The organism is Terrabacter sp. 01T434, assembly GCF_056398545.1.
Genome location: NZ_JBFTPP010000002.1, coordinates 336,658 through 391,986 on the forward strand (window position 1 = coordinate 336,658; position 55,329 = coordinate 391,986).

Annotated in this window: 57 protein-coding genes and 1 tRNA gene (2 of these 58 cut by a window edge); 25 read left to right on the forward strand and 33 right to left on the reverse strand. The window is 69.7% G+C overall.

Annotation, left to right across the window (positions count from 1 at the left end):
• Positions 1–129, reverse strand: the 5' portion of a protein-coding gene (locus AC1DIW_RS06775) for a hypothetical protein (RefSeq protein ID WP_478106961.1). The gene continues 420 nt to the left of window position 1, outside the view; 129 of the gene's 549 nt are visible here — the first part of the coding sequence; the start codon lies at positions 127–129; its stop codon lies beyond the left edge, outside the window.
• Positions 126–1,826 carry an SIR2 family protein gene (locus AC1DIW_RS06780; protein WP_478106962.1) on the reverse strand — a complete coding sequence of 567 codons (1,701 nt, stop codon included), beginning with the start codon at positions 1,824–1,826 and terminating at the stop codon, positions 126–128. Before AC1DIW_RS06780 ends, AC1DIW_RS06775 begins: the two co-directional genes overlap by 4 nt.
• A gap of 446 nt (positions 1,827–2,272) precedes the next feature.
• Here AC1DIW_RS06780 and AC1DIW_RS06785 point away from each other — a divergent pair, with 446 nt between their 5' ends.
• Positions 2,273–2,461 (forward strand): DUF4177 domain-containing protein, encoded by a 189-nt coding sequence (locus AC1DIW_RS06785; protein WP_478106963.1) that lies wholly within the window; start codon positions 2,273–2,275, stop codon positions 2,459–2,461.
• A 3-nt stretch (positions 2,462–2,464) separates the two neighbouring features.
• Complete coding sequence (locus AC1DIW_RS06790; RefSeq protein WP_478106964.1) at positions 2,465–2,749, forward strand: hypothetical protein; 285 nt, start codon at positions 2,465–2,467, stop codon at positions 2,747–2,749.
• Positions 2,750–2,836: 87 nt separating this feature from the next.
• On the opposite strand, the gene AC1DIW_RS06795 is transcribed toward AC1DIW_RS06790, so the two are convergent.
• The 3 genes from AC1DIW_RS06795 to AC1DIW_RS06805 all read right to left on the reverse strand — a co-directional run bounded on the left by AC1DIW_RS06795 (position 2,837) and on the right by AC1DIW_RS06805 (position 7,577).
• Positions 2,837–3,589 (reverse strand): DUF6308 family protein, encoded by a 753-nt coding sequence (locus tag AC1DIW_RS06795; RefSeq protein ID WP_478106965.1) that lies wholly within the window; start codon positions 3,587–3,589, stop codon positions 2,837–2,839.
• A 1,927-nt stretch (positions 3,590–5,516) separates the two neighbouring features.
• Positions 5,517–6,638 carry a hypothetical protein gene (locus AC1DIW_RS06800; RefSeq protein WP_478106966.1) on the reverse strand — a complete coding sequence of 374 codons (1,122 nt, stop codon included), beginning with the start codon at positions 6,636–6,638 and terminating at the stop codon, positions 5,517–5,519.
• 129 nt (positions 6,639–6,767) lie between these two features.
• Positions 6,768–7,577 carry a hypothetical protein gene (locus AC1DIW_RS06805; RefSeq protein ID WP_478106967.1) on the reverse strand — a complete coding sequence of 270 codons (810 nt, stop codon included), beginning with the start codon at positions 7,575–7,577 and terminating at the stop codon, positions 6,768–6,770.
• A 735-nt stretch (positions 7,578–8,312) separates the two neighbouring features.
• Here AC1DIW_RS06805 and AC1DIW_RS06810 point away from each other — a divergent pair.
• Entirely contained in the window at positions 8,313–9,185 is an 873-nt protein-coding gene (locus AC1DIW_RS06810) for a tyrosine-type recombinase/integrase (RefSeq protein ID WP_478107074.1), read from the forward strand.
• A 464-nt stretch (positions 9,186–9,649) separates the two neighbouring features.
• Positions 9,650–10,705: a hypothetical protein gene (locus AC1DIW_RS06815; RefSeq protein WP_478106968.1), complete on the forward strand. Its 1,056-nt coding sequence runs from the start codon at positions 9,650–9,652 to the stop codon at positions 10,703–10,705.
• Positions 10,706–11,512: 807 nt separating this feature from the next.
• Here AC1DIW_RS06815 and AC1DIW_RS06820 read toward each other — a convergent pair.
• Positions 11,513–12,472, reverse strand: a complete 960-nt coding sequence (locus tag AC1DIW_RS06820) for a DUF4365 domain-containing protein (protein WP_478106969.1) — start codon at positions 12,470–12,472, stop codon at positions 11,513–11,515.
• 491 nt (positions 12,473–12,963) lie between these two features.
• On the opposite strand from AC1DIW_RS06820, the gene AC1DIW_RS06825 reads away from it, so the two are divergent.
• From AC1DIW_RS06825 to AC1DIW_RS06840, 4 genes are all read left to right on the forward strand, one after another.
• The gene (locus tag AC1DIW_RS06825; protein WP_478106970.1) at positions 12,964–13,443 is read left to right on the forward strand and encodes a hypothetical protein; all 480 of its coding nucleotides are present in this window, start codon (positions 12,964–12,966) and stop codon (positions 13,441–13,443) included.
• Positions 13,444–13,811: 368 nt separating this feature from the next.
• On the forward strand, positions 13,812–14,156 hold the full coding sequence (locus AC1DIW_RS06830) for a hypothetical protein (RefSeq protein ID WP_478106971.1): 345 nt from the start codon (positions 13,812–13,814) through the stop codon (positions 14,154–14,156).
• 217 nt (positions 14,157–14,373) lie between these two features.
• On the forward strand, positions 14,374–15,804 hold the full coding sequence (locus tag AC1DIW_RS06835) for a purine-cytosine permease family protein (protein ID WP_478106972.1): 1,431 nt from the start codon (positions 14,374–14,376) through the stop codon (positions 15,802–15,804).
• Positions 15,801–16,274, forward strand: coding sequence for a nucleoside deaminase (locus AC1DIW_RS06840; RefSeq protein ID WP_478106973.1), 474 nt, complete (start codon positions 15,801–15,803; stop codon positions 16,272–16,274). The genes AC1DIW_RS06835 and AC1DIW_RS06840 overlap by 4 nt, the downstream gene beginning before the upstream one ends.
• A gap of 125 nt (positions 16,275–16,399) precedes the next feature.
• Here AC1DIW_RS06840 and AC1DIW_RS06845 read toward each other — a convergent pair whose 3' ends face one another.
• Both AC1DIW_RS06845 and AC1DIW_RS06850 read right to left on the reverse strand, forming a co-directional pair.
• A complete protein-coding gene (locus AC1DIW_RS06845; RefSeq protein ID WP_478106974.1) occupies positions 16,400–16,975 on the reverse strand; it encodes a sugar O-acetyltransferase in 576 nt (191 codons plus the stop codon).
• A 29-nt stretch (positions 16,976–17,004) separates the two neighbouring features.
• On the reverse strand, positions 17,005–18,027 hold the full coding sequence (locus AC1DIW_RS06850) for a zinc-dependent alcohol dehydrogenase family protein (RefSeq protein WP_478106975.1): 1,023 nt from the start codon (positions 18,025–18,027) through the stop codon (positions 17,005–17,007).
• Between the two features lie 171 nt (positions 18,028–18,198).
• On the opposite strand from AC1DIW_RS06850, the gene AC1DIW_RS06855 reads away from it, so the two are divergent.
• The 5 genes from AC1DIW_RS06855 (at position 18,199) to AC1DIW_RS06875 (ending at position 22,364) form a co-directional block, all read left to right on the forward strand.
• Positions 18,199–19,122: a helix-turn-helix transcriptional regulator gene (locus AC1DIW_RS06855; RefSeq protein ID WP_478106976.1), complete on the forward strand. Its 924-nt coding sequence runs from the start codon at positions 18,199–18,201 to the stop codon at positions 19,120–19,122.
• Entirely contained in the window at positions 19,106–19,519 is a 414-nt protein-coding gene (locus AC1DIW_RS06860; protein WP_478106977.1) for a (R)-mandelonitrile lyase, read from the forward strand. Before AC1DIW_RS06855 ends, AC1DIW_RS06860 begins: the two co-directional genes overlap by 17 nt.
• 335 nt (positions 19,520–19,854) lie before the next feature.
• On the forward strand, positions 19,855–20,208 hold the full coding sequence (locus AC1DIW_RS06865; RefSeq protein WP_478106978.1) for a hypothetical protein: 354 nt from the start codon (positions 19,855–19,857) through the stop codon (positions 20,206–20,208).
• A 91-nt stretch (positions 20,209–20,299) separates the two neighbouring features.
• Positions 20,300–20,761 carry a phage tail protein gene (locus AC1DIW_RS06870; RefSeq protein ID WP_478106979.1) on the forward strand — a complete coding sequence of 154 codons (462 nt, stop codon included), beginning with the start codon at positions 20,300–20,302 and terminating at the stop codon, positions 20,759–20,761.
• Between the two features lie 106 nt (positions 20,762–20,867).
• Positions 20,868–22,364 carry a hypothetical protein gene (locus AC1DIW_RS06875; protein ID WP_478106980.1) on the forward strand — a complete coding sequence of 499 codons (1,497 nt, stop codon included), beginning with the start codon at positions 20,868–20,870 and terminating at the stop codon, positions 22,362–22,364.
• Between the two features lie 48 nt (positions 22,365–22,412).
• On the opposite strand, the gene AC1DIW_RS06880 is transcribed toward AC1DIW_RS06875, so the two are convergent.
• The 4 genes from AC1DIW_RS06880 to AC1DIW_RS06895 all read right to left on the reverse strand — a co-directional run bounded on the left by AC1DIW_RS06880 (position 22,413) and on the right by AC1DIW_RS06895 (position 26,540).
• Complete coding sequence (locus tag AC1DIW_RS06880) at positions 22,413–23,312, reverse strand: carbohydrate ABC transporter permease (RefSeq protein ID WP_442278445.1); 900 nt, start codon at positions 23,310–23,312, stop codon at positions 22,413–22,415.
• Positions 23,309–24,307, reverse strand: coding sequence for a carbohydrate ABC transporter permease (locus AC1DIW_RS06885; protein WP_478106981.1), 999 nt, complete (start codon positions 24,305–24,307; stop codon positions 23,309–23,311). Before AC1DIW_RS06885 ends, AC1DIW_RS06880 begins: the two co-directional genes overlap by 4 nt.
• Before the next feature lie 14 nt (positions 24,308–24,321).
• On the reverse strand, positions 24,322–25,578 hold the full coding sequence (locus AC1DIW_RS06890; protein WP_478106982.1) for an extracellular solute-binding protein: 1,257 nt from the start codon (positions 25,576–25,578) through the stop codon (positions 24,322–24,324).
• Between the two features lie 161 nt (positions 25,579–25,739).
• Entirely contained in the window at positions 25,740–26,540 is an 801-nt protein-coding gene (locus AC1DIW_RS06895; protein ID WP_478106983.1) for a DeoR/GlpR family DNA-binding transcription regulator, read from the reverse strand.
• Positions 26,541–26,669: 129 nt separating this feature from the next.
• Between AC1DIW_RS06895 and AC1DIW_RS06900 the strand changes: the two genes are divergently transcribed.
• Complete coding sequence (locus tag AC1DIW_RS06900; RefSeq protein WP_478106984.1) at positions 26,670–27,569, forward strand: SIS domain-containing protein; 900 nt, start codon at positions 26,670–26,672, stop codon at positions 27,567–27,569.
• 91 nt (positions 27,570–27,660) lie between these two features.
• Here the strand turns inward: AC1DIW_RS06900 and AC1DIW_RS06905 are convergent, their stop codons facing one another.
• The 10 genes from AC1DIW_RS06905 to AC1DIW_RS06950 all read right to left on the reverse strand — a co-directional run bounded on the left by AC1DIW_RS06905 (position 27,661) and on the right by AC1DIW_RS06950 (position 35,407).
• Complete coding sequence (locus tag AC1DIW_RS06905; protein WP_478106985.1) at positions 27,661–28,494, reverse strand: class II fructose-bisphosphate aldolase; 834 nt, start codon at positions 28,492–28,494, stop codon at positions 27,661–27,663.
• Positions 28,491–29,447 carry a 1-phosphofructokinase family hexose kinase gene (locus AC1DIW_RS06910; RefSeq protein WP_478106986.1) on the reverse strand — a complete coding sequence of 319 codons (957 nt, stop codon included), beginning with the start codon at positions 29,445–29,447 and terminating at the stop codon, positions 28,491–28,493. Before AC1DIW_RS06910 ends, AC1DIW_RS06905 begins: the two co-directional genes overlap by 4 nt.
• Positions 29,444–30,349 carry an ROK family protein gene (locus AC1DIW_RS06915; protein WP_478107075.1) on the reverse strand — a complete coding sequence of 302 codons (906 nt, stop codon included), beginning with the start codon at positions 30,347–30,349 and terminating at the stop codon, positions 29,444–29,446. The genes AC1DIW_RS06910 and AC1DIW_RS06915 overlap by 4 nt, the downstream gene beginning before the upstream one ends.
• A 115-nt stretch (positions 30,350–30,464) precedes the next feature.
• Positions 30,465–30,728, reverse strand: coding sequence for a ferredoxin (locus AC1DIW_RS06920; protein ID WP_478106987.1), 264 nt, complete (start codon positions 30,726–30,728; stop codon positions 30,465–30,467).
• Positions 30,712–31,818 carry an NADH-ubiquinone oxidoreductase-F iron-sulfur binding region domain-containing protein gene (locus AC1DIW_RS06925; protein WP_478106988.1) on the reverse strand — a complete coding sequence of 369 codons (1,107 nt, stop codon included), beginning with the start codon at positions 31,816–31,818 and terminating at the stop codon, positions 30,712–30,714. Before AC1DIW_RS06925 ends, AC1DIW_RS06920 begins: the two co-directional genes overlap by 17 nt.
• The gene (locus tag AC1DIW_RS06930) at positions 31,815–32,378 is read right to left on the reverse strand and encodes a ferric reductase-like transmembrane domain-containing protein (RefSeq protein ID WP_478106989.1); all 564 of its coding nucleotides are present in this window, start codon (positions 32,376–32,378) and stop codon (positions 31,815–31,817) included. The genes AC1DIW_RS06925 and AC1DIW_RS06930 overlap by 4 nt, the downstream gene beginning before the upstream one ends.
• Positions 32,378–33,322 (reverse strand): FAD:protein FMN transferase, encoded by a 945-nt coding sequence (locus AC1DIW_RS06935; RefSeq protein ID WP_478106990.1) that lies wholly within the window; start codon positions 33,320–33,322, stop codon positions 32,378–32,380. Before AC1DIW_RS06935 ends, AC1DIW_RS06930 begins: the two co-directional genes overlap by 1 nt.
• Positions 33,322–33,645, reverse strand: coding sequence for a hypothetical protein (locus AC1DIW_RS06940; protein WP_478106991.1), 324 nt, complete (start codon positions 33,643–33,645; stop codon positions 33,322–33,324). Before AC1DIW_RS06940 ends, AC1DIW_RS06935 begins: the two co-directional genes overlap by 1 nt.
• A gap of 110 nt (positions 33,646–33,755) precedes the next feature.
• Entirely contained in the window at positions 33,756–34,391 is a 636-nt protein-coding gene (locus AC1DIW_RS06945) for a hypothetical protein (protein WP_478106992.1), read from the reverse strand.
• A 125-nt stretch (positions 34,392–34,516) separates the two neighbouring features.
• Positions 34,517–35,407 carry a carbon-nitrogen hydrolase family protein gene (locus AC1DIW_RS06950; RefSeq protein ID WP_442278432.1) on the reverse strand — a complete coding sequence of 297 codons (891 nt, stop codon included), beginning with the start codon at positions 35,405–35,407 and terminating at the stop codon, positions 34,517–34,519.
• 135 nt (positions 35,408–35,542) lie between these two features.
• On the opposite strand from AC1DIW_RS06950, the gene AC1DIW_RS06955 reads away from it, so the two are divergent.
• The gene (locus AC1DIW_RS06955; RefSeq protein WP_478106993.1) at positions 35,543–35,950 is read left to right on the forward strand and encodes a VOC family protein; all 408 of its coding nucleotides are present in this window, start codon (positions 35,543–35,545) and stop codon (positions 35,948–35,950) included.
• 75 nt (positions 35,951–36,025) lie between these two features.
• Here the strand turns inward: AC1DIW_RS06955 and AC1DIW_RS06960 are convergent, their stop codons facing one another.
• Complete coding sequence (locus tag AC1DIW_RS06960; protein ID WP_478106994.1) at positions 36,026–36,370, reverse strand: MmcQ/YjbR family DNA-binding protein; 345 nt, start codon at positions 36,368–36,370, stop codon at positions 36,026–36,028.
• 131 nt (positions 36,371–36,501) lie between these two features.
• On the opposite strand from AC1DIW_RS06960, the gene AC1DIW_RS06965 reads away from it, so the two are divergent.
• From AC1DIW_RS06965 to AC1DIW_RS06975, 3 genes are all read left to right on the forward strand, one after another.
• A complete protein-coding gene (locus tag AC1DIW_RS06965; RefSeq protein ID WP_478106995.1) occupies positions 36,502–37,317 on the forward strand; it encodes a hypothetical protein in 816 nt (271 codons plus the stop codon).
• Positions 37,318–37,459: 142 nt separating this feature from the next.
• On the forward strand, positions 37,460–37,738 hold the full coding sequence (locus AC1DIW_RS06970; RefSeq protein ID WP_478106996.1) for a hypothetical protein: 279 nt from the start codon (positions 37,460–37,462) through the stop codon (positions 37,736–37,738).
• A 44-nt stretch (positions 37,739–37,782) separates the two neighbouring features.
• Positions 37,783–38,388 carry an SOUL family heme-binding protein gene (locus AC1DIW_RS06975; RefSeq protein ID WP_478106997.1) on the forward strand — a complete coding sequence of 202 codons (606 nt, stop codon included), beginning with the start codon at positions 37,783–37,785 and terminating at the stop codon, positions 38,386–38,388.
• A 23-nt stretch (positions 38,389–38,411) separates the two neighbouring features.
• Here AC1DIW_RS06975 and AC1DIW_RS06980 read toward each other — a convergent pair whose 3' ends face one another.
• Both AC1DIW_RS06980 and AC1DIW_RS06985 read right to left on the reverse strand, forming a co-directional pair.
• Positions 38,412–39,230, reverse strand: coding sequence for a CPBP family intramembrane glutamic endopeptidase (locus AC1DIW_RS06980; protein ID WP_442278426.1), 819 nt, complete (start codon positions 39,228–39,230; stop codon positions 38,412–38,414).
• A gap of 92 nt (positions 39,231–39,322) precedes the next feature.
• Positions 39,323–39,853, reverse strand: a complete 531-nt coding sequence (locus AC1DIW_RS06985; RefSeq protein WP_442278425.1) for a mycothiol transferase — start codon at positions 39,851–39,853, stop codon at positions 39,323–39,325.
• 247 nt (positions 39,854–40,100) lie between these two features.
• Between AC1DIW_RS06985 and AC1DIW_RS06990 the strand changes: the two genes are divergently transcribed.
• The 4 genes from AC1DIW_RS06990 (at position 40,101) to AC1DIW_RS07005 (ending at position 43,917) form a co-directional block, all read left to right on the forward strand.
• Positions 40,101–41,516: an FAD-binding oxidoreductase gene (locus AC1DIW_RS06990; protein WP_478106998.1), complete on the forward strand. Its 1,416-nt coding sequence runs from the start codon at positions 40,101–40,103 to the stop codon at positions 41,514–41,516.
• 92 nt (positions 41,517–41,608) lie between these two features.
• Positions 41,609–42,832 (forward strand): cysteine desulfurase-like protein, encoded by a 1,224-nt coding sequence (locus tag AC1DIW_RS06995; protein WP_478106999.1) that lies wholly within the window; start codon positions 41,609–41,611, stop codon positions 42,830–42,832.
• A complete protein-coding gene (locus AC1DIW_RS07000; protein ID WP_478107000.1) occupies positions 42,829–43,326 on the forward strand; it encodes a DUF427 domain-containing protein in 498 nt (165 codons plus the stop codon). The genes AC1DIW_RS06995 and AC1DIW_RS07000 overlap by 4 nt, the downstream gene beginning before the upstream one ends.
• 102 nt (positions 43,327–43,428) lie before the next feature.
• The gene (locus tag AC1DIW_RS07005; RefSeq protein WP_478107001.1) at positions 43,429–43,917 is read left to right on the forward strand and encodes a DUF1269 domain-containing protein; all 489 of its coding nucleotides are present in this window, start codon (positions 43,429–43,431) and stop codon (positions 43,915–43,917) included.
• Positions 43,918–43,938: 21 nt separating this feature from the next.
• On the opposite strand, the gene AC1DIW_RS07010 is transcribed toward AC1DIW_RS07005, so the two are convergent.
• The 4 genes from AC1DIW_RS07010 to AC1DIW_RS07025 are packed head-to-tail and all read right to left on the reverse strand — an operon-like array spanning position 43,939 to position 48,529.
• Positions 43,939–44,433: a metallophosphoesterase family protein gene (locus tag AC1DIW_RS07010; RefSeq protein ID WP_478107002.1), complete on the reverse strand. Its 495-nt coding sequence runs from the start codon at positions 44,431–44,433 to the stop codon at positions 43,939–43,941.
• Entirely contained in the window at positions 44,430–44,963 is a 534-nt protein-coding gene (locus tag AC1DIW_RS07015; protein ID WP_478107003.1) for an EVE domain-containing protein, read from the reverse strand. The genes AC1DIW_RS07010 and AC1DIW_RS07015 overlap by 4 nt, the downstream gene beginning before the upstream one ends.
• Positions 44,964–44,972: 9 nt before the next feature.
• Positions 44,973–45,911, reverse strand: a complete 939-nt coding sequence (locus AC1DIW_RS07020; protein ID WP_478107004.1) for an FAD binding domain-containing protein — start codon at positions 45,909–45,911, stop codon at positions 44,973–44,975.
• Positions 45,908–48,529, reverse strand: a complete 2,622-nt coding sequence (locus tag AC1DIW_RS07025) for a molybdopterin-dependent oxidoreductase (RefSeq protein WP_478107005.1) — start codon at positions 48,527–48,529, stop codon at positions 45,908–45,910. Before AC1DIW_RS07025 ends, AC1DIW_RS07020 begins: the two co-directional genes overlap by 4 nt.
• 118 nt (positions 48,530–48,647) lie before the next feature.
• Here AC1DIW_RS07025 and AC1DIW_RS07030 point away from each other — a divergent pair, with 118 nt between their 5' ends.
• Both AC1DIW_RS07030 and AC1DIW_RS07035 read left to right on the forward strand, forming a co-directional pair.
• Entirely contained in the window at positions 48,648–49,583 is a 936-nt protein-coding gene (locus AC1DIW_RS07030) for a 2-dehydropantoate 2-reductase (RefSeq protein WP_478107006.1), read from the forward strand.
• A gap of 46 nt (positions 49,584–49,629) precedes the next feature.
• Positions 49,630–50,337, forward strand: coding sequence for a M50 family metallopeptidase (locus AC1DIW_RS07035; RefSeq protein WP_478107007.1), 708 nt, complete (start codon positions 49,630–49,632; stop codon positions 50,335–50,337).
• Between the two features lie 282 nt (positions 50,338–50,619).
• On the opposite strand, the gene AC1DIW_RS07040 is transcribed toward AC1DIW_RS07035, so the two are convergent.
• Both AC1DIW_RS07040 and AC1DIW_RS07045 read right to left on the reverse strand, forming a co-directional pair.
• The gene (locus AC1DIW_RS07040) at positions 50,620–51,270 is read right to left on the reverse strand and encodes an LON peptidase substrate-binding domain-containing protein (protein WP_478107008.1); all 651 of its coding nucleotides are present in this window, start codon (positions 51,268–51,270) and stop codon (positions 50,620–50,622) included.
• A 59-nt stretch (positions 51,271–51,329) separates the two neighbouring features.
• The gene (locus tag AC1DIW_RS07045; RefSeq protein WP_442278413.1) at positions 51,330–52,328 is read right to left on the reverse strand and encodes a serine/threonine-protein kinase; all 999 of its coding nucleotides are present in this window, start codon (positions 52,326–52,328) and stop codon (positions 51,330–51,332) included.
• A gap of 627 nt (positions 52,329–52,955) precedes the next feature.
• Between AC1DIW_RS07045 and AC1DIW_RS07050 the strand changes: the two genes are divergently transcribed.
• Positions 52,956–54,455 carry a DNA polymerase IV gene (locus AC1DIW_RS07050; RefSeq protein ID WP_478107009.1) on the forward strand — a complete coding sequence of 500 codons (1,500 nt, stop codon included), beginning with the start codon at positions 52,956–52,958 and terminating at the stop codon, positions 54,453–54,455.
• A 236-nt stretch (positions 54,456–54,691) separates the two neighbouring features.
• On the opposite strand, the gene AC1DIW_RS07055 is transcribed toward AC1DIW_RS07050, so the two are convergent.
• Together AC1DIW_RS07055 and AC1DIW_RS07060 are read right to left on the reverse strand one after the other, a co-directional pair.
• A tRNA-Leu gene (locus AC1DIW_RS07055) sits at positions 54,692–54,774 on the reverse strand.
• A gap of 157 nt (positions 54,775–54,931) precedes the next feature.
• Positions 54,932–55,329 carry the 3' portion of an NAD-dependent epimerase/dehydratase family protein gene (locus AC1DIW_RS07060; protein WP_478107010.1) on the reverse strand. Its footprint extends 430 nt past the window's final position, so the window shows 398 of its 828 coding nt (coding positions 431–828); its start codon lies off the right edge, out of view — the gene reads right to left on this strand; its stop codon occupies positions 54,932–54,934.

Consider the following 55,329-nt stretch of genomic DNA (forward strand, 5'->3'; position numbering starts at 1 on the left):
CTGTGACCAGTCGGTGCCTGACACGGCGGCTTCAAACTCAAACTGGGTGCCCCCCACCGTCAGTGGCTTGGACAACCTGACATAGCCGCCGTCTTCCAGAACCCTGAGGACGGTATCGATGCCGCTCAACCGAGGCCTCCCGCCATTTTGAACGCTTCGTATAGGTCATCGGCAGACGTCGCGTCTTGGCAGATGTCTTCGATACTGAATCGACTGGCACCGGTGCGGCCCGTGCGGCCGTAGGCCCCCCCAGGGGACCGCGTGTACGAGGGCATCTCGCAATCTGCCGAGATGAGGACCGTGTGCTCGTCATCCGGGTCGAACTCCTCCGACCGCTCCAACGTGAGCGCTTCGCGACTGTCGCGGACAACGAACATGCGCTTCTTCTCCGATCCCGCCGCGACGGCGAACGAACCCGATGCCGCATCGGGTCGGGCTTCCCAATCGGACGAGTGGTGTCCGCGACTGAGGAGCGACAGGGCAACCGCGAACCGTCCAAGTTGTGCAGCTGGAAAGTCCGGGTCCGACAGCGCCTGCTCGATGGTCGCCACAGTCAGTGGAACATAGGTGTGCCCGGAATCGGCGGTAGGCGTGCCGCTCCTGAACATTGACAGGGTCGCGGTCACCGTCTGGATTAGAGCGGCAAGGAACCCTCGCGGCTGGTCGGCGATGAGGCCGCCAAGCGTCGTGCGGGCCGCACGGAGATCCGCCTTCAACCGGTCGATGTCGGCCGAGCCGAGGTTGGCGGCCGGAAGGGATGCTGCAAGCGCCGCCAGCTTCTCTGTCAGCGTCCACAGCACCAATGCCATCAGGGTTGGTTTCCCGTAGGCCCCGAGCAGCGCGCCGTTGGCGATGTCCGAGGCATTGGGGTGATAGTCGTCGCCGTAAACGAGTTCCAATGCCTCACGGTGGTTCGCGTGGAGACGCTCCTCGCTCAGCACCAAGGCAGGCGGTTTCGCGGGCCAGTGGCGAGCTAAGTCGCGCGCCGACTCAGCGAACATCGTGCGCATGTTCCCGTCTTGGACTGACAGCCCGATGACAAGTGTGTTCCGCTCACCGAGCAGGCCTTGAAGTTTGTTCTTCATGTGGCGGTTGTCTGCCGCCCAGCCATCAATTTGGACGGCCCGGGCGATGAGCATCTTCCGATATTTCGTTTCATCCGCAACGGCGCGCACGGCGCAACCATGGAACTTCACGAGGTCTGATCGGGCCGGCGGCTTCCTTAGGTCCTCGGCGGCATCAACCACAACTCGCACATACGCCTCTGTGGCCAGCTCGGCGACAGCCTTCTCGACGAGGCCGTCCCAGTTCGAAGTGACGGCGGAGTCGACCACCCCCTCGAGCATCAGGATGCCGATGCAGAAGTGCTCAACGTCGGGCTCGATGATGCTGTTGCCGTACGTGCCTGGCACGTTCAGCCCAGTCCACACCAGGTAGTCCTGTGACTCCTGCGCGACCGGAACACCGAGGACTTTCGAATAGTTACCGACCAGACTCCAGACAAGTTGCTCGCGGACGGCCCACTCTGCCACGGGCAAGCCGAAGTCAATATCCGCGCGGGCGTCGTTCGTCAAAGTGGAGAGGTCCAACACCTGTTCGAGCGCGGACTTGAAGCGGCACGATGCGTCATCGTGGTCAATGTTTGACCGCAGAAGTTCCACGACCCGCTCGACCAGAACGTCGACGGGAGGCATCTTCTCTCGGGAGATGCCTGAACCCAGCCAGAGGACGTACTCACCGTTCGCGAAGCCGTCGGCGAAGTCGACGAAGTCGGTCTCGAACCGGGCAAGGACCTCGGACACGGTCCCGAGCGGAGCGGTGGTCATGCGCTGGCACCTAACGAACCGCCACGGTTCGACGAGGAGACAGGGTTCACGGCCGACATGCTCCCATGCGCTGTCGCCGGATGTGCACAAGTCGCCTGTATCAGTCAGGTCAGGTCAGATGCGCGAGGCGGCTCGGGTGGGTTGGTCACCGGAGACGGATGCGCTGAACGGACCGCCGGGGAGGCCGTGCATTCGGCATCCATTTCGTGCATGCCCCCAGCGAACGGCATCGCTCGAGCGGCGCGACCTTCCGCCGCGATTCGGCAGCCAGCGGGTGGTTCGTCAGGCTGCACCACCGCCTTGGCAAGCCTCTTTGTCACCGGTCGACGGTCAGCCGGAGGGATTCTGAACCTTTGTCCCGAATGTCCTGCGCCGCGCCCTCTCCCCAAGTAAGTTGCGGGTCGCACCGGCCTCCCACTCGGGTCAGCCACCAACGAAAGGAAATCATGGAGTACAAGGTCATCACGCAGAAGGACCGGATGTTCGGTGGCAAGTTCAATCCCGAGCGCGTTCAGGAGGCCCTCAACTCTTACGCTGACGAAGGGTGGGTGCTCAAGGGAGTCGCGACTGCCACGTTCCCGACCATGACGGGCGGGCGCGAGGAACTGGTCATGTTCCTCGAGCGGGGTAACTGAATCGTGGCGCGCTTCGAGCGTTTCGGCGTGTTGGGAACCGAGATGGACGGCGTCTTCTTCACCGAATCAGAGATCCCCGGGGCAGCCACTCTCGGCGAGGTCAAGGCGACTTCTGACCGACAGAACATGCCTCTCGACACGTTGAAGCGCGCACTCGCGCGTCAGGTCAAGGCTCAGGGTGGGAACGCCCTTGTCACGTTCAGCTACGGTCAGAAGGCAAGCATCTGGTCGTTTTCCAGCACGCGCATCACAGCCCGAGGCGTAGCAGTACGTATCGAGGAGATTTAGGCCGGTTCGAACTGCGAGCGGGTCTGGCCCGCGCCATTCCGCCGCCATGGCCACCCTCGAATCCGGGGTGCGGCCCGAGTGGCTCATCTACTTGATCGCGGAGTCGGGTTCCCATCCGGTGGCTTCTTCGCCGTCGAACAGGGACTCGTCAGGTCCCTGGGCTGGGTCGTCGCCTTTGGAGTTCCAAGCGAGAATGTCTAGAAGCCGGACGTCACTGAGGAGGCCCGGTTCCCCGGCAGCTGCTCTCAGGGCGCCGAACACTTCCGGCTGGCTCGCGATGTCTTCCCGGATGGCATTGGTGATGAGGACCATGTAGTCCGCCCAGGTGCGGCCGTGTGCTCGGGGAACTGGGGCGCCCTCACCGACGTAGCAGGCATGCACCCACCGGTCGTGGAGCACAACGGAATGAGGGCGCTTGCGGTGGAGCACCTTGGACAGGGTCGTCCCACCGACGCCCCACGGGCGCGTGGTCGGGTCGTCCAGTACCTCGTACAGCGCACGCACGGTCGGTCGAAGCTCGTCGGGATCCTCCACATCGGCTAATGGTTGCTCCAGGAGGGGGTGTCTCAGTGCCTCTTCAAGGCGCCCTCGCACGTGTTGGAGACCGTAGAACGATCTGATCTTGACCGGTACGTTCAAGAGCCCCGGTGCGAGCAAGTCGCCGTCCGTGAGCCGGTCCGGCTCAGCGGCACCGTCGTAGCAGTCGTAAGCGGGGAAGGCGTATGGGCGCTCACTCATGACGTTTCTTGCACCGTTGGTGTAGTCGCGGATCCAGGCCGAGGCCGTCTCGAGCGAAACTACAACTCGACCGATCCGAACAGTCCCCGTGTGCAGTGCCATGACCGGCACAGTAACGCCTTGAGGCGTGTCGACCGCATGCTCGCGGACCCTGGTCATCGCGTCACCTGCCCGCAGCGCGATTACCGGATGGCGAACAGGAAATGGTTGTACGCCGTAAGCGCGTCTATCCGCCGCGAAGATGCTGCCTCCGTCCGCGAGTCCGATCAGCCCCTAGTGAACAGCATCTGCCAGTTCAACGCCCACGTCCGGCCGTCGTCGTACGATAACGACTGCTGCCACACCGGCGCGTCTGGTTCATCCGGCCAGCCACTCGAAGCGCACCAGGGCCTGCCGACCATCGATCCAGTGGTGGTGCGCCACACCGTCGATAGTGGGAGCGGTGTCACTCCCGTGGCGAGCGGTCAATACGATGACCTGCGCCAGCCGCATGGACGGTTTCGGACGAGGAGCCTCACCCCCGCCCTCCGGTGCGCGACCACGCTCGCCATCCCCGCCAGTCCCCGGTCCTGGCTACTTCCCGAGGTCGTCGACGGCGCCTTGTGGCTGTCAAACGAGTGAGTGTCCGGCTCGCTGTCATAAATCAAAGCCTCAATCGATGGAGCCACGAACTTAGACCAGACGCTGAGAGAACTTCACGAAGGCTGTCCCTTTCACCCTTAGCAAGTCCGCGATATGAGGCCCACGAGTCAAAGACTAGAATGATGGACTCACGAGTCTTGTCAGCGTCCAGATTCCAGAGCGGTAAGACTTGCTCAAAAAGTTCGCGGGGCCTATCTGCTAACCCAAGTACGGCGAAACGTCGAAACTTTCGCGACTGCGCAAGCCCAGAGGCGCCCAGGGCGCCGAGGGCGATGGCTCCCTCGTTCGCCTCACGAACAATTGCAATGAGTGTCGTCAACGAGGTCAAGTCGCAATCCCTTGGCGCCAGCGCATGACCCGAGGCCTTGATGTGCCCAGGGTGAGCAAGCTCGCGAGTCAACAAAACACAGAGGATCGCGCCTGAGCCATTGCCATCATTCCACTTGGCAACTAGCTCTCGAGTCGCAAGCTCGCTGACGGACTCCGCCAGGCTTCTTGCCTGAACGGCGTCATGGGCGGGCGCCCCTAGGGCCATCGAATACGTGTCGCGTTCAGCCCGCCCCCGGACCGAGGTGCGAGAACCGACGTCCCGGACACCGGAAAATCGCAATTCACGCATCAGCGCCTTCACAGCGTCCCGGACGTCTGGCTGCCCATCTACATCCCAAGACGCGGCAGCGCGCCCGAGTGCACGTTGGACTTCGCCCGACGGACGAGTTCGAGCCATACTTGAGGGCGGTCGGAACCGGCTGAAACGAATTCGCAACTGCGAATCCCCATGCCCCATTTGTACCATCTCCACTTCCAACTGCAGGCTCAGCGTGGAGAAAAGCACCTCAGCCACCTCAAGAGATACGGGCGATCCAGAAAACCAACCGTCTGCGGACTTCTCGAAACCCATTATCGATTCGCCCGTGCTAACAATGTCATCAAGAGGGACGGCTCCTGTCGATTCATGAGATGTTACGTCCAGATCGCTCAGTTGCCGCCGATGCATGTACCACTCGGGGGTTAGCCAACCTTCCTCTGGAATCCGAGCGAGAAGGCCAATACTCGCGACTTTGCTATCCGTCTCCAGGAAGCTTACAAAGGGTGCATATCGGCCCTTGGAGTCTACAACCCCCGGCAAAGCGCGGAACAGGATTGCACCGTTTCCCTCACGCCAGAGCAGCCTCCCATACAATGCCTTGGGCACCTCTGGAGTGGGGCCATCCACGACCGAAAGGTGCTCCAACGGTCGCCAACTCTCGGGGCGCAGCCTGACGATTTGGCTGGTGGCTTGCCGGAGCGCCGGAGATAGCGCAACGATTCCCGCGCCGGCGCTCCCGTCTACGAGTGCGTCGGACCATCCATATAAACCCTGGCCAACGATCACAGACCCGCCCCTTCAACTCGAAGGTTCGGAGCCATTGTGTCCGGAGGCGTCCATGGCCTGAAGTAAAGCAAGTGCGATTCCATTCGGTTCGGGTTCGTCCCACCGGGCGTCCTCAGGACGCGAAGAATGCATGGCCGTTTCTTCAGGTATCATCGGCATCTGGGAAGTGGCCGCGAGACTGACAAAGCGGGTCAAGTGATCCGGGATACGTGCGGAGATCTCGTTGCAGATCCGCTCACCCCCGACGTCGATGATGGCTTGGCGAACCCGCGCAGAAGAAGCTCTGAGGGCTTCCGAGAGTGTTGCGTCCTTTGCCTCCGCTATAACCCTGGTGGTCTCGCTCGCCCAGTCGAAGGCCCATTCCACAGAATCGGATTTCGCAACCGCGAACACGAAAGCCGTCTCATTCATCGAAGGCCCCCAGACGCTACTCAACGCGTCCGCGGTCTGCCTTATTGCTTCGACCCGCTGCCTGACGGCAGCAATTCTCTTGTTGCCAGCGGGCGCCATTCCTTCCGGGTCAAAACTGGTTGGAAATAACCCGTCAGGGTCAATTAGGTAGACAATGGCCCGCGCCAGAAGGACAAACTTGGCGACTTCGCCTATGTTCGTCGCACTCGCCACAGCCTCGCCTCCGACGTCAAACAGCAGCAGGGAGATATTGGCAGCGTCAGCACCTTGCTTGAACGAGACCTTGTAGGTGTACGGGCCAAGGACGTCGGTTGGAAGCGTCGCGGGCATGACTTGGTTCAGCTGGTATATATCTCGCTGCCCTGCCTCAAGTTCTATGTCAGAGTATTGCGCCTTGCGGAGCGAGACCCCCAAAGAGTGCAGTCTTTCGAGCGCGTCCGTCTCCCACAGAAGGCCCGGGAGAACGTGCGATTTCGATGACCCAGACGGGCCGACAACGGCTAACACGAATTGCGATCCAGGATTCCCGTCCACAATATGACCCTGAGGACACTTGAATCGCCAGTCCTTGAGCTTGTGACGGTTCCTTAACGCATCGCGCGAGAGCGCGGCGTCAGGCTGTAGGCGAGGAGCATCCTTGGGCTGGAATAGCCGGTCGAGTAGATTCGACTTCGCATCGGCTGGTGCGACGGTCTGCCCGTCACTGCCAAACAGTTCGGTCAAAGGCTTCTCCTCGGGGGCGTCTCCCGAGGTGAACGCCATGATCTCCGTTGGCGCATAAATGTCTGGACATTCTGCACAGATAATCTCGGTGTGAATGGTCCCTCTCCTTTCATTAGCGTGACGAGAAAGCTAGTCCACGGCTGCGCGAAGCCGCTCGCGATCTTTTTCGTCCGCCGTGCGCGCATCCCGGCGGCTCTTAGCGAGCTTCTGCTCCATGCGAATGATGAACTCATCCAGATCGCGACTTCCCCGCCGGCGCCAACGCTCAAACTTGGCGGCGATAATCACGATATACGTGAGTCCGGAGCTCACATAGGTCGCCAGTGCGCGTGCAAGAATAGTGACCTGCACAACCATCCAGATGAATGGAACGCGAAGATCGGCCAAGAAAGCAAAGAACGTGTATATGGCGAAGATCCCCACGAACATGGCCACGCCGACCCAGAAGGGCAGAGAGCTCAAACCTGCAAGAGCGGCCGCGGCAACGAGGTCGAGATTCACAAACGCGAACAGGGGGGCGGAGTAGTCATTTGCTCGGGCTTCAATACGATCTTGGCTGTAATATTCTTTCTCCGAAAGCCTGATTGCGGGAAGTAAGAATAGCTGGAGATATACTCCTGTTCGAATCAAGTACACGACCGCCATCAGGATCAGTGCTGTGAATGACGATGTGAAGGGCCTCGACGTTCGCAAGCTCGCCGTCAAACCGTCGAGTGGCAGCCTGTCCGAGTAGGTGAATATGAATAGCGGGAGTGTCGCCACGGTGTAGAGAAGCCCCTGTACCTGGCCAGCGCCAGTTCTTGGGCGCCCCATTACCGCCAGAATAAAGAGAACCAGAGAGGCGACCAAGCCGACGGCGACTACGGTCGCCGTGGTGTACGACTGCCACGAGTCAATCGGCACGCTCTGCACTGCTTCCCCCTGGATGCGCACGGACATTGAGACGAACAGTAGTCGCTCACGCGGTGGCAGGACCCGTAATCGCACCAAGTCAAGACCGCGAGTGCACTGGGTGACGGTGGCTCACGGTGGCAGCATCTAGGGGGTTCCGCTCGTCATTCCCACGAGCCCCAGGATGTCGCGGATCCGGTTCATCCACGCACATTACGGCGCCCTCTCGCCCTTGGCGCCCTAGCCGAGCGGGTGCGTCGCATAGGCCGTTTGACGCGGCCAATGACTCAACTCTCGTGTCGGGCAGACCGCATATTCAATTTTGCGCCCTTGGCATTACGGGCATTCTCGGACAAACCGTAACTGAATGGAGCCCGTGCACATCTCTAAGTAGTCCCTGTCATCCCGCCACGCACGCGCTTCCGTAGCTTCAGGTTTCCGCCATGCCGCCCTGGCGTGTTTTATGCGTCGGGCGCAGCGATGCGAGCGGCTACCTGGGAGGGTTTCGCTATGGCGAGCCCCATCCCCTGATCGGTCAGATCCGCGGCCCACGGTGCGCACCCAATTCGCCCTATAGGCGGCGAAGCGGATGGGACTGATTCGCTGCCGAGCCGTGGGTCCTTCCGCCGCCAGCGGACGCGAGGAGGGAACGGGTCTAGCGTCAATGAGCGCCAGGTGCCCGGCCGCGTTGTCGGCGAGCGGGGTCTGGCCCGGTAGTCAGTCTCCGCGTGAGGTGATTTCATGTCCGCTCCGACGACGCTTCTTCCGTTCCAGCCCGCGACGATGTCGACGGCTCAGCTGGCCGCGGTGTCATACTTGGCCCGGTATTCCGGGCGCACCCACACCCTCTATGCCTTCCAACTACATGAGTGGTTCACCTGGTGCGAGAGGAACGGGCTCGACGCGTTGGCTGGAGTACAGCGCGCCCACGTAGAGCTCTACATCCGACAGCTCGGGGACCGCGGGCTGATGGATTCCTCGGTGAACACGATGATGCACGCCGTCCGCGGCTACTTCCGCTTCGCCCACATCGACGGCCTCATCACCTCCGACCCCGCCGTCTACGCGCGGCTGCCGAAGATCCACCGTGACGAGTCCCGCACCCAAGGCCTTGACCGGCTCGAGCTCATCCGGTTCCTGCAGATCGCCCAGACCATCACCGTGCACCACGGCGCCCTCGCCTACCTCCTCGGCATCAACGCCCTCCGCGCGTCCGAGGCCGCTGCCGTTCGGATCGAGGACTACGCCGACACCCTTCCCGGACACCGGGTGCTGCACCTGGTTGGCAAAGGCAACAAGCCCGCGACCATGCCGGTGACCGTCCCCGTGCTCCGAGCGCTCGAAGCCTGCCGCGGCCAGCGGACCACGGGGCCGCTGCTGCTGCGACCGGTCTCGGGCAAACCGATCGACCGACGCGACGTGTACCGGATGGTCTCGCGGATCGCGAAGACCGCCGGCATCCCACGGCATATCAGCCCTCACTCGCTGCGGCACGCTGCCATCACCAACGCCCTCGACGCCGGCGTCCCGCTCCGCGACGCGCAGATCCCTGCACGGCACGCCGACCCGCGAACCACCGAGCACTACGACCGCGCCCGCGGCAACCTCGACCGACACGGCGTCCACTTCCTCACCGCCTACGTCGCCGGCGTGTAACCCGCGGGCCGTCACTAGCGTCAACACCGCCAATATGACGCAGGCTCGGCTGGAGCCCTGCCTAGACTCTAGAAACACGTGGGTGAACAGCGAAACTTGGCGAGTGAAACCACGGGCTAGCCCGGTGGATCGGGCGCCAGGCCGACGATGCAGTACCTCGACACCTCCGACCATGCCTGTTTGGAGGCCCAGCAAGAAGCAGCGCCGCTGGTCCCCGTGCGCCCCTATCGCGTTACGAGGACCGGGCCGTGTTTCACGTGTCGATACCCCGGGCAGCCGGCAGCATCGCCGTGCCGAGCCGAGCCGCATCTTGGTGGACGGCGAGCCCATCTCCGAGCCGCACGGAGAGCGACCCTAGGCTGACGTGACACGACCTTGCCAGGGAGGGATCACCGTTGACCGAAGCCCATCAAAAAGTGCGCTGGGGCCGTATCGTGCTTATCACGCTAGTCGGAGTCGGCTTCGTGGCTGCACCCTTCTTCCTCGCCCGCCAGGATCCCACTTACGGGGACCTTCACGGCATCACGAGCGGCACGTTGACGAACATCGGAACGTCGATCGTTCTCGTTGGCATCGTGTTCTTTCTCGAGCGCGGCTTTGTCAAGCGCGTAAGTGCGGCGGCCGCCCAGAGCACCGCCCGGGTCGTCGATGACCGAACGGCGGAGTTGCAGACTGCGAACCAAGACCTGGCGACCCAGCTGGCAGACCTTCGGGCTGAGTTCCACCGCGTGGCCGAGTCCGAGACCGCGGAACAAACAGCCCCGCTCCGCAACGTGGCGACAAACGTGTCTTTCGACTCCGTTGCCGAGGCCCTGGAAACATCGAACGACTTTGGGGCTCTGCAGGGTGGCGTCGTTGTCGTGCCTTTGAAGGCCCCCGTGGACGCACCCGAACTAGTGTCGTTCGACTGGCGCTACCACGAGCTTCGAGGGCCGGATGGGATGCGGACCGAGGAGTACGCAGCTGCGATCGCAGTCGACTACCTTGCGGCCGGGAATCCAGGTGGCGGTCCTGGCAGGCCGGTTGTGGAGGTCTTGTGGATGCCCGACGAGACACCAATACAACTACTCCTCAAACTGCGGAAGGAGATGACGAAACTCGGATTCGGCACCGAAGCGAAACTCGTCGATGCGGACGTGTTGAAACACGTCGGCCTCGCTCTGCACGATGCCGTGGCGGGGCGCATCGCTTCGGACGAAGCTTGGGTCCAAGGGCAGTTGTCCGAGTGGCTCGCGGACGGCTGGGCCGTCACCAGCGAGGGGCTCATCTCTCGCGACCACGGCACAATCCCGAGAGCTAGCTTCCCGAACAAGCGGGGGGTCCCTCGGCCGCCCAAGTTCGAGCCCCCTGCCCCCGACGGCGTCTCCGAGGCGTTCTGGAAGTTCGCAGTCGAGCGCGCCTACGAGGCGCATGGCCACGGGCCTGCCGGCCTCGGGGCTATGTACTACGGCAGCAGCCAGAACCCCCTTCCCTTCACGACCGAGACCAGCCCGCGCAAGCAGCCCGGCTGGCCGCACTGAGTGGGCGCCCTGAGAAGAGTCTGTCCTCGTCGATGCCGAACGGCCGGCAGCTGTGAACGCCCTCGTAGTCGCCGAGCGGGAACCCACTGTCGCGCAAGATGAGAAACGTCCACGTGCGCCAAGACGCCGGTCGCCATGTGGATCGGTCCCGTGCCGCGACATCGCGCCCCAAGCCCTCCGGAGCGCCGGTCAATTCGGGGGAGGACACGTCGGCGGCGGCAGGCCGACGACGATCGCCGGACGGGCGTCAGGGCCGAGCGTGGATATGTAGGCGACGACGAGCTTGACCGTGGCGGCGTGTCGCGTTTCCCAATAGCGGATGGCAAGGGAGTCGTCAGGAGCTATGCGAATGCTGCGATCGCGGTCGTCAACCACGGCTAGGGCGGCGAGTCCGAAGTGACTGAGACCAACGAACCAACAGCAACATTGGGCGCAGAGGCAGTAGCCTGCCAACCCAGCCAGCCTCGAATCCGTTGAAACTCGCGTGCGTGACGGAGGACAAGGCCGTGGGCCCGCACATTCCTGCATCGGGGACTTCTTGCTCGAAGCATGCCAACCAGTGAGCATCCGTTGGCTCACCCTGTCGATAGCGAGTCATGCGGAGGATCGAAAGGACGGAAGTTTTCAGGGACAGCAGGGCAGCCACGACGCGCGCCTAGCTAAAGGCGTCTACTCTGGGGCAATCGTGAACAGGAAGGCATGCGCTGTGAGGCTAGGGACTTGACTCGCGATTAGCACAGACCATGCACGACCTGCTCTGCCGGCGGGCGGCTCGCTTCCTGCCGCTAGTGCGCACGCACCATCGCCCTACTCGGTTAGTTGCCTATCTCCATATGTCGCAAAGTCATCGACTGTCAGGAAAGCGGAACCGAGCTCGTTAAGCGACAACTCAAGGCGGTACATGTCCACCTCGCCTGACGCGTTGCTGTAAGGGCGCAATCCCCCCTGGATTCCACGTCTCCAGTCCCCGTAAGATTCGGAGTGGTAAACCTCATCCTCGCCCCATATTCGTGTTTCGACATCATACTGATCCCAGTCCGCTTCATCGTATGTTTCCTCATGAAGGGAAACGTCAGCCCACGCAAAGAATTTAGGTACAGCATCTGCATAGTTCTGGGGCCCCGGAAAGAAGTACCAGCTTACGAGGACCTCGGGATCGCGACCATCCTCATGATCGATTCCGATGGAGACGGACCCTCTTCCTGAACTCTTATTTATCCACTCCTCAAATTCGAGAACCAGCCGAGAACCCGACGCGAGCATCTCCATCCAGGGGCGAGCTAGCCGAAGTCCGCGCATTCTTAGATCGTAAGGATCTCCATCCGCAGCGCGCTTCCAGGACTCCTCGGCGACGCTGTTCAGGACGTGCGATTCAGGAACGCGTAGCTTCCACCCGCCGGAAGCCGATCGCTGAAGGGTACGTAGACTGACAAGTTGCCAATGGCACAATCGAGATCGTGGGTCATAGAGGACCACAACGACGGGAAGAGAATGACTCAGCCAGTACTGAACGTGATCGTCGTCCGGTCGGTACCACCAGCCATCATTGCCCGCTGCCTCTTTGAACCAAGATTCACCGCTTTTAATTTGTAGAGCAAGCAGACGACCCCGCACGTCGTCGCCATCCACAACTTCAGTGTGCGCATCTATCCCGTAGTCTTCTGTTGGCTGCTCACGGAAGATCCAACCAAGTTCCTCTTCGACGTAGAGCTTGGTGCGAGAGACTCCGATGGTGGCGACCTTGGCGGTAGGCTTCCTCTTTGGCAAAGGTCCTCCTGAGTAGTAGGCGTTTGGATCACACGTCCTCGGGTGCCGCGAATTAATTATGCGCCGAACTGGCAACGCAAAGATCGGTGTGCGCGACATGCCGTGCGCCCAAGCCATTCGTCAGGGAGCGGATGGGCACTTGTAGGCCCGGAGCTTCACGTGCAGCTGCCCACCCAGGTGGGCCATTTGGCGACGTGCGACCGACTGAGTCATCGCCCGCAATGCCCGCAACTCGAGCGCTCCAGGCGCCTGACGCGCTGTCGACGTGACGTCCCCTGAACCATGACAAGACGGTGGGCGCCGCCTCTGCCTGCCCACCCGACGGCGGCCATTACAGCAGGCCGCAGGGGTGCGTCACACCGCCGCGTCGAGGCGCCAGGTTAGCGCCCTAGGTCGGCGTGCCGAGGAAGCGATGGGGGTTTTCAGCCTCTTCGACTCCGTCGATCGCTAGACGTAGCCCACGTCCACTGGCGACCGTCTAGGGTGCGAGCGTGCCTAGATACAGACTTACCGGCGTCTCCGGCGGAAATGCGGCTCTTTCGGGTGGGCTTCAGTGGGACATAGTGCCCAGCGATAAGGACGTTGTGGTCCATCTGATCGACGAGCTGGAGGACAAGCGACTGCTGTGGGAGGACACGACCCGCGAGCATGCGGATCGATGCGCTGCGTCTGCCAGCTTCATGCGCGAGTTCATCGGGACCCTACTCCGGACGCCGAGCCTTGGGCGCAACCTGAAAGCAGAGCTCAAAATGATGCGCGGCCACTTCCGGACCTTCATGTCAAATCTCTCTGACGCAGGTCTCGATCGCCCGGGGATCGTTGATCCGGTGGCGCTAGAACGGGTGATTGGGTGGCTCCGCAAGCCCGTGGGTGAACAGGTGGGGCTCTTGGTGGCCCAATACGGCCTCCAGATCTCCGACGAACTGGCGACTATCGTCCCGAACCAGAACGACTGGTTCTTCGAGCGCTGACGAGCCTGGCCAGCGACGGCCGCAGTCAGCGATAGCGGATCTTGTCCATCGCGCCTGACAGCTAGACGCCGGCGCGTCGATCCGCAGCCTATCGGCCTCCGGCTTCCCGGTCATGCCGATGAGCAGTGCCCTTCCCCCGATATCGCGGGAACGGATCTCCCGGTGGCGCGTCCCCACTCGACGTCGCGGGCGGAGATTCGGTGAGGACTTCGTGGTCCCAACGCTCCCGAGGCTTCGCTCCTGCACCCCACGGACCCGATGCCTGGGAAACCGCTCTCGGCCGGGCTAGGTGTCGCTACCGTCTACTCACGCCCTCGGAGGTCGTGCCTGTGGATGTCCTGGTTCGGGTCGTAGTCGGTCTTCTCCTGGTGGCGCACGCGTTGGTGCACCTGCTCTACCTTGCCCCCGACGTCTCCGAGCTCTCGATCGAGCGGTCCTGGCTGGTGCCCGAGGGCGGCCGCCGGCCATCGGCATACGTCCTCATAGGCGCGACGATCGTCGCGTTCGTCCTCGTCGCCCTCTGCGTGTGGCAGGTCCCCGGTCTCAAGGGCGCGTGGCCGGTGCTCACCCTGGTCGGCGCTGCCCTGTCCACGTTTCTGCTCGTCCTGTTCTGGAACTGGCAGCTCGCCTTCGGCCTCGTCGTCAACGCCGTGCTGGTCGCGGGCGCCGTCGTGCGGCCCGCGTGGCTCGAGCGGTTCATGGCTGGGAACTGAGCGGTCCCCACCGTGACCATGGAGACGAACTCGGGGTCGGTGCCTGAGGAGGACCCGCACAGCTTGGGCACGCCCTGACCCCCACGGTCCAGGCACGTCGTTTCGACGGGACGACACGACCGCCGCGGGAACCGGCGGTACGCCACTCAGGGGCAACCCAGCCTCCTGTTACACGTCCGAAACCCACAGGGTCCGCATATGCGGGAGCATGCGGCCCATGACACCAGCCGAGCGGCAAGCCGTCTCCGTCGAGGACACCAACCCCATTGCCGCTGAGCACTACGGCGCCAAGACACTGGCCGTCGAGCCAGGTGGGATCGAGCAGATCCCCGACAGCGAGCGCCACGGCAGCCCGGTCAACCTCCTGTGGACCTGGATGAGCCCGAACCTCGAGTTCGCGACGGTCGCCGTGGGCATCATCGGTCCGCTCTTCTTCGGCCTCTCCTTCGGGCAGACGCTGGGCGCGATCGTTCTCGGCACGGTCCTCGGCTCCGCGACGCACGGCGTCCTGTCGAGCTGGGGCCCCCAGCACGGTCTGGCGCAGATGGTGCTGTCACGCACCGGCTTCGGCTTCCGGGGCAACATCCTGCCTGCCGGGCTCAACGCGCTCGTCGCCGGCGTGGGATGGTTCGCGGTCAACAGCATCAGCGGGGCCCTCGCCCTGCACGCCCTCGTGGGAGGCCTGCCCAGCTGGCTGTGTCTCGTCATCGTGGTCGCGGCGCAGCTGCTCATCGCGTTCCTGGGGCACAACCTCGTGCACGCCTTCGAGCGCTACGCGCTGCCGCTGCTCGCGGTCGTCTTCGCTCTCGGCCTGTTCTACGTGTTCTCGAAGGCGGACCTGGGCGCCGCGGGCAAGCCGGTCCCGGGCGCGTTCCTCATCCAGACCGCCGCGGCGTTCGGCTACGCCTGCGGCTGGAACCCGTACGCGTCGGACTACACCCGCTACCTCCCGAGGACGTCGAAGGCCAGGAGCGTCGGGCTCTTCGCCGCACTCGGCATCACCATCTCGTGCATCGTCCTCGAGGCGGCCGGGGCGGCGATGGTCTCCGCCGCAGGGAAGGCCGCCGCAGTCGATCCCGGCGTCTACACAGGGCTCATGCCGACGTGGCTCGGTGACCTCACCCTCTTGTGCATCGCGCTGGGTGCGGTCGCGGCCAACGCGCTCAACATCTACTCCGGAGCCATGTCGTTCCTGGCGCTCGGCATCAGCCTGCCGGCGCACCGGGCCCGTGCCGTCGTCGCGATCGTCTTCGGCCTGCTCGGTCTCGTCCTGGCGCTCTTCGGCCTCCAGAACGCCGGCACCAACTACGAGAACTTCCTGCTCGTCATCGCCTACTGGATCGGCCCGTGGCTCGGCGTCGTCCTGACCGACCGCCTGCTGCGCCGAGGAGATCCGAGGGCCAAGGTGAGCGCGATCGCGACCGACCGGCGCTACGTCAACTGGGCCGGGGCCATCGCGATGTTCGTGGCCATGGCGGTCTCGATCTGGCTGTTCTCCAACCAGGAGATGTACACCGGTGTCATCGTCAAGGCCAGCCCGAGCGTCGGTGACATCACCTTCCTCGTCGGGTTCGTCCTCGCCGCGGGGTTGTATGCCGTCCTGCGGCGTCTGCTGCCCGCCCGCACCTCCGTGGGGGTGACGGCATGACCGTCAAGCCGTCCGCCGGGTCCGACTCGGACCGGGCCATGCTCGCCGTCGCAATGGACGAGGCGCGCGCGGGGCTGGCCGAGGGCGGCATCCCGATCGGCGGGGCGCTCTTCGCCGCTGACGGCACGCTGCTCGGACGCGGCCGCAACCGCCGGGTCCAGGAGGACGACCCCTCCATCCACGGGGAGACGGACGCCTTCCGAAAGGCGGGGCGGCAGCGGTCCTACCGCGGGACGACGATGGTGACCACGCTGTCGCCGTGCTGGTACTGCTCAGGGCTCATCCGGCAGTTCGGCATCAGCCGACTGGTCATCGGCGAGTCCCAGACGTTCACCGGCGGGCACGACTGGCTCGCGGACGACGCCGGGGTCGAGGTCATCCTGCTCGATGACCCCGACTGCGTGCGCATGATGACCGACTTCATCGAGGGCCGCTCCGACCTGTGGAACGAGGACATCGGCGTCGACTGACCTCGCACCCCGTGATGGCGCCGGTGGTCGACCGAAGACAACTCCCGCGCGTCCTCGGGCCGCCGCGAAGCACCATGGCTTCGTACGGGACAAGCGTCCATGGCATGCACGGCAATCGACGCTGGTCAGGCCACGAATCCCGTCGAGCGGATGACCTTCGCGGGGACACCGGCAGCGACGGTGTTGGCCGGGACGTCCTTCGTGACGACCGCGCCCGCGCCGATGACAGCGCCGTCGCCGATGGTGACGCCCGGCACGACCGTGACGCCGGCTCCCAGCCAGACGTTGCGGCCGATCCTCACCGGCGCCGGCTCCATGTCGGCGCGCCGGGCCGGGTCGATCGAGTGGTTGAGCGTCGTCAGCGTGCTGCCGTGCCCGATGAGCGTCCCGTCGCCGATGGTGATGCCGCCGGTGTCCTGGAAGCGGCAGCCCATGTTGATGAAGACGCCCTCGCCGAGGGTGAGGTTCTTGCCGAACTCGGAGTAGAACGGCGGGAAGACCGTCACCGACTCGGCCACCTTCCGACCGGTCAGCCGGGACAGCAGCGCCCGCACCTCGTCCGGCGAGCGGTAGGCGCCGTTCAGCTCGGCGAGGATCCGCAGCGCCTCCTGCGACGCGGCGTGCATGAACTCGTGCGCCTCCGACCCGCCCCCGATGAGGCGTCCGCGGTTCACGTGGTCGAGGAACTCCTCCAGCTCCATCCGTCCTGATGGTGTCCGCTCCGTCGTCGTCACAGCGTCAGCAGCACCTTGGTCGCCCGGCGCTCGTCCATGGCCGTGTAGCCGGCAGCAGCCTCCGAGAGCGGCAGGGTGAGGTCGAAGACCTTGCCGGGATCGATCTTCCGGTCCCAGATGAGCTGGATGAGCTCGGGCAGGTAGCGGCGCACCGGAGCCGGCCCACCGAGCGTGTGGATGCCGGCGAAGAACAGCTCGATGCCCGGGATCTGCACGTCGTGGTTGACGCCCACGTAGCCGAGGTGTCCGCCGCCGCGGGTCGCGCCCACGGCCTGCATGAACGACTCGCGGGTGCCGACGGCCTCGATGACGGAGTGGGCGCCCAGGCCCCCGGTCAGCTCCTTGACCTTGGCGACCCCGGCTCCGCCGCGCTCCTCGACGATGGCGGTGGCGCCGTAGTAGCGCGCGAGCTTCTGCCGCTCCGGGTGGCGCGACATGGCGATGATCCGATCGGCGCCGAGCTGCTTGGCCGCGAGGATCGCCATCAGCCCGACAGCTCCGTCCCCGACGACCGCGACGGTCTTGCCCGGCCCGGCCTGCGCGGCGTCGGCGGCGAACCAGCCGGTGCCGAGCACATCCGACGCGGCGAGCAGCGACGGGATGAGGTCCTCGTCGGGGTGTCCCGGCGTTGCCACGAGCGTGCCGTCGGCGTGGGGGATGCGGGCCCGCTCCGCCTGGGTGCCGATCCCGCCGTGGACGAACTCGGCGTGCACGCACTTGGACTGGAAGCCGGACTGGCAGATCTCGCACGTGTTGTCGGAGATGACGAACGACCCCACGACGAAGTCGCCGGCCTTGACGGTGCGCACCGCGGAGCCGATCTCCTCGACGACGCCGACGTACTCGTGCCCCATGAGGGTGTGGTCGACCGGCTCGACGCCGCGGTAGGGCCACAGGTCGCTGCCGCAGATGCACGTCGCCGTCAGGCGGATGACCGCATCGGTCGGCTCGATGATCTGCGGGTCCTCGCGCTCCTCCACCCGCACGTCGCCGGGTGCGTACATGACAACTCCACGCATCGCGTGAACTCCTTCGACTCGCTTCTCGCGGGCAGACGCCCGCCGGGCCAGCGGCCCACCACACGAGTGAAGCCGCCGACCAGAGGCCGAGGAAGTCCCTGTCGAGGGACGTACTGACAGGGCACCTCTCACGGCTCGGCGAGCACCCCGGCGCGGCCTAGTCTCGAAGGCGTGGACAACCGCCAGGAGGTGCGCGAGTTCCTCATGACCCGCCGCGCCCGCATCACCCCCGACCAGGTCGGCCTCCCCGCCGGCCGCGGCCGTCGCGTGCCCGGCCTGCGCCGCAGCGAGGTCGCGACGATCGCCGGGCTCAGCGTCGAGTACTACGCGCGGCTCGAGCGCGGGCAGATCGCCGGCGCCTCGACCGGGGTGCTCGACGCCCTCGCTCGCGCTCTGCAGCTCGACGACACCGAGCGCGCCCACCTGCTCGACCTCGCGAGGGCAGCGGACGGCATACCCACGTCCGGTCGCCCGCGCCGACGGGCCGCCGGCAAGCCCGCCTCACGGCCGAGCCTGCAGTGGGCGCTCGAGTCGATCCGCGACGCCGTCGCCTTCGTCCGCGACCCGCACCAGAACCTGCTCGCCACCAACTCGCTCGGCCGCGCCTTCTACTCGCCCGTCATCGGCGAGGGCGGGCGCCTGCCGAACCTCGCCCGGTTCCAGTTCCTCGACCCGGCCTCGCGCGACTTCTACCCCGACTGGGAGCTCTTCGCCGGCATGTGCGTCGGCATCATGCGCACCGAGGCCGGCCGCGACCCCCACGACCGCGGCCTGCAGGACCTCGTCGGCGAGCTCTCGACCCAGAGCGAGGTCTTCCGCCGCCTGTGGAGCGCCCACGACGTGCGCACCCACGGCACCGGCACGAAGCGCTTCAACCACCCCGTCGTCGGCGAGCTGACCCTCGCCTACGAGGAGCTCGCGATCACCGCCGAGCCCGGCCTCGTCCTCATGGTCTACACCGCCGAGCCCGGCTCGCCGTCGGCCGAGCGGCTCCAGCTGCTCGCCTCCTGGACGGCCGGCTCACCAAGCCCGACAGCCACCACCGACATCCCGATCCCCAGCAGCCAGAAGGAATCCCGTGCAGATCACGCGTAGCTCCGTCGACACCGTCAAGGGCCCGAGCGACTGGTTCACCGGCGACGTCTACATCGACGCCGTCGCCGCGGCGCCCGCCCCGTCGCGGGTCACGGCCAACCTCGTGCACTTCATGCCGGGCGCCCGCACGCACTGGCACCGCCACCCGCTCAGCCAGACCGTCTTCGTCACCGAGGGCATCGGCCTCTGCCAGCGCCGCGGCGGCCCGATCGAGGTCATCCGCCCGGGCGACCGCGTCCTCTTCGAGGCCGACGAGGAGCACTGGCACGGGGCCGCACCCAGCCGCCTCATGGTGCACCTCGCCATCAACGAGGGCGACGTGGACCACGACGTCGTGCACTGGCTGACGCCTGTCACCGACGAGGAGTATGCCGCCGCACCCGCGGTCAGCGACTGACTCTCCAGGACCACGCGTCGAGGTGGCGGTCGGCGAGCTTGCGGCACGTGCCGTCAGCTCGCATGGACTCAACGGCCTCAAGGCGGTGGAGGGTTGTGGAGGGTATCTCGTGGCGAGCACACTCGACAGACCAGCGCCCGCGGCGCCTCGGTGCAGCGGGCTCCCGTCGACGCCAGGTCGGCAGGCTCGCCGGCCGCAGCGAGGAGAACACCGTGCGCACATCAACCCGAACCATGACCGGTGGGGCGACCGTCGCAGCGATCGCCCTGCTTCTCGGAGGCTCCGCCCTGAGCGCGAGCGCCACCTCAGGACAGGAGTCTGCACAGGACCGGACGATGAGGTTCCACGTACTGTTCAGCCCATTCAACTACACGGATCTCGGCGCGCCGGGACCGTCGGCCGCGGACGTCATCGTCTTCCACGACCAGCTGCAGCAGAGTGGCAAGACGGCCGGGGACGAGGTGGGGAGCTGCGTCCTGGTGGATCCCCAGGGACTGGCCAACTGCACCGGCGTCGTGAGACTGGACAAGCGCGGCACCATCGCCTACTCCTTCGTGAACTCCCCGCCGCCGCACAAGGTCCTCGCCGTCACCGGCGGCTCAGGACAGTTCCGCACCGCTCGCGGAGACGGCACGCTGGACGAGAACGGCGACGGCACCGGAACCCTGGTGCTGAGGCTTCAGGACTAGCGACCGCGCGTACCCTCCGGCTCTCGAGGCTCGCGGCTAGCCTTGCGAGGAGGACGACCGCAAGGGGCAGCGTCGGAGCAGGAGGTGCGTGATGGCATACGAAGTCGACTTCACGGAGGTCTCGACGGTCGGGCTGGGGTCCTCGCCCGTCGCGGAGGCGCTGGCGGGGTTGCGCGCCAACGAGGCCCGCTACTTCAAGAACAAGTACGACCACACGTTCACCACCGAGCCGGCGCACGAGGCGGACGACGTCGTCGACCACGTCGCCCGCATCCTCAAGGAGGAGCGCGACATCGTCATCGGCTCGCCGGCGCTGGAGGCGACGCAGTTCGAGGTCGACGGCGTCCGCTGGTCCTACGTCTTCTACGAGTCCGGCCTGTCGATCAACGTGCTCTGGACGCTCGCCGACGGCGGCAAGCGCGCCGTCGGGTTCAAGCTCTCGGACGGCATGGACGTCCCCGGCGAGCTGGCCGGCTTCAAGTTCGCGCGGCAGAAGTCGAAGCTCGCCGGCACGATCCGTGGCTCCTACTTCGTCATCAAGGGCGAGTACTGACTGGGCCACCTCCCAGCGATCGATGCGGGACCGTGCAGGGTGTGGCCGTAAAGTCAGGCGGGTATCTCCACCTTGACCGACCCCCGATCTCCGTGAGCGCGCCACCATGACGACACCGACCCTGACTGCCGTGCCGTCGGCCAGGCGTACGCGCCTGCTCGCACCGCGCCCCCGCCGCCGCTACCTCGTGCCGGCCGTGCTCGGCGTCGTCTTCGTCGTGACCGAGGGCCTCGCGCAGGCGGTGACGCCCTTCATCCGCAACGACGACTGGCCCTTCCTGCTGCCGCCGCACCTGAAGGGCGTGCTGCCGATCTCCTACTGGGACAAGAGCGAGGGCCGCTGGCTCAACACCGTGTGGTGGACGCTCATCGGTCAGCACGGCTCGGCGACCAGCGCCGCGCTGACGTATGCCGTCGCCTACGTGCTGCTCGTCGCCGGTATGTGGCGGGTGCTGCACCACGCGGGCATCCGACCCGGCTTGGTGACCGACGTGCTGCTCGGTGTCGCGCTCTACGCCTCGGCCGTGTGGGTGCAGCTGCTCTACTGGCCCGGCACGCTGACACCGTCCGTCGTCGTGGGCGCGGTCGCCCTGTGGCTGCTGCCGTGGGCGGCGCGCTCCCGGCGGCGCCTGCTGCTCCTCGTGCTCCTCGCCGAGGTCGCGGCCGTCCTCACCTACCCGCCGGTGGGCGTGGTCGTGCTCGCCTTCGCGGTGGTGCTGCTGCGGACCGCGCCGTGGCGCCGCGTGCTCGCGGTCGTCGCCACGTGGCTGGGCGGCTTCGCCCTCGCCGTGCTGGTCGCCTACACCCTGAACTGGCTGCTCAACGGGCACTTCCGCCTGCAGCTCGCCTCGTGGCGCCACCCCAACCCGCTCACCTCGGTCCAGGCGCTGCTCGTCAACGCGGGCCGGTGGTTCGCGACGGTCGGGGAGCTGTGGGCCGCGCTGTGGTGGCTGGGGCTCATTGCGCTGGTGGGGATCGTCCTCGGCTGGCGGGAGGCCGCCGTCCGCCCCCGCCTGCAGCGCCTCCTCGTCGTCTTCGCCGTCGCCACCGGGATGGACGCCTTCCAGACGCTCGTGACCGGCGTCGTCACCGAGGCCCGGGGCCAGCTGTGGACGTGGCCGTTCGCGGTGCTGCCCGCCGCCCTGCTGCTCGTGCGCCGACCGGAGCGTGAGGACGGGCCGGCCGCTCGGACCGTGACGCCCACCCGGGCCGCCACGGCGCTGCTCGCGATCCTGGCCGTGGGTGGAGTGCTCGCCTGGCGCGCCGACATCGCCATGCACCAGGCCGTCCGCCAGCAGTATGCCGCGATCGCCGCGGAGGCCACGGCCCACGAGCCCGGCAATCCCTCCCCGACGGTCATCGTCTACCAGGACCCCAACCTGGCGGCCACGAGGTCGGGCCAGATCATGGCCAGCACCCTGATGATGGCGGTGCACGAGGAGCAGGGCGGCACCATCCCCGTGCGGTGCAGCCCCACCGACTGCTTCGACGTGGCCACACGGCTCGCCTTCAGCCCCGGGGGCCGGACCGTCGTCCGGCTCGGCACGGTGGGCGACCGTGAGCTCGTCGCGGTGGTCGTGCCGACTCCGCCGAGTTGGATCTGAGCGACCCGGACGGCATACCCGGACAGGCTGGGCCGCACGGCCGCGCCGCTACTTGACGGAGCCGGCAGTCAGCCCCCCGACGAGATGCTTCTCGATGATCGCGAAGAGGATCACGACCGGGACGACGGCGATGACCGAGGCGGCGAAGAGCTGGTCCCAGTGCTGCTCGTAGCCGGTGATGTAGGCCCGCATGCCGACCGTCAGCGGCTTCTTGTCGTCGTCGATCATCAGCGTCAGGGCCACGACGTACTCGTTCCACGCCGCGATGAAGGTGAAGATCGTCGCCGTGACGAGGCCCGGCAGGGTCAGGGGCAGCATGACCCGCCGCAGGATCTGGAACCGGCTCGCGCCGTCGAGCGCCGCGGCCTCCTCGACCTCGAGCGGGATCGAGGAGAAGAAGCCGTGCAGGATCCAGATCGCGAAGGCGAGGTTGAACGCCGCGTTGGTGAGGATCAGCGCCCCGTAGGTGTTGATCAGATTGAGCTCGAAGAACTGCCGGTAGAGGCCGACGACGAGCGAGGTGGGCGCGAACATCTGCGTCACGAGCACGAGGAGCAGGAACGCGCCGCGGCCCGGGAAGCGGTGCCGGGCGGTCATGAACGCGGCCGGGATCGCGACGAGGATGACGATGACGGTCGAACCGGCCGCGACGATGAGCGAGGTCTTGAGCCAGTTGAGGAAGCGCTCGTCGCCGAGGATCTGAGCGTAGGTGTCCCACTGCCACACCGTGGGCAGGAAGGTCGGCGGGGTGGACTTGACGTCGGTGCTCGTGCGCAGCGAGTCGAGCACCATGACGACGTAGGGCGCGACGAAGACGAGCGCGACGAGCGCGCCGCCGATCGCCATGAGCGTGCGCTTGCGCCGACGCGGGTCCGTCGTGTGGGACCGGTTGCCTTGTGGCTCAGGTGCGCCCGGTCGCACGGGCGCGGCAGCCGTGGTCGTGCTCATCGGCTCGTCTCCTCGCGCCAGTTGATGATCTTGAGGTAGATCCCGACGACGACGAGGATCAGCACGACGTTGAAGATGCCGGCCGCCGCCGACATGCCGACGTCCTTCTCCTGGCTCTTGAAGGCCAGCTTGTACATGAACGTGATCGTCGTGTCGTGCAGGTAGCCCGGGTTGCGGTCGTTGAGGGTGTAGATGATCGGGAAGCTGTTGAAGACGTAGATGACGTTGAGCACCGTCGCGATCATCAGGGCCGGGCGCATCAGCGGGAGCGTGATGTTCCAGTAGCGCTGCCACGGGCTCGCGCCGTCGACGGTCGCCGCCTCCATGACGTCGTCCGGGATCGCGCCGAGCCCGGCGATGAAGACGAAGATCGTGAAGGGCAGCGAGACGAAGATCCCGACGACGACCATCGAGAACATCGTCCAGCTGTCGTTGCCGAGGAAGTCGATCGGCGTCCCGATGATGTGCAGGCTCAGCAGGACGTGGTTGATGATGCCGTAGTTGTAGTCGTAGAGCAGGACGAACAGCTGGCTCGTGATGACGAGCGAGGCGGCCCACGGGATGATGACCGCCCACCGCACGAACCGGCGACCGGGGAAGCTCTTGCTGAGGAACTGCGCCAGCGCGAGGCTGAGGACGATCGTGATCGCCACGACCGCGACGACCCAGATGGCGGTGTTGCGCAGGACCGTGCCGAGGTCCGGGTGGTCCAGCACCTTGGCGTAGTTGCTCCAGCCGGCGTCACCCTTGCGCAGCCCGGTGATGGAGTACTCCCCGCGCGAGGCGTCGAAGAGCTTGATGGCCGGGTAGAGGACGACGCCGAGGATGAGCGCGAGCGCCGGCGCGAGCCAGAGCAGCGCGACGAGCGGGTGGACCTGGCCGATGCGGCCGGCCCGTCGGCGACGACGACCTGCGCGTGACGGCATACGGGAACGGCCCGGCCCCGACCCCGCCGTCGTGGCGGGGTCGGGGCTCACCGTGGTGCTCTCGGTCATCGGAGTGGTATGCCTCAGCCGCCGTTTTCGGCGGTCTTCTGCAGGGCGTCGAGGGTGGCCTTGGGGGAGCCGGTCATGGCGCCGCCGAGGTTCTGCTGGACGGCGAGCTTGACCTTGTCCCACGTCGGGTCGTCGGTCGGCGTCAGCTTCGCGTTGGGCAGCGTGTCGAGGTAGACCTTGAGCTTCGGGTCGCTCGAGAACTGCTGGACACCGGTCTTCGTGACCGGCAGGAAGCCCTCGGCCTTGATGAAGGTGTTGACCTGGTCAGGCTGGTAGTAGAGGTCGTAGAAGGCCTTGACCGCCGCCTGGTTGCCGGGCTTCTTGAAGGCCATGAGGTAGTCGGTGACACCGAAGGTCTTGCTCTCGGTGTTGTCGTTGCTCGGGAAGGGCGCGACGCCGTAGTCGACCTTCTTGTCCGCGTCGAGGGCGCCGGCCAGCGGGCTGAAGCCGACGACCATGCCGGCCTTGCCCGACTTGAACAGGTCGAAGGCGTCGGCGCGGTTGGTGCGGGCCGGATTGTTCTGCGTCACCTTCTCGTCGGCGAGCTTCTTCATGAAGGTCAGCGTCTGGACGTTCTTGTCGGAGTTGATGACCCACTTGCCGTCGGTCTTCCAGTCGCCGCCGTTGTTGAACAGCCACATCGAGAACTCGCCCTGCGACTCCTCCGGTCCGAGCGGGAGGGCGTAGCCGACGTTGCCGGTGGCGGCGATCTTCTTGGCGTCCGCCTCGAGCTCGTCCCAGGTCTTCGGCGGGTTGGCGATGCCGGCCTGCTTGAACAGCGCCTTGTTGTAGAAGAGCGCGCGGGCCGAGGACAGGTCGGGGAAGCCGTACATCTTGCCCTGGTACGTGCCGTACTTGACGAACGTGTCGAGGATGTCGCTCTTGGCCGCGGCCGGGAGGACCTCGTCCGAGTTGTAGAGCAGGCCGTCCTTGGCGTAGCTGGCGTACGCGTTGAGGTTGAGGATGTCGGGAGCCTGGTTGTTCTGGATCATCGTCGAGGACTGCTGGTCGATGTTGTCCCAGCTGACGACCTGCACCTCGAGGGTGTTGCCCGTCTTCTCCTTGTACGTCTTGGCGAAAGCGTCCCAGAACGCCTTGGTGTGGTCCTTGGAGTACTCCGCCGCGACGAGCTTGATCGTCGTGGCCCCCTGACCGCTGCCCCCGCTGGCGCCCGCGCTCGAGCCGGCACCAGTGCCCCCGCCGCAGGCGCCGAGGGCGAGGCCTGCGATGGCCAGGCCCGCGACGACCACAGACTTCTTCGTCGACGTCATGTCTCTCCTTGTTTCGGTGCCGGGAGTGCTGGCGGCGCGGTCCGCGCCGACCCGGTCAACGGTGACGCCCAACCTAAGGCGGCGTCCATGGCTCCGCAAGAGCAATGATGACCGAAACTTCGATCATCCGATCACAATCACGCAAAGGCGGGTGCGACCCGTCAGACCTCGTGGACCTGGACGCCCACCTCGCGCAGCGCCTGGACCTCGTCCCGGTCTGCGCCCACGGTAGTGACGAGATGGTCGATGCGCTCGGCGGGACAGATCGACGCGAAGGTGCGCCTCCCGAGCTTCTCACCCGTGGCCACGCAGATGACCTGCTTGGACCGCTCGATCATGGTCCGGATGATCGCGGCCTCCTCCTCGTGCCGGCACGTCGCACCCTCGAGCGCCGAGAGGGCGTTGACCCCGACGATGGCGACGTCGAGCCAGAGCTGCTGGAGCACGAGGGTCGCGAGCGGGCCGGTGACCTCGTAGGACTCGGGGCGGGCGACCCCACCGAGCGAGACGCACTGGACGTGGGGGCGCAGCACCGCCTCGGTCGCGATGTTGAGGGCGTTGGTGACGATGGTGATCTCGCCGTCGGCGGTGAGGTCGTCGCGGGCCGTGATGGCGCGGGCGGTCGCCGTCGTCGTCGTGCCGCCGTTGAGGCCGATGACCTGGCCGGGCTGCACGAGGGCGGCGGCAGCCCCGGCGACGCGGGTCCGGTCGTCGTCGGCCCTGCTGCTGCGGTAGCGGTAGGGCAGCTCGTAGGCGACCGAGGTCGCGACGACGCCGCCGTGGTTGCGGGCGACGAGCTGGCGCTTGGCGAGCTCGGAGAAGTCGCGCCGGATGGTGGCCTCGCTGACGCCGAGCAGCTCCGCGGCCTCGCCCACGCCCAGACGGCCCGTCGTCGCGAGGCGGTCGAGCATGACCGACCAGCGGCTGGCGCGGTTGCGGGCGGGGTCGGTCTCTTCGGTCACGCGCTGACGATACCGCGCAGAACGATCAATAGACATGTGCATCTCTGCGCGTTTACGCTGTCATTCGCGCAGACACAATCAGACTTCTTCGGGCGTCTGTCGCCCGTCCTCGAGCCGCCGGGAGCCCCCATGCCGCACACCACCCACCTCGCCCAGGAGATCGCCACCCAGCCGGACGACTGGGAACGCGTCGTCGGGCGCCTCGACGACATCGCGCGCCATCTCCCCCGACCGGGCGAGCGCGTCGCGACGATCGGGTGCGGCACGTCGTGGTTCATGGGCCAGGCGTATGCCGCTCGCCGCGAGGAGCTGGGGCAGGGCGCCACCGACGCCTATGCCGCCTCCGAGCACCGTCTCGCGCGAGGCTATGACCGCGTGGTGCTCATCTCCCGATCGGGCACGACGACCGAGGTCATGGCGGTCGTCGAGGAGCTGCGCGCCGCGGGCACCCCGCACGTCTCGTTCGTGGCCACGGGCGGCACGCCCGTGGCCGAGCGCTCCGACGCCACCGTCCTGCTCGACGACGTCGACGAGCAGAGCGTCGTGCAGACGCGGTTCGCCACGACGACCCTCGCGCTGCTGCGCGCCTCGCTCGGCGAGGACCTGGGACCGGTCGCCGAGCAGGCCCGCGCGGTGCTGGCCGAGGATGCGGCCACGGCATACGGCCCCCTAGTCGACGCGGAGCAGGTGACCTTCCTCGGCCGCGGGTGGACCAACGGGATCGCCAACGAGGCTGCGCTCAAGCTGCGCGAGTCGGCGCAGTTCTGGTCCGAGTCCTACCCGGCGATGGAGTACCGGCACGGCCCGATCAGCATCGCTGCGCCGGGGCGGGCCGTGTGGGCGTTCGGCGAGGTGCCGGAGGGGTTGCGCGAGCAGGTGGAGGCGACCGGCGCGCGGTTCGAGCACCGGGACATCGACCCGCTCGCCGACCTCGTGCGGCTGCACCGGCTGTGCCTCGGCAAGGCCGACGCGGCAGGCCTCGACCCCGACTCCCCCCGCAACCTGACGAGAAGCATCGTCCTCACCTGACCCGGACACCCCTTCCTCTCCTCCCCTTCTGATCGAAAGAGCAATCCGTCCGCCCCGAAAGGTGGACGGATTGCTCTTTCGATTTGGGGAGTCAGCGGAGGGCGAGGAGCTGCATCAGACGGGCGGCCTCGTCGGTGACGGCGGAGCGTGCCGCGCCGAGGTACTTCCGCGTGTCGACCGTGGGGGACGTCTCGAGCCGCTCGGTCATCGCCCGCGTGAAGACCTGGTTGAGGTGCGTGGCGATGTTGACCTTCGTCATGCCGGCCCGCACCGCGGCGACGAGGCCTGCGTCGGGCACCCCGGACGAGCCGTGCAGCACGAGCGGCACCGGGACCGAAGCCCTCAGCGCCGCAACGAGATCCGTGTCGAGCTCAGCCGTGCGGTCCGTCATCGCGTGGCTGCTGCCGACGGCCACGGCGAGCGCATCGACGCCGGTGTCGGCGACGAAGCGCGCCGCGTCCGCAGGATCGGTGCGCGCCCCGGGCGCGTGGACGCCGTCCTTGCCGCCGACCTCGCCGAGCTCGGCCTCGACCGAGACCCCGGCCGCGCGGCACAGCTCCACGACCCGGCGCGTCACGGCGCGGTTCTCGTCGTCGGGCAGCGTCGACCCGTCGAACATCACCGACGTCAGGCCGAGCCGGACCGCCTCCTCGACGAGCGCGACGTCCTCGGCATGGTCGAGGTGCACGACGACCGGCTGGGTGCACGCGTCGGCGATGGCGAGCGTCGCCGCCGCGATCGGCGCCAGGGACCCGTGGTAGCGCACGCAGTTCTCCGAGATCTGCATGACGACGGGGAGGCCGACGCGCTCGGCCGCGGCGGCATACGCCTCGGCGTGCTCGAGCTGGATGACGTTGAACGCCGCGACCGCACGACCGGCAGCCACCGCCTCGGCGAGCACGGGCGTCAGGGCGGAGCGGGTCACGGACGGATCTCCTCGATCTCGACGGTGCGGAGCAGGCGGTCGACGTCGGCGGGGTCGACGGCCCCGGCGACAGGCTGCAGCACGGCGGCCGCCGACCACGCGACACCGCGGCGCAGCACCGCGGCCCAGTCCTCCCGGCCCGTCGGCAGGTCGCCGATGCCGTCGAGGTCGGCGGCGAGCGCGGCCGTCAGGGCATCGCCGGCCCCGGTCGGGTTGCCGGAGAGCGAGCGGGGCAGGTAGGCCCGGAGCGCGAGGTCTTCGTGGACGAGGACGAGGCCGTTCGTGCCGTCGCTGACGATCGCGGCCCGGGCCCCCGCGGCGACGAGCGCCCGGGCAGCCCCGGGCACGGACGGCACCTCACCCCGGCCGAGCCCGGTCAGGGTCTGCGCCGCCTCGATGCGGTTGGGCTTGACGAGGTCGGGCCGCAGGGCCAGCGCGCGCGAGAGGTGGACTCCGCTGACGTCGAGGACGAGGCGCAGGCCCGCCTCGTGCGCCACCCGCGTCAGCCTCCGGACGAGCTCCGGGTCGGTGCCGGGAGGAAAGCTGCCCGACACCGTGAGCACCGAGGCCTGGGGTGCCAGCGCCGTCACCTCGTGGGCGACCTGGTCCCAGACCCGTTGCGACTGACCGACGCCCGGCTCGTTGAACAGCGTCGCCCGACCGCCGGCCTCGACCACGGCCACGGACCGCCGGGTCGGGCACGGCGACGGCACGAGACGGTGCGGCACCCGGCGCGCCCCGAGGTCGGACGCGAAGAGGTCGACGTCGGTCCCGCCGACCGGTGCCACGGCGACGGACCGGTGTCCCATCGACGTGAGCACCGCCGCGACGTTGAGGCCCTTGCCCCCGGCCCGTTCGCTCACCGAGGCGACACGGTGGGACTCGCCCAGCGCGACGGACGGGACGGCATACGTGATGTCGAGCGCGGGGTTCGGCGTGACGGTGATGATCATCGGCCGACGAGGTCCAGTGCGATCGTGGCAGCGCCGAGCGCGCCGGCGCGGGCGCCGAGGGCGGCGGCCTCGACGACGACGTCCTCGGGACCCCCGAGCCGGGCCCGCAGAGCCGTCCGCAGCGGCGCGAGGAGGGTGTCACCGGCATGGACGAGACCGCCGCCGACGAGGACGAGCTCGGTGCCCACGCCCGCCACGATCGGCGCGAGCATGGACGCCAGCGCGTCGACGGCCTCCTGCCAGATGCGGCGGGCCTCGGGCTCCCCGGCCTCGACGCGGCGGGCCACCTCCTCGGCGTCACCGACGAGTCCGGTCGCCTCGGACCAGCGGCGGCCGATCGCGCCGGCGCTCGACAGCGCCTCCAGGCAGCCCCGCTGCCCGCAGGCACAGAGCGGCCCGTCGGGCGCGACGACGACGTGGCCGATCTCGCCGGTCCACAGCGACCCCGTGACGAGCTGGCCGCGACAGAGGATCGCGCTCGCGAGGCCGGTGCCGAGTGGCACGAAGAGCACGTTGTCGGCCTCCCGTGCGGCGCCGAGACGGTGCTCGGCGAGCAGACCGGAGCGCACGTCGTGGCCGACCGCGACCGGGACGTCGACGTGGGCCGCCACCCGGCCGCGCAGGTCGAGGTCGCGCCAGCCGAGGTTGGCCGACCAGACGCCGACGCCGGCCACGTCGTCGACGAGGCCGGGGACGACGACGCCGACAGCGAGCAGGTCGATGGCCTCGCCGGCGCGGGCTGTCAGCGCCACCACCTCGTCGGCCGCGACCTCGCCGAGCCGGGCACCGACCTGGCCGGGGGTCTCGCGGACCGTCTCGGCGAGCACCTGCCCGTCGGGGGTCACGAGGGCCGACTTGATCCGGGTGCCCCCGACGTCGATCCCGACCACTGCTTGGCGCATCACGCGGCGCAGTCTATGAGCATTCGTGCACGTTTGAACACCCGATCGATCACATTCGGACAGACAGTCGGTCACGCACGATTCCAGCCTGCCACCTCGGGCCCCCCAGGGCGCGTCAGCGCAGGTAGAGCGCCCGGGCCGGGCACAGCCGCACGGCCGTGTCCGCGAGCGCTCGGCCGTCCTCTCCGACGACCCGGTCGTCGCCGACGATCGGGTACCCCCAGTCGTCGAGGGTCACCCCCGCGAGCAGCTGGGCGCACAGTCCGTGTCCGGTGCAGGCGACGCGGTCGACGGCGACGTGCGCGCCGCGGACGAGTCCGAGCCGACGCCGCGTGTGGTCCTCGCCGACGCCGGTGGAGCCGTCAGTGGACGTGGGCATCGGTCCTCCTCGAGGTGGTGCGGGCCGCCACGGCGTCGCAGCGGCCGGCGCGGTGCTGCTCGACGTGGTCGGCGAAGACGTGCAGCGCGGACCAGGCGAAGGCCGCCACGCCGTCGGGGAAGCGGCACGCGCCGCGCCCCGACAGGAGCCCGACCCGTGAGCGCACGCGGTCGTATGCCGTGTCGTCGCCTCCCACGAGCGCCCGCCAGTCCGCGGCGAGGGCAGGCAGACCGAACATGCACGGACCACACTGTCCGGCGGACTCGCCCGCGGCCCAGGTGAGGCAGCGCTCGACGAAGCCGAGCGGGCAGTCCCGCGGGTCGAGGACCTCGAGGACCCCGGGGCCGGTGCGGGCGCCGACGCGCGCCAGGTCGGGGTCGGACCAGAGCAGACCGGGGACATCGTGGGGACGGACGAAGGCGCCGCCGAGGCCGCCGAGGAGGACGGCCGGCGAACCGTCCGGCAGACCGCCCGCGAGATCGAGCAGGTCGGCCACCGGAGCACCCGCTGCGGTCTCGACGACGACGCCCCGCGCCACCGGAGTGCTCACCGAGACGAGCCGCGGGCCGGGCTGCTCGGGCGTGCCGAACGACCGGAACCACGCCGCACCGTGCCGCGAGATCTGGGCGGCCCGCCAGACCGTCTCGGCGTTGAGCACGACGGTCGGGCTGATCCGGCGGCCCTCGGAGTCGCGGCCACCGCGGACGAACGGCTGACGCTTCGTCATGGGCCGGGCGAGCCCACCCTGCGCGAGGGAGATCAGGGCCGACTCCTCGGACGAGACGTAGCGCGGCGGCACGCCGAGCACGCGCAGCCCGGCCGCGCGCAGACGCAGGGCCGTGTCGGAGCCGCGGTGGGCGGCATACGTGACCGGGGCGCCGGCGGCGATCTCGGTGGCCCCGTCGACGAGCTCGCCCAGTCGGTGGGCGACGACCCAGCCGTCCTTGGCGGCGCCGAGCTCGCCGTCGCAGGCGTTGACGACGAGGTGGGCGTCGTGGGCGTGCGCGGCCGCGACCTTCGTCGCGGTGCTGAAGGCGGCGCCGCCCCGTCCGGTGAGACCGGCCTCGGTGAGCATGGGGACGATGGTCATGACCACTCCTGGGCGGCGACGGCGACCCGTCGCTCTCGGTCGAGGTGGGTGGAGGTGTAGCGCCACGCGATGGCGCCGGCCCCGACGACGGCGCAGGCGATGGTCGTGGCCCGCAGGAGCAGCTCGCTGCTCGTGCCGAGCGCCAGGCCGTGGACGATCGCCATCGGCCAGAGCGCGTGCGACATCAGGTGGACCCGGCGCCAGGTGCGCTCGGCGAGCCGGTGCCGCACCAGGGAGGTGACGACGACGGCGACGAGCACGTCGAAGGCGAACGTGCCGAGGCCGACCCAGAGCGCCTCGTAGCCGGACGTGAAGGGCAGGACCGCCGAGACGAGGTCGATCGAGACGTACGTCTCGGCAACGGCCGTCGCGATGTGGGTCAGGAGGAAGACGCTCATGCCCAGCGAGAGCCATCGGTGCAGCGCCATCACGACCGTCGCGGAGTCTCCCGTGGGTCGCCGCCGGCCGGAGGTGACGAGACCCAGCACGACGACGACGGTGAGCAGCACGATGCTGACGACGCCGGTGGCGCGCGAGAGGTACCAGAGCAGCTCGTTCATCAGCCGGCCCGGCTCGTCTCGTCGGGCCAGCCCGCCGTGGTCACGACCCGGCCGTCGACGGTCTCGAGCCGCGCCGGGACACCCTGGGCGGTGAGCCAGGCCGGCGCGTCGGCTCCGAGCACGACGGACGCCGTGGATGCCGCGTTGGCCTCGAGGCACGAGGCGGCAGCGCACGAGACCTGCGACCACACCACGGGCGCCATCCGCCCGGTGCGGGGGTCGACGATGTGGTGGCGCGGTCCGTCCTCGGTGTCCCAGACCCGCAGCTGCGTCGAGGACGTCGCGATGGCCTGCCCGGTGCTCGTGACGACCTGGCGGACAGCACCCGCCGCGTCCTCGATGCCGATCGACCAGCCCTGTGGCGGCGGCTCGCCCGACACGGCGACGTCACCGCCGAGGTTGACCGCGAACCCGCCGGGCAGCGACTCGGCGAGCAGCGCGGCGATGGAGTCGGCGGCATACGCCTTCGCGGAGGCACCGAGGTCGAGCAGCGTGCCGGGAGCGACGGACACCCGGCGGCCGGAGAGGTTGAGGTGCACGGTGTGCCAGTGCGGCACGGCGGCGACGCGCACCTGGTGGAAGCCCCGACGGCCGCGCACGACGTCGAGATCGCCGTCGTACCCCTCGGCGACGAGAGCCGACCCCACGGTCGGGTCGACGAGGCCGCCAGTGAGGCGCGCGACGCGCAGCGCCGCCTGGAGGTATGCCGCGAAGGTCTGCGACACGAACGCCTCGGCGGGTGCCCGGCGGGCCCGCGCGGCAAGGAGACTCACCTCCGAGTCGGGGCGGAAGCGGCTCACGGCGCGGTCCACCTCGCGCAGGTGCCGCTGGGCGATCACGGTGGCGTCAGCCAGCACCTCGGGACGGGTGACGAGGACGGAGTTCGTCGTGCCGATGGCCCGGAACGTGCCAGTCGCGACCGGGGGCCGGGTCACGGTGTCCATCACGAGCCGCCCGAGTTCGTCTGGGCCTGAGCGTTGCTCCCGCCCACCGGGGCCACGGCACCGAAGCCGGAACTCGAGCTGGAGCTGGAGCCGCCGAGATCCGAGGCGCCGGCGTCCGAGCTGCTCGTCGTCGAGGAGTCGTCGGACGAGCTCGAACCGCTCGAGCTCGTCGCGCTCGTCCCGAAGGAGGTCTGGGTCGCGACGGTCCGGGTCTGGGCCTCGGCGAGGTGGATGCCGATGGCGCCGACGAGGACGGTGGAGGCCGTCATCAGGCCGGCGGTCCAGAGTCGGGCTCGGCGCAGGGCGCGGGGAACGGTGCTCATCGGGGACTCCTTCGGTGGGGATGACTCCACCGTTGTCAGCGCCACTGTGGGAGCGCTGTGCCGGCCCGATGTCCCCGGCATGCATCGCTGGGATGGCGCGGACGAAGGGCTCAGCTGCCGGGGCAGTCGACGTCGTGGCTCCTCGGCCACACGGGGTCGACCCCGGACCCGGACACCTCGAGGTGACCCCGTTCACCGGCCCACGTCAGGGTGAAGGACCCGGCCTCGACGGGTCGATAGCCGTCGTCCGTGCTGTACCGGCTCACGCGTCGCGCCACGACCCCGTGCGCGGGCAGGACGAAGACGGCGCCGCTGCCGCTCAGGAGGAACGACCGCTCCTGCACCACGACCCGGCACCCACCGGCGCTCGACGGGTCCACCACGACGGAGGTCGAGCCGGTGTCGAAGGCCCAGGAGAAGGCGGTGGCGACGCCGGCCCCTACGACGAGCAGCCCCACGGTCAGCCGTCGGCCCGGGGTCGGCCGCGGCGCGCCCTGAGGGGACGGCCCGGGGACAGGGTCCGGTCCCGAGGCGTGTCGCCGGCGGTGGACGAGGCCGAGCACGTGGGCGAGGACGAGCAGGGCGAGCCCGGCCCAGAAGAGGCCCACGGCGGCGTCGCCGGCGCTGGTCACGTCATCGCCGAGGACGAGCACCGCCGGCCAGGCGACTGTGCACACGACGAGCGTCAACGTGGCCGCCAGAAGCGCGATGCCACCTCGTCGCGCGATGGCTTGCGCCGCGTCCACCCGAACCCCCTGAGTCCCGTCCCGGTCATCGAGGCCCCGAATCTAGCCCCCGCGCCAGGGCCGCGGCGCCGACCGCGTGTGCAGATGTCGCGGTCCTGACCCCACACTCTGCACACATCCCGGCGTCAGAAGGCGCTGACGTCCTGGCTGCGAGGGTCGCCGGCGACCTGGCGCGACGCATACAGGCCGTCCTTCGCGCGGCGCCGCCACGGACGGGCGAGGTCGACGGCGATGCGGACGTCGTCGTCGGGAGCGCTCAGGTCGAGGTCGACGAACGCGAGGGCGGACCGGTCCTGCGCAGGGCACCGGGCCACCCACCGACCGCCGGGTGCGGCAATGCCCGACGGCACGGTCGAGCCGTACTGCGCAGGCACCGAGTAGCCGACCCAGTAGCCGAACAAGGCGGCATACGACCGGCCGATCTCCGCGCGCATCGCGTCGTCGACCATGACCGAGAGCAGGACGGCGTGCACGTCGAGCCGCTCGTACTCCTCGAACAGGTGGGGGAAGTTCGCCTCGATGCAGAGCGCCACTCCGAACCGGACACCGTCGACCTCGAAGACCAACGGCTTGGTGCCGGGCGAGTACATCCACGTCAGCTCGGTGTTGGACAGGAAGCGCTTGTCGTATCGACCGACGAGCTCGCCGCAGTCGGACACGACGAAGTAGCTGTTGTGCGGACGGTGTGGCGGTGTCAACGGGTGGATCGACCCGAACGCCACCCAGATCCGCAGCTCTCCAGCGAGCCGGGCGATCGACTCGGCCTCCTGACGCAGCAGGTCCCAGTCGGCGCGCTCCCAGTCCGCGTCGGACACCGTCCCCGGCCCGGACGAGGACATGACGTGCTTGCTCGGGTAGACGATCGCGCCCTCCGGGAACTGCACGAGGCGGGCGCCTCCCGCGGCGGCCTCGCGCATGAGGGCACGGACCTCGGCGCCAGCGGCACGAACGGCCTCGGCATCGCCCGGGTCCTCGGCCATCCGGCTCTGCGCCACCGCCCACCGCACCGTTGTCATGCCGACAACCTAGTGACGGGCCACGACACCCAGCCCAGCGACGCAGAGCACGTCCCACTCGGAGCCGCGAGCGGCCCGGTCAGAGTCCCGGAATCCGCTTGCCCCGCAAGGAGAGGCGCCAGCACGCTTGCCAGCATGACGCTGCACATCCACAACGTGACCTTCGACTGCGCCGACGCCCGGGCCCTGGGCACCTTCTGGTCCGAGCTGCTCGGCTGGAACGTCTACTACGACGACGACCCCGAGGTCGTCGTCGCGGCGTCGTTCCCGAGCTCGGATCTCGGGCTGCTCTTCATCCCCGTCCCCGAGGGCAAGTCGGCCAAGAACCGCCAGCACCTCGACCTCGCCCCCGACGAGGGCACCCGCGACGAGTGGGTCGAGCGTGCGCTCGCCCTCGGCGCCACCGTCGTCGGCGACCACCGCACGCCCGATGGCTCGGGCTGGGTCACGATGGCCGACCCGGAGGGCAACGAGTTCTGCATCGAGCGCGGTGTCTCCGAGACGGGCCCCCGACCCCCACGCGCGTACCGCATCACCACGTGACGCGGGGCCGCGTGTGCAGCTGACGGGGTCCTGACCCCACCCCCTGCACACACGACGTCGTCCGGCGAGCGCCGCTCAGTCTCCGCCCTGCGCCAGGGCCACGCTCTTGGGCACGACGAGGCGCCAGGCGTCGATGACGATCTCGCGCATGCGCGGGACGTCGATCGCGTCGAGCCGCACCTCGACCCAGTTGAACCGCAGGTCCGACGGGCGCGGCATGAGGAAGACGTCGGGCTCGCTCGCGACGAGCACGTCGCGCTCCTCCTTGGGGAAGGCGAAGCCCATCTGCGTCTCGTCCGCCGAGAAGGCGAGCCACACGATCTTGCCGACGCGGAACTTGACGCGGTCTCGGACGAGCACCTCGTAGGAGCGAGGCAGCTGCTCGGCCACGCGCCGCACGTCCTCGATGGTCACGGGCACCCGTCCAGCCTCCCACGACCGAGCCTCTTCCGCGGAGGGGCGGGACGGCATACCCTGCCTCTGTCGCGACCCCGACGGCTCCGGGCCGGGCGGGCTGAAACGTCGACTCCATCACGACAAGGAGACGACGTATGCCGTCAGCACCCACCCAGCTCACCGTTCCCGAGCGCCTGCTCGACTTCCTCGACCGCCTCGGCGCCGAGCTCGACCGTCGCGGCGACGCCGTCGCGCTGCTCGGTCTCGGCTCGGTGGGGCGCGACCTGCACCGCCTCGACGAGCACTCCGACGCGGACTTCTTCGTCGTCGTCGACGACGCGGCCACGCGCGACCGCTACCTCGCCGACATCGACTGGCTCGAGGCCGCGCACCCGGTCGTGTGGTCGTTCGAGAACAGCGGTGCCGGGCGCAAGGCGCTGCTCGAGGGGGGCCTCTTCGCGGAGTACGCCGTCTTCTCGCTCGCCGAGATGGAGACCGCGGGCTACCCACCGGGCCGCATCCACTGGAGCCGCGCCGACGCACCTGCGGGTCTCGAGCTGCCGAAGACGCCGGTGCCGCAGCCCGACTCGCTCGAGCACCAGGTCGGCGAGGCGATCACCAACCTCTACGTCGGGCTGCACCGCGACCTGCGCGGCGAGCGCCTCACGGCGACCCGGTTCGTCCAGGGGTATGCCGTGGACCGCTGGATCACGGTCCTCGGCCACCTCGGGCTCGGTCACGGGGCCCAGCAGGACGTCTTCGTCATCGACCGTGGCGCGGAGCGACGCTTCGGGCCGGACCTGCTGCCGCTGGCCGACCTCGTGCCCGGCTACGAGGGCAACGCGCACGCGGCGGCCACGCTGCTGCGCCTGCTCGAGGCCCACGTCGCCCTCGACCCGACCATGGTGGCCGCCGTGCGCGACCTCATCGCCCGCGTGGAGGCTCGGTCGGCGTGGAGCTCGAGTTCGTAGACGAGCAGGTGCAGCGCGCCAGTGGGTGACGTTCCGAAACGGGTGGCGGCACGAGCGCTGGCTGGCGTCTTGTGCGTTTCTTGCGGTGTTCTTGCCATTCTGCGCGAAGATCTCTTGCACGAGTGCCGGCAGAGTGCACGATATGAACTCGGTGATCCACGACGGCGCGGCCTCCCTGATGGCTACCTGGCCGCTCGTGCTCCTCGCGCTCATGATCGGCTGGCTCGTCGGGACCGCCTTCGTCCGGGCCGGCCGGACGTCCCCAGCTGTCACGCGGACGGAGTCCGGCCCGGACCTCACGTGCCGGTCCGCCGGACACCACTACCTCAAGGACGCCACCCGCTGGTCCTGCTCGTACTGTGGTGACGAGATCCGCCACGCCGCCCACTCCCACAGCAGCCGCGAGGCCGTCGTCGTCTGAGGCGCCCGATCCGTCCCGCGCTGGAGGCGCGTAGCGTCGGAAGCGTGACCGAGCAGCAGGCCTACGAGGTCGTGCGCACCTACGACGAGTTCGAGCTGCGTCGCTACGCCCCGCACCTCGTCGCCGAGGTCGTCGTGACGGCACCGTTCGAGGACGCGGGCACCGCGGCGTTCCGCACCCTGGTCGGCTACATCAGCGGCCAGAACCGCTCGGCCAGCAAGGTGGTCATGACGGCGCCGGTCATCCAGCGCGACTCGCAGCGGATCCCGATGACGGAGCCCGTCGAGCAGCAACGGACGGGCGAGGGGGAGTATGCCGTGGCGTTCGTCCTGCCCTCATCGCTCACCCTGGAGCAGGCACCGGTCCCGACGAGTCCCGAGGTGCACCTGCACGAACGCCCGGCAGCACTCGGCGCGGCGCGGCGCTACCGCGGCCGGTGGACCGAGGCGTCGTTCGAGCAGCACCGCGCAACGCTCGACCGCGCGATCCGCGCCGCCGGCCTGACCCCGGTCGGCTCGCCCCGGTGGGCGCGCTTCGACCCGCCCTTCGTGCCGTGGCTCCTGCGCCGCAACGAGGTCGTCCAGGACGTCGCCGACCCGGACTCACCGGACTCACCGGACTCACCGGACTCACCGGGCGCCAGCGGGTAGCCGGCCGCCACCTGGGGGCCGGCTCAGGAGGTGAGGCGCCAGGCGAGGACGCCGAAGAGCACGCCGAGCGAGTTGGTCGCCCAGTGCATGCCGACGCTCGCGAAGAGGCTGCCGCTGCGGCGGCGCAGCTCACCGGCGAGGACACCACCGAGGGCCGTGAAGAGCACGGTGCCGCCGACGACGGCGACCCTCGCGAGCGGACCCAGCCCGGCCACCGCGGAGCCGATGGCCGGGTTGCCCGTCGCGGACGCCATCGCCGGGAACACGTGCCACAGGCCGAAGAGCAGGGAGGAGACGAGCAGGACCTGCCACATCCGGGCGTGCCGGGAGAGGAAGCCCCACAGCACGGAGCGGAAGGCGACCTCCTCGAGCAGGATCGTGCCGACGGGAATCATGACGAAGGCCGTGAGCAGGGCGCCCGCCGGGGGCAGGTGGTAGCGCACGTCGAGGAAGGCGCTCCGCGTGGACGGGAGCAGGATGCCGACGAGGTAGACGAACCCGACGACGGCGATGACCCCCAGTCCCCACCGGATGCCGCGCGCATGGGTGTGCCGCGCCAGGCCGAGCTGGTGCCAGGTCAGACCCTGCCACCGCGCGAAGGCCAGCAGCGCCACGGCGCCGACGGGGCCGAGCCACATCGTGTCCCAGCCGAGCACGTGGTTGCCGATGTTGACGCCCGCGAGCGCGAAGACGACGACCACGGTGGCGGCGAGACGAGCACGGCGACCGCGGGCGATCAGGGCCAGACGATGACGTCGCACCGGGTCGTGCCGCGACACGACGCCACCGTCGAAAGGTGGCTCGACGGCGACGGCAGCGGGACGAAGGACGTGGAGGCTCATTGCCTCCATTTTCGCAGGTCTTCCTGTGGGGCACCTATGCTCCGGGAGCCTCGTGACCACGTTCACCACGCAGGTCACAGGGGCCCCACCCTTCAACGCCGTCGCTGGACGAGGCCGCGGACGTACTCGGCCTGCCCGAGGTGCTTGAGGGCGTCGCCGAGCACGGAGACGACCCGGATCGACACCGTGACGGGCGGGTCCCAGTTCGCGTCGATGACGCGCTCGTAGGCGTCGGCATCGAGGCGCTGGAGCAGCGTGGCGGTGCGGTCGTGGACGGCGTCGTGGTACTCGCCGAACAACTCCGGGTCCGTCACGGTGAACCGGCCGACGTCGTCCGAGCTCATGCTCCACCCATGGGCGTCGGGCGCGTAGGGCAGCCCGAAGCGGTCGATCCAGCCGTCGCCGAGCCACGCGGACTGCTCACCGGCCAGGTGCGCCACCTGGTCGTCCTGCTGGCGCGCCAGGTGCCAGACGAGCCACGCGATGTGGTTCGCCTGGGCGTCCGGACGCCACAGCAGCTCGTCGACGGAGAGGCCGTCGACCACCTGCGGCACGCCCTCGCGGATGCGGCCGAAGCCGTCGAGCAGCAGGTCGCGCAGGGTGCCGGTCGTCACGTCGTCCATCAGCCCAGCATGCACCTCGGGCCGCTGCGGCGCAGCGAACCGGGCGCCCTGCGGGCCGGGTCCGCGGCGCCGAACCCCCTGCTGCGCGGACCTGCTGGGACGAAGCGGACCTTCCGCTCGCGATGTATCTGAGGGGCGCCCCGGGTCTCTGAACAGCCGCGCCCACCACGAGAGACGACCAGGGGCCGAGCAACCGACCAGGACCGACCACGACCGACCACGACCGACCACGACTCAGGAGACGAGCATGACCCTCAACCTCACCCCCACCGACCGACGGGCCACGAGCCTCGCCGGACTCTGCGACGGTGCGGTCCACCTCCCCGGCGACCCCGGCTACGACGCGGCCCGGATGCCGTGGAACGTGGCGCTCGACCAGCGCCCGGCCGCCGTCGCGCTGCCCCGCACGGTGTCCGACGTCCAGGACGTCGTCCGGGCCGCCGCCGCAGCGGGTCTGCGGATCGCGCCACAGAGCACCGGCCACAACGCCGGACCGCTCGTGGCGCGCGGCCTCGACGACGTCGTCCTCGTGCGCACCGAGCGGATGCGCGGCGTCACCATCGACCCGACCCGGCGCATCGCCCGCGTCGAGGGCGGCGCGCTCTGGATGGACGCGACCGAGCCCGCGGCCGACCACCGGCTCGCGGCGCTGCACGGCAGCTCGCCCGACGTCGGCATCGCCGGCTACAGCCTCGGCGGCGGGATCGGCTGGTACGCCCGCAAGCTCGGCCTCGCCTCGAACAGCCTGACCGCGGTCGAGCTCGTCACCGCGAGCGGCGAGCACGTGCGCGCCGACGCGACGCAGAACGTCCCGCTCTTCTGGGCGCTACGCGGTGGCGGCGGCAACTTCGGCGTCGTCACGGCCCTGGAGTTCCGCCTCCATCCCATCGAGACGGCGTATGCCGGCATGCTCATCTGGGACCGCGACCAGGCCGAGCGCGTGCTGCGACGCTGGGCCGACTGGGCGCCCGAGGCACCCGACGCGGTCACGACGTCGTTCCGCTTCCTGAACCTCCCGCCGCTGCCGACGATCCCGGAGCCGCTGCACGGTCGGTCGCTCGTCGTCATCGACGGGGCGGTGCTCGGCTGCGACGCCGAGGCGAGCTCGATCCTCGCCCTGCTGCGCGGGCTCGGCCCGGAGATCGACACCTTCGACCGCGTGCCCGCCCGGGCCCTCACCCGGCTGCACATGGACCCGGAAGGACCCGCCCCTGCCGTCTCGGACGGAACGCTCCTCGGTGAGCTCGGCGACGCCACCATCGACACGATCCTCGAGCAGGTCGGGCCCGGGTCGACCTCCTCACTGCTCGCGGCCGAGCTGCGACAGCTCGGGGGTGCGCTCGGTCGGGCCCCCGAGGGCCACGGTGCCCTCGGGACGATCGACGCGGCATACGCGGCCTTCGCCGTCGCGATCGCGGCCACCCCGGAGATGGCGATGCAGGGCCAGCTCGACGCCCACCAGCTCACCCGGGCGCTCGAGCCGTGGTCGACGGGTCGCAGCTACCTCAACTTCGCCGAGAACGAGGTCGACGCCCGCACGGGTTACACCGAATCGGCGTGGGTGCAGCTCAAGGGGATTCGGTCGGCCTACGACCCGGACGACCGTTTCGTCGCCAACCACCGCATCCCCGGCCTCTTCGAGGACGGCAAGGTCACCGCCTGAGCCGGAGGTGGTCGGGAAGTGGGCACTCGACGAAGGGGGTCCGTCGAGTGCTCACTTCCTGACGTCCGACGGGCATGGGTGAGAATCAGGGCATGACACATCCCGGCTACGACGTCGACCGGATCCGGTGGCACTTCCCGGCCCTGCACGAGGGCGCGGCGCACTTCGACGGGCCCGGCGGGTCCCAGGTGCCGGACACGGTCGCCACGGCGGTCGTCGGGACCCTGACCTCGGCCATCTCGAACCGCGGCACGGTGACGCCGGCCGAGCGGCGCGCCGATCGCATCGTCGTCGAGGCCCGAGCCGCGATGGGAGACCTGCTCGCGGTCGACCCCGCCGGCGTCGTCTTCGGGCGGTCCGCGACCGAGCTGACCTTCCACCTCGCCCGCACGCTGTCCAAGGACTGGGGCCCGGGTGACGAGGTCGTCGTCAGCCGACTCGACCACGACGCGAACATCCGCCCCTGGGCGCTCGCCGCCGAGGCGACCGGCGCCACCGTGCGCTGGGCGGACTTCGACCCGACGACGGGCGAGCTGCCGCCCGAGGCGTTCGAGGCGGTCGTCACGGACCGCACCCGCCTCGTCGCGGTCACCGCCGCCTCGAACCTCATCGGCACCCGCCCCGACCTCCCGGCCATCGCCGCCGTCGCGCACGCCGTGGGCGCACTCCTGTGGGTCGACGGCGTCCACGCCACGGCCCACGTGCTCACCGACGTGCCGGCGAGCGGCGCCGACTTCTGGGTGTGCTCGCCCTACAAGTTCCTCGGCCCGCACCTCGGGGTCCTCGCCGCGAGTCCGGCGCTCCTCGAGACGCTGCACCCGGACAAGCTGCTGCCGTCGTCCGACGCCGTGCCGGAGCGCTTCGAGCTGGGCACCCTGCCCTACGAGCTGCTCGCGGGCACGACCGCCGCCGTCGACTTCCTCGCCGATCTCGCGCTCACCGACCCGTCCAGTCCCCGCCGAAGGCGCCTCGAGGCCTCGTTCGCCGCGCTCGAGGAGCACGAGGACGCTCTCCTCGCCTCGCTGGAGGAGCGGCTGCGCGCTATCCCCGGCCTCACGGCATACAGCAACGCGAAGCGCCGCACCCCGACGCTGCTCGTCACCGTGGAGGGCCACGACCCGCAGGACCTGCGTGCGGCCCTCGCGGAACGCGGCGTCAACGCGCCCGCGGGGCACTTCTACGCGTGGGAGTGCAGCCACCACCTCGGCCTCGGCGCGACCGGCGGCCTGCGGATGGGGCTCGCGCCCTACACGAGCGCCGACGACGTCGACCGCCTCGCGACCGGCCTCGAGGAGATCTGCGGGGGCGCCCGGTGAGCCGCCCGGTGCCGCTGCCGGCCGGGCCCGGCCAGGAGTCCGTCTGGGACTACCCGCGGCCACCGGCCGTCGACCCCAGCGGCGAGCTCGTCGAGGTCCACCTCGGCGGCGAGGTCGTGGCCCGCACCCGCTCGTCGCTGCGGATCCTCGAGACGAGCCACCCGCCGACCTACTACCTGCCGCTCGAGGCGTTCGTCGAGGGTGCGCTCGTCCCCGTCGAGGGCGGCACCGTGTGCGAGTGGAAGGGTCGCGCGGCCTACTTCGACGTCGTCGGCGGCGGACGTCGCGCGGCTCGTGCCGCGTGGACCTATCCCGAGCCCGTGCCGACGTATGCCCTCCTGGCCGGTCACGTCGCCGTCATGCCCGGGCTCGTGGACGCCTGCTTCGTCGACGGCGAGCAGGTGCGGGCGCAGGAGGGCGGCTTCTACGGCGGCTGGATCACCGACGGCGTCGTCGGTCCGTTCAAGGGCGGACCCGGCTCCTGGGGCTGGTGACGGCGCCGGAACTCACCCCGAGAGGGCGAGGACAGGTCCGCCCACGAGCGTGAGGGTCGAGGTGCCGGCCGACCGGCCGGCGGCGACGCAAAGGAGCACGACATGGCTGCCTTCACGGTATGGAAGTTCGACAGCCCGGGCGGCGCGGCCCAGGCGGAGTCCGTCCTCAAGGACTGTCAGGCTGAGGGCTTCATCAAGATCGTCGACCATGCAGTCGTCACCTGGCCCGAGGGGGAGACCCACCCCACGACGAGCCACGGCAATGACGAGAGGTGGCGCGGCACGGGGTGGGGCGCCCTGTGGGGCGTGCTGGCCGGCGCGCTCTTCTTCGTCCCGGTGGTGGGTGGCGTCGTCGGCGCCGCGATCGGCGCCATCAGCAAGGTGACCCAGGACGCCGGGATCACCAAGGAGCAGCTGACGACCATCCGCACGGAGGTGACGCCGGGCACCTCGGCGCTCTTCCTCGTCACCGAGGAGGGCGACCTCGACCGGGTGGGTGAGCGTTTCCACGGCGGGCACAGCAAGCTCATCGCGACCAACCTCACGGCCGGCGAGCGCCAGATCATGATGGAGACCTTCGGCGGTCGCTGAGCCGAGCGGGGACGAGACCCGTCAGTGCGGGAGCTGCTCGATCCTGGCCTCCACCAGGGAGCCGTCCCGCACCTCGAGCACCGCGAAGGTCCCGGCCGGCTGGCGGCGTCGGTCCGTGGGAGACCCGGGATTGAGGATGCGCACGCCGTCTCCGGTCTCGTCGAGCGGGATGTGGGAGTGCCCGAAGACGACGAGGTCGGCGGTCGGGAAGCGGCTGCGCAGCCGGGCCGTGCGGCCCAGACGCTGGCCGCTGTCGTGGATCAGGCCGATGCGCACGCCCTCGAGCTCGACCTCGAGGGTCTCGGGCACACCCCACTCGGCGACCTCGGGCACGTCGTTGTTGCCCATGACGACGTGGACCGGAGCGAACGTCGCGAGCAGGTCGAGGACGTCGGGGGTGCACACGTCCCCGGCGTGGAGGATGACCTCGGCCGCCTCGAGGTGCGGCAGCAGCGCCGGCGGGCAGCCCTTCCACCGGCGCGGAGCGTGCGTGTCCGACAGGACGAGGACCCTCACGACCGCGCCCCGACATCTGCGGCGGATGGGACCGGGGGCCACGGCGGCAGCAACGGCTCGATCGCGCGCAGCTGGTCACGAGTCACGAACGAGGGGTTGGCCATGAAGGGCTGACGCTGCACCTCGAGCCCGTCGATGCCGACCAAGCGCAGCTCCGCGTCCTCGACGGGCTCCTCGAGCAGCTCGACGTCGACCCGTACGCGCACGCGAACGGTGCCGGCATCGGCGGCGGTGCGCCAGAACCCCTGCGACGCCTCGGTCCAGGGCTCGACCTCGGACACCGTGTGCCCGAGTCCCCACACCCCGCGGTGCAGGCCCTCACGCCCGTCGCCCGAGACCCAGAAGAGCACCCTGTCACCAGGTACGAGCAGGCGCGTCCGATAGCTCGGGTGAACGGCCCACGACGTCAGCCTCCGCTCGCCGCTGTCGAGCAGGCCTCTGAGGTCCCACAGCGCCGGGTTGCACTTGAGCACCCACGCGCCGAGACGCTCCCGCTCGACGGCCCGCCCGGTCCTCACTCCTGATGCCATGCCCGCTCCCTACCCGCGGACGCGCTCGAGCACCTCACGTACGGTGGCCTCGACGAGCGCCACCTTGTAGCCCGTCTCCGGGAGCGGGCTCGCGCCGGCGCTCGCCCCCGCGGCAGCCGCTGCCACCGTGTCGTCGTCCAGCATCGACCCGGTGACCAGATCCTCGAGGGCATCGAGCCGCACGGGAACCGGCGCGACGCCGCCGATGGCCAGGCCGCACGAGGTGACCGTGCCCGCCCCGTCGCGCACCACGCGGACGACCGCCTCGACGAGAGGCCACTCGGCCTCGAACCGGCTGATCGAGCGGCAGTAGGCCGCCCGCTCGCCCGCCGCCGGAGGCGGCAGCGTGACGCGGGTCAGCACCTCGTCGTCGGCGAGCAGGTGGTCGCGGCGCGGGTCGGACCCGTCGCCGAGCACGTCACCGACCGCGAGACCGCTCCGCTGGGTCGTGTCGACGGTGGCGGCATACGTCAGCAGCGCCATCGCGAGGGACGAGGGGTGCGGGTGGACGCACGGCGCGGTGTCGAAGGCGACGCCGTAGAGGTGGCGGCCGTCGCGGGCGGGGCAGCTGTCGCCGCCGGACTTGAAGCACGTGGTGTGCGGATGGCGGAAGTACCAGCAGCGGGTGCGCTGGAGCAGGTTGCCGCCGAGGGTGGCCGTGGCGCGCACCTGCGGAGTCGCCAGACCCGCCGCGGTCAGCGCGAGCGCCGGGTAGTCGGTGGCCAGGTCACGCGCCAGGGTGGCGACGGTCGTGCCGGCGCCGATCGTCGTGCCGGCCTCGGTGTGGTCGATGGCGGCGAAGCCCGGCACGCCCGTGAGGTCGAGGACATGCGGCGTCGCGCCCGTCGTGCGCAGCCGTTCCTGCAGGTCGGTGCCGCCGGCGCGGTAGACGAACTCGCCTGGCCCATCGGGTCGCTCGTCGTATGCCGTGAGGATCGTGACGCTCATCGCGCACCCCCTGCCCGCAGGCCCTCGAGCAGCCGGTCCGGCCGCACCGGCAGCGTCAGTGGCCGCCAGCCGGTGGCGTTGAAGATCGCGTTGCCGACGGACGCTGCCGGGCTGATCGTCGCGACCTCGCCGAGACCGACCCCGCCACCGGGCACGCGGTCCCAGCCCTCCTCGTGGAAGTGGATGTCGATCTCGGGGGTGTCGCCGAGCTGCGGGATGCGGTAGTCCTCGAGGTTGGCCGTCAGGGTGAGGCCGGTGTGCGGGTCGAGGACCTGGTTCTCGTAGAGCGCGAGCCCGACGCCCTGGATGACCGAGCCCTCGCACTGGCTGCGCGCCAGCACCGGGGCGTGGATGCGGCCGACGGCGATGCCCCCGTGCACGCGCAGGACGCGGGTCCGGCCGGTGCGCGTGTCGACCTCGACCTCGCTGACGTGGACGGCCGCCGAGAACCCTCGGCCGACCTGGATGCCGTTCATCGTCACGGGCACGGCGCGCAGGCCACGGTCACCCCCGCGCTTCGCCGTGGCCGACGTCCCGTCGGGGGCCCCGGCGAGGTCGGTGCCGATGCGGGCGCGCAGGCTGGTGGCCGCCTCGACGGCCGTCGACCAGAGCGAGACGGTCGTGCGGCTGCCACCCGAGGCCGGTCCGTGGGTCGCGCCGCTGTGCGCGTGCCCGAGACGGACGTCCACCGCGGTCGGGGCGAGCCCGAAGACGCCGGCGACGGCCCGCGCGAGCACCGTGCGGCTGCCCGTCCCCATGTCCTGGACCGCGGTCGAGGCCACGAGCCGTCCGCCCTGGACGGAGACGACGACCTCGCAGTCGGGGTCGACGAAGTACATCCAGTTGGCCGCGGCGAACCCGACGCCGCGGCGGTGGCGGCCGGTCTGGCTTCCCGGCGCCGGACGCGCCTGCCACGTCGGGAGCGCCGACGCCCAGCGGTAGAGCGCCTGGCGCTTCTGGTTGCCGTCCCACTGCGCGCGCAGCTCGATCGGGTCGCGGCCGAAGCGGTGGGCGGCCTCGTCGACGGTCTGCTCGAGCGCCCAGGCGATCGTCGGGCCGCCGGGACCCCGGAAGGGCGCGCCGGGTGGGGCGTTCGTGACGACGTCGACGTCACGGGCCAGGCGTGGCGTGCGGTCGTAGACGAGCAGGGCGAGCGCCGCGACGCTGTTGCCGACGGCGATGCCGGCATGACTGTCGGTGTCGACGGTGAGCGCCCGGATCGCTTGGGTGTCGTCGTCGACGAGGAGGGACACCCGGGAGCGGCTGCCCGGGCGGTTGCCCGTGCCGGTCAGCTCCTCGTGCCGGTCGAGGACGAGGCGCACGGGACGGCGGCTGAGCCGGCTGAGCGAGATCGCGGCGACGGCCTCCATCGTCAGGCCGAGCTTGGCGCCGAAGCCGCCGCCGACGTGCTCGGCGACGACCTCGACGCGGGTCGGGTCGAGGTCGAAGTGGTCGGCGATCTCGAGGCGCATCGCCCCGACGCCCTGGGTGCTGAGCCACACCCGGAGGTACTGCGGGTCGCTCCAGTCGGCCACGCAGGCGTGCGGCTCGAAGGCGGTGTGCAGCTGCGCTGCCGTGTGGAACTCGAGGTCGACCAGGCCCCGGCGGCCCTCGGAGCGGGCCGACCGGATGCGGCGCTTGGCGACGGTGCCGAGGAACGGCGCGCGCGACGGGCCATGGACGTTGCCGTCCCACGGCGCCGGCATCGGGGCACCCTCGCTCGCCGTCGGCGCCTCCTTGCGGTCCGCCCGGGTGGCGTAGACGAGCGGCGCCCCGGGGCGCCTGGCCTCGTCGGGGTCGAGGACGAACGGCTGCGGCGTGAACGGAACTGCCAGCTCGCGTGCGGCCTGGCGGGCAGCGGCCGCGGACTCCGCCGCGACGACGGCGATCGGCTGGCCGGCCCACCGGACCCGCCGGTCGTCACCGATCACGTCGATCCCGAGCACGCCGTCGGGGAAGGTGATCGGCCCGACGACCCCCGCGGCCAGGTCGGACCGGCGGATGGCGGCGTGCAGCATGCCGGGCAGCACGACGTCGGTCGTGTAGACGGCTGCTCCGGTGAGCTTGGCCGGCGCCTCGACGCGCTCGACACACTCGACACGTTCGACCGCCTGGCCGTCGGGCGCTCTGTCGTGCTCGCCGCGGCACGCGGCCGCCACGGCGCGGTAGATCCCCTCGTAGGAGCCGCACCGGCACAGGTGGCCGGCGAGCGCCCCGGCGATGGTCTCGCGTTCGGGACCGTCCGACTCGTCGGCGCCGTGCTCGGCACGCCACCGGTCGTGGAAGGCCACCGCGCTGACGACGAATCCCGGGGTGCAGTAACCGCACTGGAGTCCGTCGTGGTGGGCGAACGCGCGCTGGACCGGGTGCAGGTTGTCCCCGTCGGCCAGGCCCTCGACGGTCGTGACGTCCGCGTCGCGCAACCGGGTCGCCGGTGTCAGGCAGCCGAGCACCGGCTCGCCGTCGACGAGCACCGTGCAGGCGCCGCAGACGCCGCTGCCGCAGACGAGCTTCGTCCCGGTGAGCCCGAGCCCGTCGCGGACGACGTCGACCACCGACTCCGTGCCGTCGACCTCGACGACCCGCGCCTCGTCGTTGACCGTGGTGGTGAGCTCCATGAGGCCTCCTGTGGCCGCGACTGCATCCGGACGAGACGCTGCTCACCGACGCTACCTGCGCGAGGACCTCCGCGCGATGATGGTGTCGAGGGCTCACGTCGGACGAGGAGGCACGGTCATGCGCATCGCGGTGCTGGGCACGGGCGGGGTGGGCGGCTACTTCGGTGGCCGGTTGGCGGCGGCGGGTCACGACGTGACGTTCCTGGCTCGCGGAGCCCACCTCGAGGCGATCCGTGCGAACGGGCTCGTCGTCACGAGCGTCCTCGGTGACTTCACCGTGCAGCCGGCCAAGGCCACCGACAACATCACCTCGATCGGCCAGGTCGACGTCGTGCTGCTCGCCGTCAAGACGTGGCAGCTGCCCCCGGTGCTCGCGGCGCTGCCCGGCCTCACCGGTCCGGACACCGCGGTGGTCACGACGCAGAACGGCGTCGAGGCGCCCGGCCAGGTCGCCGCCGCCGTCGGGCGTGAAGCCGTGCTCCCCGGGATCGCCAAGCTCTTCGTCCACATCGACGGCCCCGGACGCATCACGCACGCCGGCGGGCCGGGGTCCCTCGCCGTCGACGAGTGGACGGCCACGCCCGGCTCGCCCTCCGAGCGGGTGGTGCGGCTCCGCAAGGCGATCATCGACTCCGGCGCGACGTCACCGGAGCCCGAGGACATCTGGGCCGAGCTGTGGTCCAAGATGCTCTTCGTCGTGCCCTTCGGCAGCCTCGGCGCGGCCCTCGACGCCACCATCGGCGAGCTGCGCACCGAGCGGTCGAGCCGTCTGCTGCTCGAGGCCGCGATGCGCGAGGTGGAGGCGCTGGCCCGGGCACGCGGCATACGCCTGCCCGACTCCGTCGTGGCGGGCACGATGGCCTACGTCGACGACCAGCCGGCTGGCGGGACGACGACCTTGCAGCGCGACCTGCTCGAGGACCGGCCGTCCGAGCTCGACGCCTGGACCGGCGCGGTCGTCCGCCTCGCCGCCGCGTCCGGCGTGGCCGTGCCGCTGCACCGGCTGCTGCTCGAGGTGCTGACCGGGCGGCATCCGCGCGCCCTGCCCCGGTGACGCCGGCCCGAGGGGGACACAACCCGGTCGGCTAGGTTCTGCGTCCGTGGAGTGGTTCGAGACGGTGCGCGACCGGGTGGTCCCGGCGACCGGCGACGTGGCGCTCACCGCGCCCCGGCTGCTCGTCGTCCTGGGCGTCGCCCTCGTCCTGGTCGCCCTCGAACCGCTCTGGCGGGTCGTCCGCCTCGCCGTCACCCTCGTGCACGAGCTCGGTCACGCGGTCGTCGGGGTCCTCGTCGGCCGCCAGTTCACCGGGTTCGTCCTGCGCGGTGACATGTCCGGCCACGCCGTGACCCGCGGGCCGGTGCGCGGTGCCGGTCGCGTCGCCTCGACGTGGTCGGGCTACCCGATGCCGGCCCTGCTCGGCGCGGCGATGGTGTGGGCGGCCGAACGCGGCTGGGCGGCTCCCCTCATCACGACCGGGCTGGTCATCCTGCTCTTCGCCCTGATCCGGGTCAGGTCGGTCCTCACCGTCGTCGTCATGGTCGTCGTGATCGCCGGCTCGGCCGCCCTGTGGTGGTGGCGCGACGACGCGCTGCAGGCCCAGGTCCTCGTCGGCTTCGGGGTGGTGCTCCTCGTCGGAGCGTGGCGCCACCTGAGCGCGGTGCTCCGTGACCGCAGCCGCGGCAGCGACCCCGGCGTCCTCGCGTCGCTGACCCCTGTGCCCCGCCTGCTCTGGAACCTCTCGTTCGTGGTGGTGTGCGCTCTGGCCACGTGGGTCGTCGCGGCCGAGGTCGTCGCCACCCTGCGCTGACCGACGGCGTATGCCGTGTCGCGTCGCTCCACGGTGCCCGCCCCGCCAGCAGGACCCGGATTGGCGGGACCGCTGGTGATCGTCGCACCGTCGGTTGGGTAAGCGGACCGCGAGTGGGTCAGGGGGAGCCCACTCGGTGGATGGCAATCAGGGGATGCCATCCACAGCACCACCCTCGGGGACTGTCGCGACCGGCGGGCCTGCTGGCCGCGGCACCAACCCGGTGGCACCAGGGGGAGGCCGGCGGTGCTGCCGGGTTGGCCGCCGACCGGACGTGGAGCGTCAGTTCAGGCTGAACGGCGGCATCGGGGGCATGGCGACCGCGCCGAGCGCGGACGCGAACTCGCGCTCGCGCCGGACGAGCTGGAGCCCCAGGCGCAGACGCGACTCCGTGTCGGTGCTCGAGAGGAGGCGCTGGCGGTCCTCGACGTCGAGGCTCACGGTGTCCGACACGGCATACGCCAGCGATCGGTCGTCCGTCGGGAGCTCGGCCTCGCTCCCGGTCGCTGCGGCGAACGCGGCCACCTCGGCGCGCAGCCGGGCGGCGAGCTCGACGACCGTCGCCGCGTCGCCGTCGCGCTCGGGCAGCCAGGTGACGCGGGCCGTGGTGTACGGCGTGCCCGCCGACTCGTCGATGGCATCGACGCGAAAACGGTCGGTCCCCTCCGAGACCACGAGGTAGCGCTCGTCCTCGAGGGCTGCGGCCTGGGTGAGCAGCGCGCCGCAACCGACGGGATGGAGAGCACGGACCCCGTCCTCACCGACCTCGAACCCCTCCCGGATGGCGACCACGCCGAAGACGGGGGGACGCTGGTCCTGACCGTCGAGCAGGTCCTTGAGCAGCTGGACGTAGCGCGGCTCGAAGATCTGGAGCGGCAACCGGGCCCCGGGCATGAGCACGGTGCCGAGCGGGAACAACGGCAAGGTCGCCATGCGTCCAGACTAGGTCGGAACGGTCCGGGTGGCGGGGGCGCTGTGCAACCCTGACTGCGTCAGTCCCGGACCCCGGACGGCATGGCCTGGGTCGCCCCGAGCCGGTCGGGGTCGACCGCGGGCCGCGAACCGGTCGTCGAACCCTCCCTGACCTCGCCGTGGAGCTCGTCGACCTCATCGAGCATCTCCGCGGGCGACCCGTTGATGGCCGTGGCGAGGCCGAGCGCCAGGCCGCGCAGCTCCTGGTCGCCGAGTCCGAGCCGGACCGCGACCGCGGCGGCGTTGGCCGGACGCTTCTCGGGGTCCTTCTCGAGGCACTCGAGGATGAGGTCGCGCAGGTCCTCGGGCACGTCGTCGGGCAGCGGTGGGGACGGCTCGTTGACGTGGCTCAAAGCCGTCGCGATCGGCGTGCCGCGGTCGAACGGGCGCCGGCCCGAGAGCATCTCGTGCCCCACGACGCCGAGGGCGTAGAGGTCGCTCGCGCCCGTGGCCGCGTGGCCGAGGGCCTGCTCCGGGCTGATGTAGTTCGGGGTGCCGAGCATCTCGCCGTGCTGCGTGTGACCGCTGGCGTCGAGGGCGCGGGCGATCCCGAAGTCCGTGAGCTTCACGAGACCGTCGTCGCGCACCATGATGTTGGCCGGCTTGATGTCGCGGTGCACGACCCGTGCCTCGTGCGCGACACCGAGGGCGAGGGCGGCCTGCCCCATGATCGAGCGCACCTCGCTCGCCGGGAGCGGGCCGCGCTGGTTGAGGACCGCCGAGAGCGGCTGGCCGGAGACGAGCTCCATGACGAGGAAGGCGAGGCCCTGGTCCTCGCCGTAGTCGAAGACCGTGGCGATGTTGGTGTGCATCAGGGCGGCCGAGTGGACGGCCTCGTCGCGGAAGCGGAGCGCGAACAGGCGCTCGTGGTCGGCGTCGGGACGCATGACCTTGATGGCGACCTCGCGCTGGAGCACCGAGTCGGTCCCGGCCCAGACGTCGGCCATCCCACCGGAGGCGATGCGCTGGTCCAGGTGGTAGCGCTCGCCCAGCACGAACCCTTCATGCAAGCGGTTCATGTCAGTGGCACCCGTGGCTTTCGGACGGAAGGTGCGCGTCGGTTGACATCTCAAGGGCCTTCGTCAGCGGTCATGGTACGGGACCCCGGGACGATGTGAGCATCCACGGGTTGGAATCTCTGCTGAACCGGCCCCCGGATGCGCGGCTCCGGGACACTTACCCCACTGGAAGACATCTCGAACGCCCCGACGGCGTCTCCCCGATGACGAAGGTGGTTCTGGAGGCTAGCGGCCCCGGACCGCGGGAAGGGCTCCTTCCTTTGTCCCTCCCCACAGGGCCCGACAAGCTGTCCGTGGAGATCTACAGCGCCGCGTGAACGCCAGTGGCCACTTCCAGAACCGCCGGCACCCCGCTGGTCCACGTGTCTGACCCAACGCGACGACACAGCGCAGGACTACGTCAAGATCGTGGGCGACACAGCGTCAGACGCCGCACCGCACACGCTCACCATCCGGCGCAACACGGTGTAGAACGACGGTCGCCGACACATCGGCGCTGCACGTGGTGCGCCGCCGAGGTGCGCCTCACGACGAGGAAGCCGCGGGTTGCAACCGCACACTGCCGCGCCCAGGGCCGACCGACGCGCCAGAGTGAACTCAGAGATGACAAGAACGGGAGGTGAACGGGTGCGTGCGGACGCAAGCGTGATGCACGTCGACGCGGACTCCTTCTTCGCCTCGGTCGAGACGCGTCAGAAGCCGTCGCTGGCGCGCACACCTGTTCTGGTCGGCGGGACTGGCCCGCGCGGCGTGGTCGCGACCGCGAACTACGAGGCGCGCGCGTTCGGGTGCCATTCCGCGATGCCCATGGCGCAGGCGCGGGTGCTGTGTCCGTCGGCGACCGTCCTGACGCCGAGGTTCCCCGCATACGCGGCGCACAGCACGCTGATCATGGACACCCTCCGACAGCTGTCGCCGTTGGTGCAGCCGGTCAGCCTCGACGAGGCATTCGTCGACCTGGCCGCCGGCCCCTTCGCCAGCCATCCGGCCGCCGGAGCAGATCTGGCCCGACGGCTCGTCTACAACCGGTCCGGGCTCGTCGTCTCGGTCGGGCTCGGCCGCTCGAAGCTCATCGCGAAGCTGGCCTCGGACGCGGACAAGCCGCACGGGTTCACCGTCGTGCCGCCGGAGGCGGAGGACGAGTTCCTCCTGCCCAAGCCGGTCTCGGCCCTCTGGGGTGTCGGACCGGCGACGGACACGACGCTGCGCCGTCTCGGGATCGTCACGGTCGCCGACCTGCGCGCGACCAGCCGTGAGGACCTCATCCGGACGCTCGGGGAGGCTGCGGGCTGGAACCTGTATCGCCTCGCTCGCGGCGATGACCCGCGCCCGGTCGTGGTCGAGCGCGAGGCGAAGAGCGTCGGTGCGGAGCGCACCTTCGCGGAGGACCTGCGCCGGTGGGAGCTGGCCGGCGCGCTCGAGGACGTCCTGGCTCGGGCGCTGCGGCGCCTGCACCGTCACGGGGGCGGCGCCCGTACCGTCACGGTGAAGGTTCGCCTGTCCGACTTCACCACCGTGACCCGCTCGGTCACCCTGGCCCAGCCGACGTCAGAGGCGGCAGAGCTGCGGGACGCCGCTACGGCAGCGTTGGCAGCGGCCGACCCGGTGGAGCCGGTCCGGCTGCTCGGGGTCGCCCTGTCGGGGTTGACGCACTGGGCCCAGCTGCGGCTTCCCACTGCCGACGGTGAGGCGAGTGCAGAGCTCCGACCGAGCGGCCCCGGCACGGACGGGATCCTCGCCGCAGCGGCCGACACGGCCGACGCCGGGGATGACGACGTGGATGACGCCGTGGATGACGACGGCGACGAGGACGGCGACGGGGACGGCGAGCGGCTGCCCGCTCCCTTGACGGTGCACACGTGCGCGGTGGGGCTGGACGTCGAGCACGACGAGCGCGGACCCGGCTGGATCACCCGCGTCGACGACGGAGTCGTCACCGTCCGGTTCGAGGGACCCGGCACGCCACCGGGCCACGAGCACCGGTTCGACGTGCGCCGCACGCTCCTGATGCGGATCGCTCCGCCGGCGCCTACCCCGCCGCGGAGGCTGACCGCGCTGCCGAGCCTCGGCGACCTCGGTGTCGCGATGGCCCCCCTGGCCGTCGAGGGGTCCACGCCGTCGGGGTGACCGGGCGGCCCTCGGACCGGCGCAGGGCTGGTCCAGGCGGCGCCTTCAGCGGTCAGTCGACCGCCGAGCTCCAGGGTCAGAGGCTGGCCGGGTACACGGCGGCGTCCGTGCCGTGCCGTGCCGTGCCGTGCCGTGCCCGAGGATCGTGGATTGGAGCCCGGACATGACAGCGGCCGGGCGGTCCGACTCTCGTCGGGCCACCCGGCCGGGGTCGTGGGGGATTCCCCACTGCTGCGTGCGCGAGGGGGGATTTGAACCCCCACGCCCTTTCGGACACTGGCACCTGAAGCCAGCGCGTCTGCCATTCCGCCACTCGCGCGTGACAAGGAGACAGTGTGCTGTATGAGACCGGGTTACGCCAAACCGGGGCCACCTGACTGATGAAGCGCCGGATGGTGCTGCGATGGATGGGATGACCACCACACCGGACGCGGCACCATCGCGCACCTCATCCCCCGGGCGCCGGCGCGGGTCCCTCAGCCGCCGCCCCGGGCCCCGCCGTGGGGTTCCCCGAGGAGGTATGCCGAGTCGGCGAAGCCGCCGCCGAGCATCCCGGGTGGTCCGCTGGGGTCGACCCGCTCCGCAGCGGCCGCGTGCGCCTCCGCGTCGTCCTGCGGGTCGAAGCCGATGGCGAGCCCCGGCGCGAGGTCCACGACCCGGCGCGTGTTGCGCGAGACGCCCCACACGACGTGGTGACCGGCCGCGGTCGTCGTCAGGGTGGCGAGCACGAGCCGCGCCATGTCGTCGGGCGAGAACCACGAACGGAGCGAGGGCGGCGGACCGTCCGCGATGTCACCGAACACCATGATCCGGGCGCTGACGACGGTCATGCCGAACCGGCCGGCATACAACCCGCCGAGCGCCTCGAGCGCCG

Coding starts and splice junctions, on each gene's coding strand:
- AC1DIW_RS06780 (WP_478106962.1), bottom strand. CDS start 1,826: ATGACCACCGCTCCGCTCGGGACCGTGTCCGAGGTCCTTGCCCGGTTC.
- AC1DIW_RS06785 (WP_478106963.1), top strand. CDS start 2,273: ATGGAGTACAAGGTCATCACGCAGAAGGACCGGATGTTCGGTGGCAAG.
- AC1DIW_RS06795 (WP_478106965.1), bottom strand. CDS start 3,589: ATGGCACTGCACACGGGGACTGTTCGGATCGGTCGAGTTGTAGTTTCG.
- AC1DIW_RS06805 (WP_478106967.1), bottom strand. CDS start 7,577: ATGTCCGTGCGCATCCAGGGGGAAGCAGTGCAGAGCGTGCCGATTGAC.
- AC1DIW_RS06810 (WP_478107074.1), top strand. CDS start 8,313: ATGTCGACGGCTCAGCTGGCCGCGGTGTCATACTTGGCCCGGTATTCC.
- AC1DIW_RS06835 (WP_478106972.1), top strand. CDS start 14,374: ATGACACCAGCCGAGCGGCAAGCCGTCTCCGTCGAGGACACCAACCCC.
- AC1DIW_RS06840 (WP_478106973.1), top strand. CDS start 15,801: ATGACCGTCAAGCCGTCCGCCGGGTCCGACTCGGACCGGGCCATGCTC.
- AC1DIW_RS06845 (WP_478106974.1), bottom strand. CDS start 16,975: ATGGAGCTGGAGGAGTTCCTCGACCACGTGAACCGCGGACGCCTCATC.
- AC1DIW_RS06850 (WP_478106975.1), bottom strand. CDS start 18,027: ATGCGTGGAGTTGTCATGTACGCACCCGGCGACGTGCGGGTGGAGGAG.
- AC1DIW_RS06865 (WP_478106978.1), top strand. CDS start 19,855: ATGAGGTTCCACGTACTGTTCAGCCCATTCAACTACACGGATCTCGGC.
- AC1DIW_RS06870 (WP_478106979.1), top strand. CDS start 20,300: ATGGCATACGAAGTCGACTTCACGGAGGTCTCGACGGTCGGGCTGGGG.
- AC1DIW_RS06875 (WP_478106980.1), top strand. CDS start 20,868: ATGACGACACCGACCCTGACTGCCGTGCCGTCGGCCAGGCGTACGCGC.
- AC1DIW_RS06880 (WP_442278445.1), bottom strand. CDS start 23,312: ATGAGCACGACCACGGCTGCCGCGCCCGTGCGACCGGGCGCACCTGAG.
- AC1DIW_RS06885 (WP_478106981.1), bottom strand. CDS start 24,307: ATGACCGAGAGCACCACGGTGAGCCCCGACCCCGCCACGACGGCGGGG.
- AC1DIW_RS06890 (WP_478106982.1), bottom strand. CDS start 25,578: ATGACGTCGACGAAGAAGTCTGTGGTCGTCGCGGGCCTGGCCATCGCA.
- AC1DIW_RS06900 (WP_478106984.1), top strand. CDS start 26,670: ATGCCGCACACCACCCACCTCGCCCAGGAGATCGCCACCCAGCCGGAC.
- AC1DIW_RS06910 (WP_478106986.1), bottom strand. CDS start 29,447: ATGATCATCACCGTCACGCCGAACCCCGCGCTCGACATCACGTATGCC.
- AC1DIW_RS06915 (WP_478107075.1), bottom strand. CDS start 30,349: ATGCGCCAAGCAGTGGTCGGGATCGACGTCGGGGGCACCCGGATCAAG.
- AC1DIW_RS06920 (WP_478106987.1), bottom strand. CDS start 30,728: ATGCCCACGTCCACTGACGGCTCCACCGGCGTCGGCGAGGACCACACG.
- AC1DIW_RS06925 (WP_478106988.1), bottom strand. CDS start 31,818: ATGACCATCGTCCCCATGCTCACCGAGGCCGGTCTCACCGGACGGGGC.
- AC1DIW_RS06930 (WP_478106989.1), bottom strand. CDS start 32,378: ATGAACGAGCTGCTCTGGTACCTCTCGCGCGCCACCGGCGTCGTCAGC.
- AC1DIW_RS06935 (WP_478106990.1), bottom strand. CDS start 33,322: ATGGACACCGTGACCCGGCCCCCGGTCGCGACTGGCACGTTCCGGGCC.
- AC1DIW_RS06940 (WP_478106991.1), bottom strand. CDS start 33,645: ATGAGCACCGTTCCCCGCGCCCTGCGCCGAGCCCGACTCTGGACCGCC.
- AC1DIW_RS06950 (WP_442278432.1), bottom strand. CDS start 35,407: ATGACAACGGTGCGGTGGGCGGTGGCGCAGAGCCGGATGGCCGAGGAC.
- AC1DIW_RS06955 (WP_478106993.1), top strand. CDS start 35,543: ATGACGCTGCACATCCACAACGTGACCTTCGACTGCGCCGACGCCCGG.
- AC1DIW_RS06965 (WP_478106995.1), top strand. CDS start 36,502: ATGCCGTCAGCACCCACCCAGCTCACCGTTCCCGAGCGCCTGCTCGAC.
- AC1DIW_RS06970 (WP_478106996.1), top strand. CDS start 37,460: ATGAACTCGGTGATCCACGACGGCGCGGCCTCCCTGATGGCTACCTGG.
- AC1DIW_RS06980 (WP_442278426.1), bottom strand. CDS start 39,230: ATGAGCCTCCACGTCCTTCGTCCCGCTGCCGTCGCCGTCGAGCCACCT.
- AC1DIW_RS06985 (WP_442278425.1), bottom strand. CDS start 39,853: ATGGACGACGTGACGACCGGCACCCTGCGCGACCTGCTGCTCGACGGC.
- AC1DIW_RS06990 (WP_478106998.1), top strand. CDS start 40,101: ATGACCCTCAACCTCACCCCCACCGACCGACGGGCCACGAGCCTCGCC.
- AC1DIW_RS06995 (WP_478106999.1), top strand. CDS start 41,609: ATGACACATCCCGGCTACGACGTCGACCGGATCCGGTGGCACTTCCCG.
- AC1DIW_RS07005 (WP_478107001.1), top strand. CDS start 43,429: ATGGCTGCCTTCACGGTATGGAAGTTCGACAGCCCGGGCGGCGCGGCC.
- AC1DIW_RS07015 (WP_478107003.1), bottom strand. CDS start 44,963: ATGGCATCAGGAGTGAGGACCGGGCGGGCCGTCGAGCGGGAGCGTCTC.
- AC1DIW_RS07020 (WP_478107004.1), bottom strand. CDS start 45,911: ATGAGCGTCACGATCCTCACGGCATACGACGAGCGACCCGATGGGCCA.
- AC1DIW_RS07025 (WP_478107005.1), bottom strand. CDS start 48,529: ATGGAGCTCACCACCACGGTCAACGACGAGGCGCGGGTCGTCGAGGTC.
- AC1DIW_RS07030 (WP_478107006.1), top strand. CDS start 48,648: ATGCGCATCGCGGTGCTGGGCACGGGCGGGGTGGGCGGCTACTTCGGT.
- AC1DIW_RS07040 (WP_478107008.1), bottom strand. CDS start 51,270: ATGGCGACCTTGCCGTTGTTCCCGCTCGGCACCGTGCTCATGCCCGGG.
- AC1DIW_RS07045 (WP_442278413.1), bottom strand. CDS start 52,328: ATGAACCGCTTGCATGAAGGGTTCGTGCTGGGCGAGCGCTACCACCTG.